Consider the following 55,728-nt stretch of genomic DNA (forward strand, 5'->3'; position numbering starts at 1 on the left):
CTTTGCCGGTGAGTTTGATCGGGGTGGGTTCAGGCATTTTTGCAGACCTCTTCCAGGATCGTCTCCAGTTCGGCGGCGGTGAAGGGTAGGCCGCGGACCTGGTTGTAGGCGATCGCGTCGATCAGGTAGCGGGCGCGGATGACCTGGGCGAGTTGGCCGAGGTTCATCTCCGGGATGACGACCCGGTCGTAGGCGTGTAGGACGTCACCGAGGTTGGCGGGTAGGGGGTTGAGGTGGCGCAGGTGGGCTTGGGCGATGGGCAGGCCGCGGTGGCGTAGTCCGCGGCAGGCGGCGCCGATGGGGCCGTAGGTGGAGCCCCAGCCGAGGACGAGGACGCGGGCGGTGCCGTCGGGGTCGTCGACGGTGATGTCGGGGACGTCGATGGCGTCGATGCGGGCGGCGCGGGTGCGGACCATGAAGTCGTGGTTGGCGGGGTCGTAGGAGATGTCGCCGGTCTTGTCGGCTTTCTCCAGGCCGCCGATGCGGTGTTGCAGGCCGGGGGTGCCGGGCACGGCCCAGGGGCGGGCCAGGGTGTCGGGGTCACGCAGGTAGGGCAGGAACGTGACGCCGTCGTCGTGGTTGGGGGCGGCGGCGAAGTCGACCCGGAGGTCGGGCAGGTCGGCGACGTCGGGGAGCAGCCACGGTTCGGAGCCGTTGGCGACGTAGTTGTCCGACAGCAGGATCACCGGGGTGCGGTAGGTCACCGCGATACGGGCGGCTTCGAGGGCGGCGTGGAAACAGTCCGACGGGGACTTCGCGGCGATGACCGCGAGCGGGGCCTCCCCGTGACGGCCGTGCAGGGCGATGTTCAGGTCCGCCTGTTCGGTTTTCGTGGGCAGCCCTGTCGACGGGCCGGCGCGTTGCACGTCCACGATGACCAGGGGCAACTCCAGAGCGACGGCCAGGGAGATCGTCTCGGATTTCAACGCCACACCCGGGCCGCTGGTCGTGGTGACCCCGAGCGCGCCGCCGTAGGAGGCGCCCAGGGCGGCGCCGGCCGCGGCGATCTCGTCTTCGGCCTGCATGGTGACCACACCGAGGCTCTTGTGTTTCGACAACTCGTGCAGGATGTCCGACGCCGGGGTGATCGGGTACGCGCCGAGGAACACCGGCAGGCCCGACCGCACGCCGGCGGCGACCAGACCCAACGACAGGGCGGCGTTACCGGTGATGTTGCGGTAGGTGCCCGGTGGCATCGGCGCGGGTTTCACCTCGTAGCGCACCGCGAACGAGTCGGTGGTCTCCCCGTAGTTCCAGCCCGCCCGAAACGCCGCGACGTTCGCCGCGACGAGGTCCGGACGCCGGGCGAACTTCTTCTCCAGGAACCGTAACGTCGAGTCGTACGGGCGGGAGTACATCCACGACAACAACCCCAACGCGAACATGTTCTTCGCCCGCTCGGCGTCCTTCTTCGCCACGTTCAACGCCGCCAGGGCACCCACCGTCATCGACGTCAACGCCACCGGATGCACCACGAACCCGGCCAGCGAGTCATCCTCCAGCGGGCTGACCGTGTACCCGACCTTGACCAGGTTCCGCTTCGTGAACTCATCGGTGTTCACGATGATGTCCGCACCCCGACGCAGATCAGCCAGGTTCGCCTTCAACGCCGCCGGGTTCATCGCGACCAACACGTTCGGCGCGTCACCCGGGGTCAAAATATCGTAATCCGCGAAATGAACCTGGAAACTCGACACCCCCGGCAACGTCCCCGCCGGCGCCCGGATCTCCGCCGGGAAATTCGGCAACGTCGAAATATCATTACCCAACTGCGCCGTCTCCGAGGTGAACCTGTCCCCCGTCAACTGCATCCCATCACCCGAGTCACCCGCAAAACGGATCACCACCCGGTCCAACTGACGGATCTGCTTGGTCACGTCTGCACCTCGCTTCGCTCGGCCCCGCCGCGCGCGTGGCTGCACATGATGGTGACCCCGGTTTGCTCGGCCACGCGACCTCCCTGGTGCGCCGCTGCGCCCGGTCCGCCCGTGGGCTGTCCCGGCCCGCTGTCGTCTCTCGCTCCGAGCCTACGTCCCGGTGTTAGGGCAACCTTGGTGGAGGTCCGACACCTGGGAAGCTGGCCGGTGGCATTTGTGGGATTATACGGCGTTTTGGGATGCCGGCCGTAACTGAGATCACCGCCCGTCCCGGTAGCCGCCGGCCCCCTCGTCCGCCGCCCGTTCGGCCACCCGCCGCCGCAGCGAGCCGGTGGCCAGCACGAGGGCCAGCGCCACCAGCAGGACGGAGGTCACGATCAGCGCCAGCGCGGTACGCCGGGCGGGGGACGTCCCGCCGAGGTCGGCGGCCACGCCCTGCGCCGCGATCAGCCCCTGCGAGCCGGTCGGCGCGGGGACGCCCGCCACCGGGGCGGCCAGCGCGGCGGCGGCGGTGATCCGGAAGCTCATCTGGAGCTGACGGGCCGGTCCGCCCGCCGGTTCCAGCCGCCCGGTCAACGCACCGGCCAGCGGGGCCGCGCGCTGGGCGTCCGGGGTGGCGGCGACGGTGAACCGGAGCGTCGCCGTCCGCCCCGCCGCCAGTACGCCCAGGTCGCACCGGGTCCGGGTGGGCGACACCGGCGCGCAGCCGGGCGGTCCGCTGAGCACGCTGACGCCCGCCGGCAGCGCCACCTCGACCCGCCCGCCGGCGGCCACCGTGCCGGTGTTGCCCAGGCGGGCCGCCAGCGCGGTGGGTCCGCCGCCGATGTCGAAGACCACCTCGTCGGCGTCCAGCGCGATGCCGGGCACCGGCGGGCCGGGCGGGAGGAGGACCGCGAAGCCCTCGTCGTCCCGTGCGGTGTCGCCGTCGCCCGGCCCGGTCGCGGTGACCCGTACCGTGCCGCTCAGCGGGAGCTGTCGCCAGGCGGTGCCGCTGACCCGTACCCGGATCAGGCTGTCGAACCGGTCGCCCGGCGCGGTGCTCCACTCGCCGCAGTGCCAACCGGTCCCGCCGGTCGCCGCGCAACCCGGCGTGCCGGCGTCGGTGAGCCCGACCGGCAGCGTGTACGCCAGCCGCACCCGCTCCGGCACGGCACCGGTGTTGGTGACGGTGACCCGCAGGGTGGTGACCGTGCTCGGGGCGTCCCAGTACCGGCTGTCGAGGATGACGTCCCCGGTGGTGACCCGGACCCCGACCCGGCCGGCCCCCGGCTGGTGGGGGTTCGGCGCGCGGGGCGGCGCGGACCTGCTGGGCGGCGGCTTCGTAGCCGGTGTGGCGGTGACCGTGGGGGCCGGTGCGGTGGTCCCCGGCGCCGGGCCGGTCGGCTCCGGCGCGGTGCCGGTCGGTTCCGGGCCGGGCGGCAGCGTCGGCGGCACGGCGGTCGGGGTCGGCGCGGCCGTCGTCGGCTCGCCCGGGGGCGCGGTCCCCTCCGGGGGTTCGCCGCCGGGGGTGGGCCGGCCGGCGACCGTGCGGTCCGCGCCGGTCGCGGCCGTGGCCGGGCCCGGTGACATCCCGAGCGTGACCGCCAGGCCGACCGTCAGCACCGCCCCGAGGACCAGAGCCGGGGTACGCCGGGCGGGGAACCGCCGTACGGCACGCGCGTCCCTGCCGGGCATCTGACCTCCGTGACTCGGGGTGCCGTTCATTATTCGGTAACAGTTGCCCTGTGGCACCAGTACCTGCGGAAAAGAAACGGTGACGTGTCCGCGCGCCCCGGCACGGCGTCCGGACCGGCCCGACGCCCGGTAGGCTGGCCCACCGTGACCGGTTACCTGGGCTCGTACGCGACGCTCGGGCTGTTGCTGCTCGCCGCCGCCCTCTTCTTCGTTACGGCGTTCTCCGCCAACCGGGTGTTACGTCCCCGTCGGCCCGCCGATCCGGCCGGCAAGCGGACCGGTTACGAATGCGGCCTCGACCCGGTCGGCGGCGACTGGGCGCAGATGCAGATCCGTTACTACGTGTACGCGTACCTGTACGTCCTGTTCGCCGTCGAGGCGGTCTTCCTCTTTCCCTGGGCGCTGGTCTTCGACCGGCCCGGGTTCGGCGCGGTGACGGTCGCCGAGATGGGTGTCTTCGTGGCGGTGGTCGCGCTCGGCATCCTCTACGCCTGGCGCAAGCGCGTCCTGCACTGGACCTGACCGCCGCACCCGTGCGGTTGCTCAGGCCAGGCCGCGGCGGGTGGCGGCCGGGGGCCGGTCGCCCCGGATCGAGGCCACCATGTCGAGCACCCGGCGGGTCGGGAGCACCTGGTGGGCGCGGAACACCCGGGCACCGAGCCAGGCCGACACCGCCGTCGCCGCCAGGGTGCCCTCCAGCCGTTCCGGCACCGGCAGGTCCAGCGTCTCGCCGACGAAGTCCTTGTTCGACAACGCCACCAGCAGCGGCCAGCCGGTGCCGGACAACTCGTCCAACCGGCGGGTGATCTCCAACGAGTGCCGGGTGTTCTTGCCGAAGTCGTGCGCGGGGTCGATCAGGATGCCGTCGGGTCGTACCCCCAGGGCCACCGCGCGCTCGGCGAGCCCGGTGACCGTGGCGACCACGTCGGCGACCACGTCGGTGAAGGCCGCCCGGTGCGGCCGGGTCCGGGGGGCGAGCCCGCCGGCGTGCGAGCAGACCAGCCCCGCGCCGGTCTCGGCGGCCACCCGGGCGAGCGCCGGATCGGCCCCCGACCAGGTGTCGTTGAGCAGGTCCGCACCGGCCGCCACCGCCTCGACCGCCACCTCGGCCCGCCAGGTGTCGATCGAGATGACCACCTCGGGGAAGGCGGCCCGGACGGCGGCGATGGTGTCCACCGTCCGGCGGATCTCCTCGGCCACGTCGACCTCGTCGCCCGGCCCGGCCTTCACCCCGCCGATGTCGATGATCTCCGCGCCCTCGGCGACCGCCCGCTCCACCGCCCGCAACGCGCTGTCCTGCGCGAAGGTGGCACCCCGGTCGAAGAACGAGTCCGGCGTCCGGTTGACGATCGCCATTACCACCGGCTCGCCCGGGGCGAACGTCCGCCCCCCGAGCCGCAGCGCCCCGCCCAATTCCGCCTCCCGCAGGTCACCGGCCGGACGACCCGACCGGTGCCGACGCTATCCGGTCGCCGCCCCCGCCCCGGGGCCGGTGCGGTTCGGCGGCCCCGCCCCGGGGCCGGTGCGGTTCGGTGGCCCCGCCCCGGCCCCGGACGGGTACGGCGCAAAGATCGGCGACGATGATGGTGGTTGGGGTCGCTCCGGAGGGTCTCCCCGTGCCACGATCTCCTCATGGGTCAGACTCTGCTCATTGTGGTCGTCGCGTTGACCGTGGCGGCGGTCGTGTTCGGCGTGACGGTGCTGATCTCGGGCCGGGACGGGCTGACGCCCGTCGAGCCCGACGGCCGGGCCGTCCCGTTGCCCGGTGGCCGGCCGTTGCGTGAGTCGGACGTCTCCGCGCTCCGCTTCGATACCGCCCTGCGCGGCTACCGGATGGCGCAGGTCGACCAGGCCTTCCGACGGGCCGCCTACGACATCGGCTACAAGACCGAGCTGATCGGGGTGCTGGAGGCCGAGATCGCCGCGCTCCGCGACGGGCGTACCGCCGAGGCCGACGCGCTGCGTCGTACCCGGGAGGAGTCCACCGGCGCTCCGGCCGACGACGCCCCGGCCACGCCCGCCGCCGACGCCGCCGCGCCGGAGGCCCCGACCGTCGAGGTCGGTCCGGTGGAGCCCGCCGGTACGCCGGACCCGGTGGCCCGGACCGTCCGCGCGGCGGCGACCGGGTCGACCGCGGAACTGCCCGCCCCGGCCACCGCGCCGGGCGACGACCACCCCGCCGCCGGCCGGGCCGACGCGGAGCGGGCGGCGGCCGACGCCGCCGAGGACCGCCCCGGCGGTACGGCCGTCCGGTCGGAGCCGGTGTGACCGGTACCGACCCGGCCGGCGGAGGGCTGGCCGACGAGGCCGCCCAGCCCGGCGCCGGTGAGTTCACCGCCACCGTGATCGTCGATGCCCCCGCCGCGCGGGTCTTCGCCGCGCTGACCGACTGGGAGGGGCAGTCCGACTGGATTCCGCTGACCCGGGTCCGGGTGGTCGAGGGCGACGGCGGGGAGGGCAGCGTCATCGAGGCGGTCACCGCGCTCGGTCCGGCGGTGCTGCGCGACGAGATGCGGGTGGTCCGGGTCGACGCGCCGTACGAGGTGGGGGTGGTCCACTTCGGCAAGCTGCTGCGCGGCCCCGGCGTGCTGCGCTGCACCCCGTTGGCGGACGACCGCACCCAGGTGGTCTGGCACGAGTGGTTCCACCTTCCCGGCGGGTCGGCCGGGCGGGTCGCCTGGCCGCTGCTCTGGCCGGGTTCCAAGGCCAGCCTGACGCTGGCCCTCAGGCGCTTCGCCCGGCTGGTCGAGTCCGGCCGGCTGCCCCGCCCGACCCCCCACCACTGACCCGACCGGCCGCCGACGCGCCCGACCTCCACCACTGCCCCGCCCGCCTGGCCGCCGCCCGCCTGGCCGCCGCCCGCCTGGCCGCCGGCGTCGACCCGACCGGCCGCGCCGCTGCGGTGCGCACCTCTCGACCGGTGCCCGGCGCGGGGTGTCAGTCCCCTGGCCTAGCGTGTACCGGGTGACTGACCTGGTGACCGGCCCCGACGGCCTGCCCCGCTGCGCCTGGGGGGCGAGCACCCCGGACTACGCGATCTACCACGACACCGAGTGGGGCCGCCCGCTGCGCGGCGACGACGCCCTCTACGAACGGCTCACCCTGGAGGCGTTCCAGTCCGGGCTGTCCTGGCTGACCATCCTGCGCAAACGCGAGGCGTTCCGGCTCGCCTTCGCCGGCTTCCGGATCGAGCGGGTCGCCGCCTTCGACGACACGGACGTGACCCGGCTGCTCGCCGACGCGGGAATCGTCCGCAACCGGGCCAAGATCGAGGCGGCCATCGCCAACGCCCGCGCCGCGCTGGCCCTGCCCGACGGCCTCTCCGCGCTGCTCTGGTCGTACGCGCCGCCGCCCCGGGCGGCCCGGCCCGGGTCGTTCGCCGAGGTGCCGGCGTCGACCCCCGAATCGGTCGCCCTGGCCAAGGCGCTCAAGAAGCAGGGCTTCCGCTTCGTCGGCCCCACCACGGCGTACGCGCTGATGCAGGCCACCGGCATGGTCGACGACCATCTCGCGGGCTGCCACGCCGGCGCCCCCGTGGCCCGTGATGGGATGGGGGCATGACCGTGACCGACCACCGCAGCACCGACCCGATCGACGTCGACGGCGGGCGGGGCGACGACGCCTGGGCGGTGCTGCTTCCGGCCGGGCGGTACGACGCCGAACGTCTGGTCCACCACGACACCCTGGAGCTGCCCGCCCCGGCCGGTGCGCCCGCCCCCCGCCCGGGTGACCCGGTCGCGGTGCTGGCCGACGAGCCGCCCCGGCTGGTGGCGCTCGGCCGGGTCGCCCGGCACGACGGCCCGACGGTGCTGGTGACGTACACCCGGCGGTCGTTCGACGCTCCGGTGCCGGTGGACCGGGTCGCGGTCGCCGGTTCGGTCACCGCGCTCGACCCCGGCACCTACCGCGAGCTGGTCGACCGGCTCGGCCCGCCGCCGCCGCTGCGTACCTGGCTGGTCAGCCTCGACCTGCCGATCGAGGCCGAGTCGCGGGCCGAGGCGGTCCGGCTCTTCTGGTCGTACGTGCGGGAGCTGGGTCCGGCCGAGCTGCCCGCGTTCGTCTCGCCCAGCGGCGACGAGCTGGCCATGCAGGCGTTCGTGCTGGGCGCCGAGGCCAACCAGGACCCGGAGGAGGACGACTAGCCGCCCGCCCACCGGGTATGGCGCACCGGTGCCGGCGGCCGGCCGGCGGGGTGAGGGAGGGCCGATGCGGTTCCAGGACAAGGTCGCGTACGTCACCGGCGGCGCCTCGGGGCTCGGCGAGGCCACCGCCCGCCGCTTCGCCGCCGAGGGTGCCCGGCTGGTGATCGCCGACATCGACGCCGAGGGTGCCCGGCGGGTGGCCGCCGACCTGCCCGACGCCCTCGCGGTCACCGTCGACACCGGCGACGCGGGCGCGGTGCAGCGCAGCGTCGCGGAGGCGGTGGGACGCTACGGCCGGATCGACGTCATCTTCAACAACGCCGGCATCGACGGCCGGCAGCAGCCGCTGCACGAGATGGACGTGGAGAACTGGCAGAAGGTCCGGCGGATCAACGGCGACGGCGTGTTCCACGTGCTCAGGTACGGCATCGAGGCGATGCTGCGCGGTGCCGGGGGCGCGATCGTCAACACCTCGTCGACCACCGGCCTGGCGGCGCAGGAGAACATCTCCCCGTACACCTTCACCAAGGCCGGCATCGTCGGGCTGACCCGGTCGGCGGCGGTGGAGTACGCGACCCGCAACATCCGGGTCAACGCGGTCGCCCCGACGGTGGTGATGACCCCGCTGGTGGAGAACTTCATCAACAGCGCGCCCGACCCGGCGGAGATGCGCACCCGGATGGAGTCGTTCAACCCGAAACCCGGCATGCCCACCCCGGACGACGTGGCCGGGGTGGTGCTCTTCCTCTGCTCCGACGACGCCGCCTGGATCACCGGCCACACGATCCCCGTCGACGGCGGCTACGTCGCCCGCTGACCGCCCGCCCTCGGTCCGACGGCCGGGTGGCCGTCGGGGAGGCTCAGTTCCCCTGGAAGACCGGCTTCTGCTTGTTGACGAAGGCGGTGGTGGCGGCCCGGTGGTCGGCGGTGCCCCCGCAGATCGACTGCGCCTGCGCCTCGGCGGAGAGGGCGTCGGCGAGGGTGCCCGCGTCGGCGATGGAGAGCTGCCGCTTGATCGCCCCGTACGCGACGGTCGGGCCGGCGGCGAGCCGGGCGGCCAGCTCGTGCGCGGTGGGCAGCACCTGCTCGTCGTCGTCGACCAGCCGGGTGAGCAGGCCCAGCCGGTACGCCTCGGTGGCGTCCACCGGCTCGGCGAGCATCAGCAGCTCGACGGCCTTGGCGTGGCCGACCAGCCGGGGCAGCGTCCAGGACGCCCCGGTGTCGGCGGCGAGACCCACCCCGGCGAACGCCATCAGGAACTTCGTCTTCGGCCCGCCGATGCGGAAGTCGGCCAGGAAGGCCAGCGAGGCGCCCGCTCCGGCGGCCATGCCCCGGACCGCGGCGACCACCGGCCTGGGCAGGTTGGCCAGCCGGGCGGCGATCGGGTTGTAGTGCGCCCGGACGGTGTCCAGCGGATCCCGGCCCGGCGACTCCAGGACCTGCACGTGTTCGCGCAGGTCCTGGCCGGCGCTGAACGAGCCACCCGCGCCGGCCAGCACCACGGCCCGGCAGGACCGGTCGGTCTCCAGCGCGGCCAGGGCGTCCCGCAGGGCCTCCTTGAGTGCCACGTCGAGCGAGTTCATCGCGGTGGGGCGGTTCATGGTCAGGGTGACCACGCCATCGGTGCGGTCGACGAGCAGCGGCTCGGTCACGTCTCTAACGGCCCTTCTGTCGGGGAACCCGGTTGCCGGCGTCGAGACACTGCTCGACGTACCGGTCGGCGGCCGGCCGGAGCCGGGCGGCGTGCCGGTCGAAGAAGCTGGCGGCGGCGGTGCCGGGCCAGCGTTCGGGGAGCAGTGCCGGGGGGAGTTGCGGGTCCTGGAAGAGGAAGGTACGCCACGCGTGCACCAGCCGGAACCGGGCCGCGTACGCCTCCTCGTCGCCGCTGCGCACGGTCACCCCGGCCAGCTGGGTGCGCTGTTCGGCGACGAACCGCTCGTAGGCGTGCCCGATCTCACCCAGGTCCCAGGCCCGGCGGACCACGCCCATCGCGCCGGGGGTGCCGGCGGCGTGCGCCGCGGTGAACCGCTCGTAGCGCACCCCAGCCTCCTCCAGCAGCACGTCGACGTCCTCGCTGGCGCGGGTCGCCACCCAGGTGTGTTCGTCGAGGGTGCCGTAGCCGAGGAAGCTGAGGTTGGCGGCGAGCCGCTGCCGGTCCCGGCGGGCCGTCGGCGTCGCCAGGACGAGCAGGTCGAAGCGCCCGTCCCAGCTGACCCGACCGGTGCGGTAGATCCGGGCGGCGGCCTCGTCGAGCCGGCGGACCGCCTTCGGCGTGATCGAGTAGCCGGGGCCGGAGGCGAGTCGCAGCGGTTCGAGCCAGCCCTGGCGGACCATCCGGGACACGGCGGTCCGGACGGCCGGCGGGGCCACCCCGAGCGGAGCCAGCAACTTCACCAGGGCGGCGACCGGTGCGCGCCCACCTCTCGTGCGGAGATGGTCACCGTAGAGGTCGAAGAGTGCCGACCGTGCCTGCATGACCGCACATTGTGACAGGCCTTCTCAAGATAAGCTAGGTGCTGTTACATCAATGCTGCTCCGGTTTGGGTCCGGCGGTGTTCATCAGGGAAAATCGTGGTCGACGCCCCCGCGTACCTTGCGGGTGGTCGGCACGAAGTGGCTGTGGGGCAGTACACCTACCCTGATGTATAGGTCTGAGGGGAGACAACATGGCGGCGATGAAGCCGCGGACGGGCGACGGTCCGCTGGAAGTCACCAAGGAGGGTCGGGGCATCGTCATGCGGGTCCCGCTGGAGGGCGGTGGCCGGCTCGTCGTCGAGATGACTCCCGACGAGGCCAACGCGCTCGGTGACGCGCTGAAGGCGGCCGCCGGCTGATCGCCGGCACTCCGCGCGGTGCCGCGCGGACGGTCCCGTGTCCCTGAGTCACCGGCGACGCCGGTGACTCAGGGACTTCGTCTGTCCCCCGCGGGTCGTCGAGGTCCCGCACCACGAACTTCCCGGAGGTACGGTCCAGCGTGCTCGCCATCAGTCTCGCCGTCGCCGTCGACCGCTCGGACGTCCTCGTCCTGCCCGTCCGCGCCGCCACCGACCCGGACCACCCCGCGCCGACGCTGGTCGCCACCACCCCGCCGCCCACCGACGAGGTACGGGCCGAGGTCGAGGCGCTGCTGCCGGTGGCCCGGCTGACCGGCCGGCCCGGTGAGACCCTGAGCCAGCTGCGTCCGGGCCGTACCCCGGGCCGGCTGATCCTGCTGGGGGTGGGCGACGGTGGGGAACGCTCCTGGCGGGCGGCCGGTGCCGCGCTCGCCCGGGCCGCCGTAGCTGAGACACATGTCACGTTCAGCCTGCCGGCCGACGTGACGGACGGGGTGGTGCGGGCGTTCGTCGAGGGCCTGCTGCTCGCCTCGTACCGGTACCGGCTGGGCGAGGGGGAGCCGCCCGCGCTGACCGGGGTGACCCTGCTGGCCGCCGCGCCACAGGCCCTCACCGGGGCGGTCGAGACGGCCCGGACCACCGCCCGGATGACCCGGTTCGCCCGGGACCTGACCAACACCCCCTCCTCGGTGAAGACCCCGCAGTGGTTCGCCGGTCAGGTCGCCTCCGCCGCCGCCGAGGACCCCGACCTGCACCTGCGGGTACGCGGGCCGCAGGAGCTGGCCGCCGAGGGCTTCGGCGGCATCCTCGCCGTCGGCGGCGGCTCGGCCAGCGCCCCCCGCCTGGTCGAGCTGGGCTGGCGGCCCGCCGACGCCCGGCTGCACGTCGTCCTGGTGGGCAAGGGGATCACCTTCGACACCGGGGGCATCTCGATCAAGCCGGTGTCGGCGATGAAGCTGATGCGCAAGGACATGGCCGGTGCGGCGGCGGTCGTCGCGGCCACCCTCGGTGCGGCGGCGCTGCGGCTGCCCGTCCGGGTGACCGCGCTGACCCCGCTGGCCGAGAACATGGTCAGCGGTGCGGCCTTCCGCCCCGGGGACGTCATCCGGCACTACGACGGCACGACCAGCGAGAGCACCAACTCCGACGCCGAGGGCCGGCTGGTGCTCGCCGACGCGCTCGGCTACGCGGCCCGGGAACTCCGCCCCGACCTGCTGGTCGACCTGGCCACCCTGACCGGCGCGAACGCGGTGGCGCTGGGCAAGCGGACCGGCGCGCTCTACAGCGACAACGACGAGCTGGCCGCCGCCGTGCTGGCCGCCGTGGACGAGGCGGGCGAGGCGGCCTGGCGGATGCCGTTGCCCGCCGACTACCTCGAGTACCTCGGCAGTGACCTGGCCGACCGGCACAGCTCGCCGGCCCGGGGCGCCGGCTCGGTGATCGCGGCGCTCTACCTGCGCGAGTTCACCGGGGAGCTGCGGGACCGGTGGCTGCACATCGACATGTCCGCGCCGTCCTGGGCCGACGGCGACGACGCGGAGCTGACCCGGGGCGCGACCGGCTGGGGCGTGCGGGGCCTGCTGCGCTGGCTGGCGACCCTGGGCTGAGCCCCGGTCAGCACTTCACGGCGGCCAGCAGGCCGTGGCCGACCGGGAGCAGGGCCGGGATCCACTGCTCGGCCTCCCGGATCGCCTTGACCGTCTCCCGCATGGTCACCGTCTCGGCGTCCCGGGCGGCCGGGTCACCGATCCGGCCGCCGGCGAAGCCGCCGTTGAGGGCGAGCACCCCGCCGGGCCGCAGCAGGCGCAGGGCGGCGTCGACGTACGCGGCCGAGCCGGTCGCCTCGCCGTCCACGAAGATCAGGTCGTACGCGCCGTCGGCGAGCCGGGGCAGCACGTCCAGCGCCCGGCCGGTGATGATCCTGGTCCGGCCGGACGGGAAACCGGCCTCGGTGAAGATCCGCCGGGCGATCCGCTGGTGCTCGACCTCCACGTCGATCGTGGTGAGCACCCCGTCGGCGCGCATCCCGCGCAGCAACCACACCCCGCTGACCCCGGTGCCGGTGCCGATCTCCACCACCGCACGGGCGTTGCCGGCCGCGGCGAGCAGCCGCAGCGCCGCCCCGGCGCCCGGGGTGACCGCGTCGAGACCGACCTCCCGGGCGAGGCTGCGGGCCGTCCGGAGCACGATGTCCTCGCCGACGTACGACTCGGCGAACTGCAACGCCTGCGCCGTCGGGTTGCCGGAACTGGCGGCCGTGGCGATGGGACACCTCCGGGCGGGTGGGGTGGTGCGACGACGGGTAGCGGGTATGAGCCTAGAGGCGAGCGTTCCTCGACGCAGCCGCGCGTCCACCCGGGGCCGTTCCCGGCCGGCCGGAGCCGGGTCGTGGCTGATCATGATAGGGCGGCGGTCGGCTCCGGGAGGACAAGAGCTGACCCCGCCCGGCGCATCCGTGCAATCCTGGATGGGGTGCCCCCCGCGCGTGACCGTCACCCCCGGTCGTGGCCCGGGGCACCGGGGGACGGACTGGGAGGCACCGACGTGACCGACGGCTGGGAGTGGCGAGCGTCCGGCGGGACTCCGGGATCGGCGTCGCCGCCGGCCGGTCCGCCACCGACGGGGTCGACGACCTCGTACGGCGGCCACGGCGGGCCGACGTCGCCCTGGTGGTCCGACGCCCTCGCCGACCCCTGGCGCGACCCGTACGCCCCGGCGGCGGTGATCCTGCCGGGCGGGCCGGCGGCCGGGGCGGCACCCGAGCCGGTCGTCGACCCCGATGCGCCGGGGCGGCCGAAGCTGCGGCAACTGCTCCTGGTCCCGCTCGTCGTCGCGCTGCTCGCCGGCACCCTGGGCGGTGCCCTCGGGTACGCCTTCGCGGTCCGTGGCGGGGTCGGCGGCGGGGTCACCCTGGGGGCCGGTCCCGCCGAGGGGCCGGCGCTGGCCCAGCGTCGCCCGGACTCGCTGGCCGGGGTCGCCGGCCGGGTCCTGCCCAGCGTGGTGACCATCCGGGTGGCCGGGCCGGCCGGCACCAGCGAGGGGTCCGGGTTCATCGTCAGCACCGACGGTTACGTGGTCACCAACGACCACGTGGTCGCCGACGGCACCGGGCGGGTGTCGGTGACCTTCAACGACGGCAACAGCTCCCCGGCGACGGTGGTCGGCCAGGACCCGGAGTCGGACATCGCGGTGGTCAAGGTGAACCGCAAGGGGCTGCGGCCGATCGAGTTCGGCGACTCCGAGTCGCTCGCGGTGGGCGATCCGGTGCTGGCCATCGGCTCACCGCTGTCCCTGGCGAACACGGTCACCGCCGGCATCATCAGCGCGGTGGACCGCACCATGCAGGCGGGGGAGCCGGGTGGGCCGGTCCGGTACTACGCCGCGATCCAGACCGACGCGGCGGTCAACCACGGCAACTCCGGCGGTCCGCTGGTCGACGCGGCGGGCCGGGTGATCGGGGTGAACTCGACCATCAAGTCGCTGGTCGCCGAGGGACAGGAGGCGGGGAACATCGGGCTCGCCTTCGCCATCCCGATCAACCAGGCGAAACGGATCACCCAGGACATCATCGGCACCGGCAAGGCCCGGCGTACCGTGATCGGGGCCCAGGTCGCCGGCACCGGGACCGCCACCCGGGCCGGGACCGGCGTCCGGCTGGCGGCTGTGGAGCCGACGGGTCCGGCGGCTGGGGCGGGCCTCCAGGCGGGGGACGTGGTGCTCAGGCTCAACGGGCGGCCGATGAACGAACCCACCGACCTGATCGCCCTGGTCCGCAAGTTCGCCCCGGGGGCGGTGGTGACGGTGGAGTACCGGCGCGGCACCACCCGGCAGAACGCCTCGGTGACGCTCGCCGCGGACGCCAAGTGAGGACCGTTCACCCCCTGCCGGAGCGGGGTCTGACGTGCGTAGTCTTGGCCCGACGTGACGAGGAGGCCCCGCGGTGCTCGACAACCTGAACTGGTGGGAGATCGGTGTACTGCTGCTCCTGGCGCTGCTGATCTTCGGGGACCGGCTGCCCAACGTCATCAGCGACGGCCTGCGGATGGTGCGCAACCTGCGCGCGATGGCCCGCAACGCGACCGGTGACCTGAGCCGCGAGCTGGGCACCGACATCCAGCTGGAGGATCTGCACCCGAAGGCGTTCATCCGCAAGCACCTCCTCAGCGAGGAGGACGAGCAGGCGATCCGCAAGCCCCTCCAGGGGGTCTACGACAGCCTGCGGTCGGACGTGACCGGCGTGCACGAGGACCTCAAGGAGGTCGCCGACCGGATCGACCCGCGCGCCGCCGCCCGGAAGGCCACCGCGACGGACACCGCTCCCGCTCCGGCCCCCGCTCCGGCCCCCCGGCCGAGCTACGACGACGCCACCTGATCCGCGCGCCCGCCCCTCCCCGGTCCCGGCCGCACCGTCGCCGGCCGGGTACGGCAGCGGGGTGGGAGCGGTCGGCGGGGTGGAGCGGCAGCGGTCAGCGGCCGGCGGGCTTGAGGCCGAGCGGCTTGCCGAGCAGCGACTCGCGGCGTACCGCCAGCCGGTCGGCCACCTGGTGCAGCGCCTTCGCGGCGGGCGCGTCCGGCGCGGCCAGCACGATCGGGGTGCCCGCGTCGCCGCCCTCGCGGACCCGGCTGTCCATCGGGATCTGGCCCAGCAGCGGCACCTGCGCGCCGATCGTCCGGCTCAGCGACTCGGCCACCGCCGCGCCACCGCCGGTGCCGAAGACCTCCATCCGGGAGCCGTCCGGCAGCTCCAGCCAGGACATGTTCTCGATCACGCCGACGATGCGCTGGTGGGTCTGCAACGAGATCGCGCCGGCCCGCTCGGCGACCTCGGCCGCCGCGGCCTGCGGGGTGGTCACCACCAGGATCTCGGCGTTGGGCAGCAGTTGGGCGACCGAGATGGCGATGTCGCCGGTGCCCGGGGGCAGGTCGAGCAGGAGGACGTCCAGCTCACCCCAGTAGACGTCGCCGAGGAACTGCTGCAACGCCCGGTGCAGCATCGGGCCGCGCCACACCACGGCCGCGTTGCCCGGGGTGAACATGCCGATCGAGATGACCTTCACGCCGTTCGCCTGCGGCGGCATGATCATGTCTTCGACCCGGGTGGGCTTGCCGTCCGCGCCGAGCATCCGGGGCACCGAGTGGCCGTAGATGTCGGCGTCCACCACGCCGACGGCCAGGCCCCGGGCGGCCAGCGCCGCGGCCAGGTTGACCGTGACGCTGGACTTGCCGACGCCGCCCTTGCCGCTGGCCACCGCGTACACCCGGGTCCGGGTGCCCGGCTGGGCGAACGGGATCACCGTCTCGTCGCCGACGGAGCCGCCGCGCAGCTTGCCCTGCAACTCCTGCCGCTGCTCCGGGCTCATCACCCCGAACTCGATCTCGACGCCGGCCACCCCGGGCACCGCGCCGACGGCGGCGGTGATGTCGCCGCGCAGCTTGTCCTTCAGCGGGCACCCGGCGACGGTGAGCAGCAGCCCGACCCGGACCACCCCGTCCTCGCCGATCTCGGCGGAGCGGACCATGCCGAGATCGGTGATGGGCCGGCGGATCTCCGGGTCGTTGACGGTGGCCAGGGCGGCCTGGATCGCGTCGGAGAGGGTGCTGACGGGAGCTGACATGCGGGCAATGCTACGTCGGCCGCACGGGGCGACCATCGGCAGCGGGGCCGGGTGTGAGCGAATCGATCGCCCGGTCGGGACCGTTCCGCCCCACGGGACGAAACCGGATGATCAGGGCGGCAGGCGCTCCGCGGGCTCCTGGCCGGCCGCGGACCGCCCGTGCTCCTCGCGCCGGCCGGCTCCCCGCCCGTGCTCCTCGCGCCGGCCGGTCAGCTCTCCGGGTGACCGTCCCTGGCGTAGTCGCCGTCCCACTCGTCGCGGGGCTCGTCCAGCGGCGGCTCGCCTCCTCCGGGACGTCGCCCACCGATCCCGGGCCGACCTTCGCCACCCCCGGGCCGACCCTCGCCGACCCCGGACCAGCCGACCGCCCGGTCCGGCTGCCGGAGTTCCCGCTTCTGCCGGCGCTGGGCCGCCGCGTCCAGCTCCTCGGCCAGCCGGGCCAGCTCGGAGCGGAGAAAGTCGCGGGTGGCCACCTCGCCCAGCGCGATCCGCAGCGCGGCGACCTCCCGGGCGAGGTACTCGGTGTCCGCCTTCTGCATCGTCGCCCGGCGACGGTCCTCCTCCAGGGCCACCCGGTCCCGGTCGGTCTGCCGGTTCTGCGCGAGCAGGATCAGCGGGGCCGCGTACGACGCCTGCAACGACAGCACCAGGGTCAGGAACGTGAAGGTGTACGGGTCGAAGCGCAGCTCCGCCGGGGCCAGGGTGTTCCAGCCGAACCACAGGGCGATCACCACCGTCATGTAGACGATGAAGTTCGCCGTGCCCATGCCCCGGGCGATCCCCTCCGACCAGCGGCCGAAGGCCTCCGGGTCGAACCGGGGCAGCTTGACGCCCCGGGGCTCCCGTGGCTGGTCCAGCCGCTCGGGCCGTCGCTGGTCAGCCATCGGTGCCACCGCCGATCGCCGGATCTGTCCCGTCGGCGCTCGGATCCGTCCCGTCGGTGCCCGGGGCCGGTACGGCGTCCCGGTCCCGCCAGTCCCGGGGCAGGGAATGGTCCAGCACGTCGTCCACGGTGACCGCGCCGACCAGCCGGTTGTTGCGGTCGACCACCGGCATCGCCACCAGGTCGTAGGTGGCCATCCGGCGGGTGATCTCCGGCAGCGGGGTGGTCGGCCGCAACGGGTCGATGTCGTTGACCACCACCCCGCCGAGCAGGTCGGCCGGAGGCTCGCGGAGCAGCCGCTGGAAGTGCGCGATGCCCAGGTAGCGGCCGGTGGGGGTGGTCATCGGTGCCCGGGTCACGAAGACCTGCGCGGCGATCGCGGGGGAGAGCTGCTCCTCCCGGATCCGGGCCAGCGCCTCGGCCACGGTGGCGTCCGGCGGCAGGATCACCGGTTCGGAGGTCATCACGCTGCCGGCCGTACCGGAGGTGTACTTCAGCAGTTGGCGAACCGGGTCGGCCTCGTCCGGCTCCATCAGGTCGAGCAGCACGTCCTGCTCCGGCGGGGGCAGCTCGTTGAGCAGGTCGGCGGCGTCGTCGGGGTCCATCTCCTCCAGCACGTCGGCGGCCCGTTCCCGGTCCAGCGCGGCGAGGATCTCCACCTGGTCGCGTTCGGGCAGCTCGCCGAGCACGTCGGCGAGGCGTTCGTCGTCGAGCGCCGCCGCGACCTCGTTGCGCCGGGCGTCGGGCAGGTCCTGGAGGGCGTTGGCCAGGTCGGCGGGGCGCATGTCCTCCAGGACGGCCAGCAGGTTGGCCGTACCCCGGTTGTCGGCCAGGCCGCTCAGCCCGCGGACCCGGTCCCAGTCCACCTGGTGCAGGTGGCCGCGGCGGGTCAACCGGCTGGTCTGCTCGCGGACGGCGACCCGGGACAGCGACCACTCGCCGCCCCGGCTGCACTCCATGGCCACGTCCACCACCGCGCCGGGTTGGCCACCCGGGTCGAGCTGCACCCGCCGGTCCAGTAACTCCTGGAGGACGAGCAGCTCGTTCGGGCGCTTGGAGAAACGCCGCAGGTTGAGGGTGCCACTGCCGAGGACGACCGCGTCGGCGTCGATGGAGGTGATCCGGTTGATGGACAGGAAGATCCGGCGGCGCATCGGCATCTCGGCCACCAGACCCACCACCTCGGGCGGGCGCTGGGTCGGCCGGATCCGGGCCACCGCGTCGCGGACCCGCCCCACCTGGTCGCCGTTCGGGTCGAAGACGGCGACTCCGGCGAGTCGAGCGATGTAGACCCGGTTCGGCGTACTCACGGCCCCCAGCCTAAGCGCCTAGTGTTTACCACCATGTCGACCCTGGCCTACGAGATCGTGGACGTCTTCACCGACCGCCCGTTCGCCGGCAACCCCCTGGCCGTGGTCTTCGGCGCCGAAGCGCTGGCCACGGAGCAGATGCAGGCGCTGGCGATGGAGTTCAACCTGTCGGAGACGGTGTTCGTGCTGCCGCCGACCCAGGTGGGCGCCACGTACCGGGCGCGGATCTTCACGCCGACCGGGGAGCTGCCCTTCGCCGGTCACCCCAGCGTGGGCGCGGCGGTCACCGCCAGCCGCCGGGGCATGTTCGGTGCCGGCCCGGTCAGCCAGGAGTGCCTGGCCGGCGTCCTCCCGATCGAGGTGACCGCGACCGGTGCCACCCTGACCGGCGGCACCTGCACCCTCGGGCCGGAACTCGACCCGGAGCCGCTGCTGGAGATGGCCGGGCTCACCGCCGCCGACCACGCCGGCCCGTCGCCCCGGGTGGCCGGCTGCGGGCTGGAGTTCCCCTACCTGCCGGTGCACCCGGACGCGGTGCCCCGCGCCCGGGTCAACGCCGCGGCGGCCGAGCGGTACGGGGTGGAGCACGTCAGCGTCTTCTCCTGGGACGCCGACGCGCACACCGCGCACGCCCGGGTCTTCGTGCCGGGCCTCGGGGTACCGGAGGACCCGGCCACCGGTTCGGCCGCCCTGGGGCTGGGGGTGTGGCTGGTCGCCAGCGGTCTGCTCCCCGGCGAGGGCCGCTCCGGGTACGCCGTCCGGCAGGGTGTGGAGATCCGCCGCCCGTCCGAGCTGGTCTGCACGGTGACCGCCGTGGACGGGCTGGCGGTCGGCGCGACCGTGGCCGGTCAGGTGATGCCGGTGGCCCGGGGCGAGATCCTGGTCCCCCCGTTCGTCGGCTGACCACGGACGACGTCCGCCGGCCACCCGTCGGGCACCGACCGGCGTCGTGCGGTGCCGCCGGTCGCGTGGCGGGCCGCCGGTCGCGGACGTCGGCCACCTGCCGGTGGTACGCGGGGGTCGGCGGTCGGGTGTCGTCCGGGCGGGAGCTGCGAGAGGATGCGGGGGTGACGGACGAGGTGGACGCTTTCCGGTCGACGCCCCTGGTCGACGAGGCGATGAAGAAGGCCGCCGTGGCCTGGGTGGCGGTGGGTGCCGGTGCGGCGACCGCGCTGTGGTGCGTACCCCTGGAGGGGTCGTTGTTCGTGGTCAGCGGGCCGGGGGAGCAGAGCGCGCCGGGCCTGGCCGACGCCGACGCCGTCCGGGTGACCCTGCGCGGCGACCACGGCGGACGCATCGTGACCTGGCCCGCCCGGGTGACCCGGCTGGCCCCGGACACCCCGGAATGGGAGACGGCGGCCCCGCTGGTGGCGGCGAAGCGGCTGAACGCCTCCGGCCCGACCGCCGACCTGGTGGCCCGCTGGGCGGCCGACGGCTGCGCGCTGACCCGTCTCGCCCCGGACGGCCCGCCGGACGCCGGGGAGGCCCTGCCGGACACCTCCCTGGCCGCCGAGCCACGCGGCGCGGCCGTGGTCCGGACCACCCGCAAACCCTTCCGCCTGCACCGGGTCCGCCGCCGCTGACCCGCCGCCCGGCATCGCCGCAGCCGGTGCCGGCCGTGTGAGGATTGCTCCCCGTGTCCTCCGTCCGGTCCCACCCGCGCCCGCCCGTCGATCCGCTGACCATCGGCGTCCTCACGCTCGCCGTCGCCTCGGTCTCGTCGTCGGCCCCGCTGATCGCCTTCGCGGCGGCACCGGCGCTGGCCGTCGCGTTCTGGCGGACCCTGCTCTCGACCGCCGTGCTCGCGCCCTTCACGCTGACCCGCCGCCGGGTCGAACTGCGCACCCTGACCGTGGGCACGGCACGCCGGGAGGGCTGGTACTGCGTGCTGTCGGGGGTGGCGTTGGCCGCGCACTTCGCCACCTGGATGCCGAGCGCCCAGCTCACCTCGGTGGCCGCGGCCACCGCGCTGGGGGCCACCCAACCGGTGTGGCAGGGGCTGATCGCCCGCTGGCAGGGCCGGCGGCTGCCGTACGTCGTCTGGGTCGGTATCGGGCTGGCCGTGACCGGCGCGGTGCTGGCCACCGGCGCGGACGTCGGGGTCTCCGGCCGGGCCTTCGCCGGTGACCTGCTCGCGGTGGTCGGTGGGATGTTCGCCGCCGTCTACACCGCGTTCGGCGAGCGCGCCCGCGCCACCATCAGCACCGCCACCTACACCACCCTCTGCTACGGGGTGTGCGCGCTGGTCCTGCTGGTCGTCTGCCTGGTCGGCGGGGTACGGCTGCACGGCTTCGGGTCCGGCACCTGGCTGGCGATCCTCGGGCTGGTGGTGGGGGCGCAACTGCTCGGCCACTCGATGTTCAACCATGCGTTGCGCCGGGTGTCGGCGACCACGATCAGCGTGCTGATCCTGCTGGAGGCACCCGGCGCGGCGCTGATCGCCTGGGCCTGGCTGGGCCAGCTGCCGCGCCCGCTCGCCCTGCCCGGGTTGGCGCTGCTGCTCGTCGGGGTGACAGTGGTGGTGCTCGGCGGATCCCGCGCCGGCCGTCGCCCCGTCCCGCCGGTGGTCCCCGCCGACGCCGCGACGCCGCCGTTCCGTCCGCCGGCCGGCTGACCTCCCGGGCCGGTTGCCCTTCCCGGGCCGGTTGCCCTTCCCGGGCTGGTTTGCCCTTCCGGGCCGACTGACCCTCCAGGGTCGGCTGACCGTCCCCGCTGCCCGCCCGTCCCGCACGGTCGGCCGACCCGCTCCGCCCGACCGCCCACGGGGAGCACGTTCGTCGCGATTCCGCCCGAACGGCGGGCGTGGTTGGTGTCCGCGCGTGAGAGTGCTGGGGGAGGTGGGGCGATGCCGGGGCGGAGCGTGGACGACGACCGCAGCGACACCGTGGTCACCCCGTCGGCCGAGTTCCCGCCGCTCGACCCCGCCGAGGTGGACACCCTGCGCCGGGTCGGCGCGCAGTGGCGGACCGGGGTGCCGCCCGCCCTGCCGGTCGACCCGACCCTGGACCGGTACCAGAACCGGCCCACCCCGGGCCGGTTCAGCCGGCTGACCCCGATCGCCCTGTTCCGGCCCGAGCGGGATGACCGGGGCGGACGGGATGACCGGGGCGGACGGGACGGGTTGGTCGCCGCCGAACCCGCGAACCGTCCCGACTCCCGCCTCGGGCGGCGACTGGACCGGATCCGTCGGGCGGTGCTCGGTCCACCGCTGACCAGCGCGGCGGTGCTGCACGAACGGATGCGCAAACTGGTGGCCCTGCCGGTGCTCTCCTCCGACCTGCTCAGCTCGGTGGCGTACGGGCCGGAGGCGCTGCTGACCGTGCTGGTGCTCGCCGGCAGCGGGGCGCTGGGCCTGGCCCTGCCGCTGTCGGCCGGGCTGGTGCTGCTGATGGTCGCCGTCGGGATCTCGTACCGGCAGACCATTCCGGCGTACCCGCACGGGGCCGGCTCGTACCTGGTGGCGGGGGACAACCTGGGGGCCGGCGCGGGGCTGACCGCCGCCGCCGGGCTGATGCTGGACTACGTGCTGACCGTGTCGGTGTCGACCGCCGCCGGGATGCACGCGGTCACCTCGGCGTTGCCGGGGCTGACGCCCTTCACCGTGCCGCTCGGGGTGCTGGTGATCCTGCTGCTGCTGGCCGGCAACCTGCGCGGGGTGCGGGCCGCCGGCAACATCTTCGTCCTGCCGACGTACGCCTTCGTCGCCGCCGTGCTGGGGCTGCTGGTGGTGGGCTACCTGCGGGCGGCGGGCCGGGGGTTCGCGCCGGTCGCCCCGCCGGTCGTGCCGGCGTCGGAAGGGCTGGGCCTGCTGCTGGTGCTGCGGGCGTTCGCCTCCGGAGCGGTGTCGATGACCGGCATCGAGGCGGTCTCCAACGCGGTCCCGGCGTTCCGCCCGACCGAGTGGCGCAACGCCCGGACCACACTGGCCTGGATGGTGGCGATGCTGGTGGTCCTGTTCGCCGGGCTGACCCTGCTGATCCACCTGGCCGGCCTGGTGCCCCGCCCCGGCGAGACGCTGCTGTCCCAACTCGCCCGGGTGACCTTCCCGACCGGCCCGTGGTACGCCGTCGTCCAAGCGGCCACCGCGCTGATCCTGCTGCTCGCCGCGAACACCGCGTTCAACGACTTCCCCCGGCTGCTGTTCTTCATGGCCCGCGCCGGCCACGCACCGCGCCGTTTCCTGCACCTGGGCGACCGGCTGGCGTTCGGCAACGGGCTGGTGGCGCTGGCCGGGACGGCGACCGTGGTGTTCGTCGCGTTCGACGGGTACACCGAGAAGCTGATCCCGCTGTACGCGGTGGGGGTGTTCCTCGCCTTCACCCTCTCGCAGAGCGGCATGGTGGTGCACTGGCGGCGGCACCGGGGCGGCGGCTGGCGGCGTCGGGCGCTGGTCAACGGGGTGGGCGCGGTGCTGTGCGGCCTGGTGCTGCTGACCGCGGCGGTGGCGAAGTTCGCCGAAGGGGCATGGGTGGTGGTGGTCGCCGTGCCGCTGCTGGTGCTGCTCTTCCACCGGGTGCACCGGCACTACCGCGCCCTGCACGCCGCCCTGGCCCTGCGGCCCCCGCCGGGCGGCCGGCAGCCCGGGGCCCGGCCGTCGCCGGTGGCGGCCGGGCCGCCCGCTGTCCCTCCGTCTGCTGTCCCCTCGCTCGCCGTCCCTCCGTCTGCTGTCCCTCCGTCGGCCGCCTCCCTGCTCGCCGTCCCTCCGTCGGCCGGGCCGGTGCGGGCTGCCGGGTCCGTCGAGTGGGAGGAGGTGCCGCAGGAGCTGCGGCACCTGGTGGTGGTCCCGGTGGCACGGCTCAACCGGGCGTCGATGCGTGCCCTGGCGTACGCGGTGTCGCTGGGAAGGCCGACGCTGGCGGTGCACCTCGCCCCCGAGGACGCCGAGGCGGACCGGTTCCGGGAGCAGTGGCGGGCCTGGGGGGACCACGTCCGGCTGGAGACGATCGTCTCGCCGTACCGGGCGGTGATCGGGCCGCTGGCGCACTACCTGGCGGCGTTGCACGCTGTCGCGCCCGAGCTGGTGCTGACCGTGGTGGTGTCGGAGGTGGTGCTGCGCCGGCCCTGGCACCGCCTGCTGCACAGCCGTACCGGGCACCGGCTGCGCAGGGCGTTGCGGGCGCTGCCCGGTGTGGTGGTGACCAGCATCCCGGTCCACGTGGTCGAGTAGCGCGGCTGTCCGCCTGGTGGGTTCTACCGCTTGTGTCCCGTGTCGCAGTCGTAGTGTGCGAGAATCGCACTGTGGCTGATATCGACGCGCGGACGCTGGGGGAGCGCATCCGAGAGGCGCGTAAGCGTGCAGACCTTAGCCAAGAGGACCTCGGTCAGGCGGTGGGCATCGAACGCACAGTCATGAACAAGATCGAGAGTGGCGTACGCAAGGTCACGGCACTCGAGTTGGCGGACATCGCCGCCGCGGTCGGTGTGCGCATGTCGACGTTCTTCGAGGAGCCTATTCCCGCGCTCGTCGCGCATCGGTCGAGCCAGGGGCTGGACACCGCGGACTCACAGGTCGACGCCCTGCTTACGAAGCTCGCCAGCGAGGTCGAATTCGTCGCCTCGTTGGGCGTCGGCGAACTAGGGCTCGATGGTGCCGAGGCGGTCGTCCGGGCCCACATCACACCGCCTGCAACCAACGCCGAGGCCGAGTCACTTGCGATGCAGGCGCGCGACTTGCTGGCCCTGCCGGCGGCGGAGCCGATCCACCATTTCGCCGAACGGGTCGCCGACGTCGGGCTCTTGGCGTTCTCTCGCGATATCGGCAAAGATACGGCGGACGCTGGGTCGATCCTGTTGCCCCGTGGCGGTGTGTGTCTCGTCAACAGCCACATGAAGGTCGGCCGTAGGAGACTCGCCCTGGCGCACGAACTCGGTCACTACCTCATCGCGGACACCTACACCATCGACTGGCGAGTGGCCGACCACTCCGATCACGCCGTCCCCCTGGAGTCACGCCTCGATCGCTTTGCGCGCGCATTGCTGCTCCCCGAGGCTGCGGTCACCCTGCAGTGGGATGAAAAGGCTTTCCGGTCGGGAGAGCGTGCTGCGGCGATCCACCTGGCGAGTGTCTTTCGGGTTGACATGGCCACCCTCGCGACGCGCCTGAAAGAATTGAGCCTAGCCGACAGTGAGACGGTCGCCTCGGTACGCAAGTACCGCACGAATCAGACTGACATCGTAGAGATGGGTCTCAACGTCCCCCCGGAGGAGTTGGCGGGGACGACGGTTCCTCGACCGTTCGCCCGTGCGGTGCTGCGGCTCGTGCGGGATGAGCGCATCAGCCGCGAACGAGCCCTGGACCTACTTCAAGGCACATTCGACGAGGTGGACCTGCCGCAGAGCAGAGAGCGGCGGACCGACGAGATCTGGCGCTTTGTGTCGTGACGGTTCCCGAGAACGCCTTGGTCTTCGACACCGGGCCGTTGCGCCATTTTGCGAAGCAGGGATGGCTGGGGGTCCTGCGTTTTCTCGCCGAGGGCCGACCCGTCTACATCCCCGACAGCGTGGAGCGTGAGCTCAATCGTGCTGTCGAGCACGTGGCGGCCGCTCGTGCGGTGCTCGACGCAGACTGGATCCATGTTCACAGGTCAACCGACTTCGATTTCATCGAAGCGTTCGCCCACTATGACGACCGGTTGGTGGCTGACGGTAAGAACCTTGGTGAGTGCGGGGTGCTCGCCATGGGGCAGGTCTACAAGTGTGAAGTGGTGCTGGACGATGCCACCCCGCGCAAGATTGCCGAAGAAAGAGGTATCCGGGTCACGGCAACCGTCCCGCTGCTGTGCGAGGCGGTCCGCACGAAAAAGCTCACCATGCTGATGGTCGAAGAGTTGGTCGACCATCTTCTGGAAGGTGAGTACTTCCTGCCCTTCGGCGTCGGCGCCTTCCGCCGTCATGTTCTGGAGAACGGGCTTCTGGAATACGACGAGCTGCTGTGACCCCGTCCTCCTGCGTCACGGTGGCATGCACGGATGGTCGTTCCGTCGCAGCCCGTTTCAGGCTCCGATGCCGACGGCCTTGGCGCTGGCGGTCCAGAGGCGGGCGGCCAGGGCCGGGTCGGCGGCGCGCGGCCACGGTCGGCGCAGTCGCCGGTCGGCGTAGTAGCCGCCGTCGACCAGCCGGGACGCGGCCTGGTTGGCGAGCCAGACCAGGGTTTCCGCGCCCTTCTCCGGGCTACGGAACGGCATCACCCGCATGCCGAGGGCGACCAGCTTGCTGTCCGCGCCGAACCGGGTCCGCACCACCCCGGGGTGGAACGAGTACGCCGGCACGTCCGGCCAGCGTCGGGCCGCCTCGGCGGTGAACAGGATGTTGGCCTGCTTGCTGGTGCCGTACGCGCGCATCGGCCGGTAACGACGCAGCGGGGCGTTGAGGTCGTCCGGGTCCAGGGTGCCGCTGCGGTGCGCGCCGGAGGCGGTCACCACCAGCCGGCCGACCCGATCGACGAGCAGGTTGCTCAGCAGGAACGGGGCCAGGTGGTTGGCCTGGATGGACAGCTCGAACCCGTCGACCGTGGTGAGCGGCTGCAACACGATCGCCCCGGCGTTGTTCGCCAGCACGTCGATCCGGTCGTACGCCGCCCGCAGCCGCTCGGCGAGACCGCGTACGTCGTCCAGCACGGCGAAGTCGGCGCGGAAGAGTTCGGGGCGCTCGCCGGACGCCTCGCGTACCCGGTCACCGGCGGCCTGGAGCCGGGCCGGATCCCGGCCGACCAGCACCACCCGGTCGCCCCGCCGGGCCAGTGCCACGGCGGCGGCCAGCCCGATGCCGGAGCTGGCTCCGGTCACCACCACGGTCCGCCGCCCGGTGGGATCTTCCACAGGTCCGTTCACCCCGGTCACCGCACGAGGTTACCGCGGCGTCACCGGTCCCCGGTGGCCGCGACGATCTGTTCGTCCCGCCGCCAGCGGTGACCGGTCGGGCCGCCCCGGGTCTTCCGGGGCGGCCGGGCCGGTTCAGTACGTGGTCCCGTAGCCGGTCGACGACTCCTGGTTGGCCAGCCAGACGAAGAAGACCACGATGGCGATGGTGGCCAGCACCGCGATGACGGTGGAGATCCAACCGACGACGATGCCGGCGGTGGCGAAGCCCGAGCCACCCTCGCCACGCTCCCTGATCTGCTTGCGGGCCACGTGGCCGAGGATCGCGCCGATGACGCCGACGTAGCCGCCGAGCCCGTAACCGCACAGACCGATCGCGCCGATGATCGAGACGATCATCGAGGCGATGGCCAGGCCGTTCTGCGTCGGTGGGGGTTGGTAGCCGCCGTAACCGGGATACCCGGCCGACGGCGGGTAGCCGACCGGGTATCCGGCTGCGGCGGCGTACGGGTCGACCGGGCCGGCCTGGGCCGGAATGCCCGGAGCGCCCGCGTACGGGTCGGCCGGGGCGTACGGGTCCTTGCCGATCGGTGGGACGGAAACCGGTGGGCCGCTGGCCGGCAGGGTCGGATCGGGCTGGTGACCCGACCATGCCGGGTCCTGCCAACCGTCGGAGGGCGGGGGGTAGGTCATCTGATCTTCTCCGTCGCATGTAGGTGCGCCGTCAGGGTAGCCAGCCCCCGACAGTGCCGAGGTCCGCCCGTGGTGGCTCGTTGCCCGCGCCCTGCCGAACGGGCAGGATGCCCGGCATGGCTATCGACGCGCGTGGGGCCGACCGATCCGGCAGTCGACCGAGGCGGGACGTGAGCCGACCCGGCCTGGCCCGGCGTGCCCGCGCCACGGCCGCCGGCAGCCAGCCCGGCCAGGACGAGCCGGTGCCGGTGGCCGATCCGGTGACCATGCGGCTGGACGGCCGGGTCGCCCTGGTCACCGGCGCGGGCAGCGCGGACGGCATCGGGTACGCGACCGCCCGCCGCCTGGCCGACCTGGGTGCCCGGGTGGCGATCGTCTCCACCACCCGGCGGATCCACGAGCGGGCCGGCGAGCTGGGCGTGACCGGCTTCGTCGCCGACCTGACCGACGAGTCCGAGGTCGGCGCGCTCGCCGACGCGGTGGCCGAGCAGCTCGGTGACGTGGAGGTGCTGGTCAACAATGCCGGCCTGGCCAGCCGGGCCAGCCCCGAGGTGCTGCGGCCGGTGGCCCAGCTCAGCTACGACGAGTGGCGCGGCGAGATCGACCGGAACCTGACCACCGCGTTCCTGTGCAGCCGGGCCTTCATCAGCGGGATGGCCGAACGGGGCTGGGGGCGGATCGTCAACCTCTCGGCGACCGCCGGGCCGGTGAACGCCCTGCCGACCGAGGCGGCGTACGCGGCGGCCAAGGCGGGGGTGGTCGGGCTGACCCGGGCGCTGGCCATGGAGATGATCGCCGACGGGGTGACGGTGAACGCGGTGGCCCCGGGGACGATCTACACGGCGGCCTCCACCATGGCGGAGATCAAGCAGGGGCTGGGCACGCCGGTCGGCCGTCCCGGCACCCCCGACGAGGTGGCCGCCGCGATCAGCTTCCTCTGCTCACCGGCGGCGTCGTACATCACCGGGCAGATGCTGGTGGTGGACGGCGGCAACAGTGTCCGGGAGGCCCAGTTCCGCTGATCGGTAGCCGGTGCCGGACGCTACCGGCAGCGACGGGCTTGCCGCCCCCCGTCGGGGGACCGGTCACCGGGGCGGGGTGAGGTCGGCGGCGGCCCGTTCGACGATCAGGCAGCGGTCCTCGACGTAGTCCATGCCGGCCTCCTCGGCGATCCGCCGAGCCTCGGCCGAGACGATGCCGAGCTGGAGCCAGACCGCCGGAGCACCGATCGCCGCCGCCTGACGTACCACCTCCACCGCGTCCCCGGCCGGTCGGAAGACGTCCACCAGGTCCACCGGATGCGGGATGTCGGCCAGCGAGGCGTACGCCCGCTCCCCGAACAACTCGTCCACCGCCGGGTTGACCGGGATGATCCGCCAGCCGTACCGCTGCATCTGCGCCGGCACCCGGTGCGCGGCCTTGCCCGGGTCGCGGGACGCGCCCACCACGGCGATCACGGCGGCGTCGGCGAGAAGCTGCTGTGCGGTCCGCATCCGTCGAGCCTAGCCCGGCCCGGGTGCGGGAGAGGGTGGGTGCGACCACCACGGACGGGCCGCCCCGGCCGTCACAACAGGGCGAGCTGCTCGGGGACGGGCGCGGGTGGCGGGACCGGCGAGCGTCGGCTGTCGCCGGGCTCGCCGCGGTGCAGGCCGTGGCGGCGGGCCGCGATCCGCACCCGTGCGGTCAGCTCCCGCTGGTACGCCTGCGGCGGGTAGGCCCCGGACCGGTACAGCTCGCGGTACCGGGGCACCAGGTGCGGGAACCGCCGGCCGAGCCAGTGCGCGTACCACTCGCGGGCGCCCGGCCGCAGGTGCAGCGCCAACGGGGTGACACTGGTGGCTCCGGCGGCGGCGATCGCCGAGACGGTGGCGTCGATCGACTCGTCGCCGTCGCTGAGGCCGGGCAGGATCGGGGCCATCAGCACGCCCACCTCGAAACCGGCGTCGGTGAGGCGGCGTACCGCGTCGAGCCGGCGTCGCGGGCTCGGGGTGCCCGGCTCGACCGCCCGCCACAGCGCCTCGTCGACGAAACCCACCGAGAAGGACAGGCCCACCCGGGTCACCTCGGCGGCCTGGCGCAGCAACGGCAGATCCCGCAGGATCAGGGTGCCCTTGGTGAGGATCGAGAATGGATTGCCGAAGTCGCGCAGCGCCTCGATGATCGGCGGCAGCAGCCGGTAGCGCCCCTCGGCCCGCTGGTAGCAGTCGACGTTGGTGCCCATCGCGACGGCCGCGCCACGCCAGCGCGGGGCGGCCAGCTCGCGCCGGACCAGCTCCCCGGCGTTGACCTTGACGATCACCTTGCGGTCGAAGTCCGCCCCGGCATCGAGGTCGAGATAGGTGTGCGAGTTGCGGGCGAAGCAGTAGACGCAGGCGTGGGTGCAGCCCCGGTACGGGTTGATCGTCCAGCCGAACGGCACCCGGGATCCACCCGGCACCCGGTTAATGATCGATTTGGCCCGCACCTCGTAGAAGGTCATGCCCGCGAAGTCCGGGGTGTCGAAGGTGCGGAGGACCGCTCCGGGCAGCGCCAGCGGCAGGGGTGGCGTCGCTGGCGCTGCCCGGTCGGGATGCTCCTCGTCCGGGGGAGCGGAGAGGTGCTCCCAGCGCATGACGTCTATTCGAACACGTGTGCGATCGGGGCGCAAGCCGACGGCGGCCGGGCACCGTGGGCCCGGCCGCCGTCGGCGGTGCTCAGTGCTGGTGGTTGGCCAGCTGCTTGCGTACGTCGTCCATGTCGAGGCCCTGGACCTGCTCGATCAGGTTCTCCAGGGCCGACTCCGGCAGCGCGCCGGGCTGGGCGAAGACGATCACGCCGTCCCGGATCGCCATGATCGTGGGGATCGACCGGATGTCGAACTTGGCCCCCAGCTCCTGCTGGGCCTCGGTGTCGACCTTGCCGAAGGTGATCTCCGGGTGCTTTTCCGACGAACGCTCGTAGACCGGGGCGAACCGCTTGCACGGCCCGCACCACTCGGCCCAGAAGTCGACCAGCACGATGCCGTCGCTCGCGGTCACCTCGTCGAAGTTGGCCGTGGTCAGCTCGACGGTTGCCATTGGACTCTCCGATCAGCGCGGATTGCTTTTTCGTCCGGTAGAACCAGCCGGTACCCCGGCAAATTCCCGGGTGGCGGACGCCGAAACCGGTACGGGTGGGACGGCCCGTTCGTGCCCATCGAACCGTGTCTGTCGATGCGCGCATGCGGACTGCACTTGCACGACGCATTTGCGTAACCGGCCGTGATGGGAGCGTTTCCAGGGAGATCGCCCCCCGGAGCAGCGCGCATGGCCCCAATGACGGCCTGACGAGCTGCTCTTTCGGCTGCGGAGATCGCTCTCTCGTTGATCATTAGTGACTCTCTGTATTGTTACGAAAAGATAAATGTGACCTCCGTCTCTGTCGATCCCTCGCGTACGTGGGGCAGAATCTTGGGCATCAGAGCGTGGGCGGCGGGTGCCGGGGAGGGCCCCGCCGCTCATTGCGTCTCCCCCCGGGTCGGCCCCGCCGTGACATTTGCCTGTCGCGCCCGCCCCCGGCGTCTCCTTAACCAGCGGTAAGGCGCAAACCGGCGGTATGGCGCCCCGACTGACCCGTCGTCACCGCACGGAGCCGGACGGACACCCGGCCGGGCCGCTGCCCCGGGGCCGGCGCGCACCGCCGACGCCGCCCGGCCGGCCGGGACGACCGTCGCCGCCGGCCGCCGCGTCGGTCCGGCCCACGCCGGGGTGACCGTCGCCGCTGACCGCCGCGCCGGTCCGGCCCACGTCGGGGTGACCGTCGCCGCCGGCCGCCGCGCCGGTCCGGCCCACGTCCGGACGGGCCGGGGTGAGCCGGCACCCGGCCGGTGCGGATCGGGACGGGTCCGCCGGTGGCCGGCGCCGATCGGGACGGATCCGCCCCTGGCCGGTGCGGATCGGGATGGACCGGTGCGGATCGGGGTGGACCGGCCCGGCCCCCGCCCCGCCGGCATATGCTGGCGGCGGAGGTCCTGATGAGCCACTCCCTCGCCGGAGAGCCGCCCTCTGCCGGACGGCGTGCCGCACCGCTGACCACCGCCGGTTACTCCACCCGCGAGTGGGGCCTGCTCACCACCCTGCCCGGTCGGGTGCTGGTGGCCGCCGCCTCACCCCGCCCGGGCCGCCCGGTGCGGACCGTCGCCGCCGGTCTCGTCGGGTTGGACGCGCTCGCCGCCGGCCGCGCCTCCGACAGCGACCTGGTCCGCGCCGTGGTGGCCACGATCTACGCCCGGGACGACAGTTCGACCACCCCGACCGGTGGGCTGGCCGGGGTGGCGGACCTGCCGCCGGTCTGCCGGGCCGCCGTGCGGGTGCTGCGCCGACGGGCCGACCCGGCCGACTCCGCCGCGTACCGGCAGTGGGTCGAGTCGGTGGCGGTCCGGGTGTGCCGGGCCGGCGACCCGGACCCGACCGACCAGCGGTTCCTGGACCGCCTCGGCGACGCCCTGGGCCTGCGGTGACCGGACCCTGCCCGGTGGGCGGGGCGAGTCACGGGTGCCCGCGCCGGCCGGGTCCGGACGCGGGGTGGTGTACGACCGCGGCGGACCGGGTCCGTACCCTCTTGGGATCGTGACCGAGGACCAGCTCGACGTGGGTGTCGGACCGTGGCCCGGCGACCCGCCGGACGACCCCCGCTACGACCCGGAGCTGCTCGCCGCGGGCGACCGGCGCAACGTGGTGGACCGGTACCGCTACTGGCGGCGGGAGGCCGTCGTGGCCGACCTGGACGCCCGGCGGCACGACTTCCACGTGGCCATCGAGAACTGGCAGCACGACTTCAACATCGGCACGGTGGTCCGCAACGCCAACGCCTTCCTCGCCGCCGAGGTGCACATCGTCGGGTTGCGCCGGTGGAACCGGCGGGGCGCGATGGTCACCGACCGGTACCAGCACGTCCGGCACCATCCGACGATCGACGGGTTCGTCGGGTGGGCCGCCGACCACGACCTGCCGGTGGTCGGCATCGACAACCTGCCCGGTTCCCGGCCGCTGGAGACCACCACTCTGCCCCGGCGCTGCGTGCTCCTCTTCGGCCAGGAGGGTCCGGGTCTCTCCGACGCCGCCCGGGCCGCCTGCGACCAGCTCTTCTCGATCGCCCAGTACGGGTCGACCCGGTCGATCAACGCGGGGGTGGCCAGCGGCATCGCCATGCACGCCTGGATCCGTGCGTACGCCGCCGCCCCGCCGCCCTGACCCACCCGCCTGCCCACCCACCCGTGCCCGCCCACCTGCCTGCTCGCCCGCCCACCTACCCACCCGCCTGCCCACCCACCCGCGGGCTCGGCGGTGCCGGAGGTCGCGGTCGCCCGGTCGGGTGGATTAGCTGTGGACCCCCAGGTGGGCTCGGGGAGGCGTGCCGGACGGGAGACGGCGTGTCGGCGGGGTCGGCTTGACGGACCCGGGTCGTGGGGCCACGGTGGGGATGTGAGTGTCGTGGTGAGTTGTCCGAGGTGTGCGGGTCAGGTACGCCCGCCGGACCTGATGAACGGTTCCTCGCGCTGCGTCCGGTGCGGACCGGTGGCCCCGCTGCACGTGCCCGAGCGCATCGACGCCGAGATCGTGGCGAGCGTGGTGGACCGGGTGGCCGCCGAGAGCGGCCCGGAGCGGCCCGCGTTGCCGTTGTGGTGCCCGTGGCCGCTGCCGCCCGGCTGGACCGTGACCGGGGTGGCCTGGGCCGGTGACGAGGCCGAGGGCGTCCGGGCCACGGCCGTCGCCTGCGCCGGTCCGGCGCCGCTCGGCGGCGGACCGGCCGAGCTGGTGCTGGTGGCCGAGGAGCCCGGGGTCGGACTGGGTACCCGGTTCGCCGGAGTGGCCGGCCCGGATCCCGGTCCAGAGTTGACGGAGGTGCTCGCCGGACCGGGCCCCGGCCCTGGTCATCCCGAACATGTCGAGCCGGCGCGGATCCGGGCCGGTGGTCACCCGACTCCACTGTGGCTGATCAATTCGGCAACGGATCGAAGCGCGTACGCCGGTGAGGCTCGGGGAATGTGGCTCCATGCGATAGCCTGGCCGGCGAGCGCGGGTTACCTCCTCGCGGAAGATGTCGTCCTGCACGACCTCACCGAGTGGACTCCGCCCGAGCTCGTGTACGGCGCACCGTCTCCGTACCTGCACGGCGGGGCCTGACGGCCCTGTCGGCGAGTCGGAGATGGGACGCAGATATTCACGCTGCGGCACCATGCTGATACTGTGGGTGCCGCTGCGGTAAATGGACCCGGCGCCGCGCGAGAGGATGGCCCGCTATGGTCAAGAAGGTCCTCACCTGGGCCGGTATCGCATTCTTGATCTTCTTCGTTGCCTACCGGCCAAATTCGGCAGCGGACGTCTTCAAGTCGCTCGGCGGTGGCATCGTGGACATCGCCCAGGGCTTTGGTGACTTCTTCACGAGCCTCGTCGCCTAGCCACCGATGGGCAGCCCCTCCGGACCCCCGTTCGACCCGGACGATCCCGGCCGGGACCGCCGGGAGCGGGACACCGAACCGATCCCGAGGTACCGGCCCGACGAGGGGCCGGGCTACGGGTCCGGCGCGGGACTCTCCAACGGACCGTCCTTCTCGGACGACGCCGGCTACGGCGACGGCCCGGCGTACGCCGGCGAGGGACGTACCTGGATCCGTGATCCGGAGGCGGGTTACCAGCAGCCGGTGATCTCCGAAGAGGAGCTGGCCGGGCTGCGGTCCGACTCCCAGGGGATGGCCCCCCGCCGGGTGCTCCCGCTGGAGGACGAGCCCAGTTCGCTGGTCGCCCGCTACCTCTTCCCCACCGAGCGGTACCGGGGCGAGTGGAAGCGGCACTGGATCCACCTCACCACCCCGATCATCGTCGGCGTGGCGGCCACCTTCGTGCTCGGCTACCTCTCCGGCTTCCTCGCCGGCCAGGACGTCGGCGCACTGACCACCATCGCGGTGCTGCTCTGGTTCGCGGTGATGGGCTGGGTCGCCTGGAAGGTCGCCGACTGGTGGTACGACCGGTTCATCCTGACCAACAAACGGGTCATGGTGGTCAACGGCATCATCACCCGTCGGGTGGCGATGATGCCGCTCGTCCGGGTCACCGACATGAAGTACGAGCAGACCCCGACCGGGCGGGCGCTCAACTACGGCACCTTCGTGCTGGAGTCCGCCGGCCAGGAGCAGGCGCTCCGCGAGGTCAAGAATCTGCCCAACCCGAACGAACTCTATCTGCGGGTGGTCGAGGAGATGTACGAGCCGCAGGCGGTCGAGGCGCGGTTGGGCAAGGAGGCCGACGAGGCCAAGGCCGACGACGGCGCCTGACGGTTCTCGTCCGTCCGGCGGGCGAACTGCACCCCTTCCGCCGTCGACCCGGGGTCGCCCGGCATGACAACCTGCCAGGCAGGACGGGGCAGCGGAGGTGAGCGGTGGCCGACCGGGATCCGCTGGAGGACGAGTTCCGCGACTTCGTCGCGGCGCGCTCCGGTGCCCTGCTGCGCACCGCCTACCTGCTCACCGGGGACTGGGCCACCGCCGAGGACCTGCTCCAGACCGCGCTGACCAAGACGTACCTGGCCTGGCGGCGACTGGGCGGGATCGAGGCGGTCGAGCCGTACGCCCGACGGGTGCTGGTCAACACGTCCACCAGTTGGTGGCGACGACGGTGGCACGGTGAGCGTCCCACCGAGGTGCTGCCCGAACGGGCCGGCGTGGACGAGATCGCCCGGCACCTCGAGCGGGACGCCCTCTGGGGGCACCTGCGGGAGCTGCCCGCCCGGCAGCGCGCGGTGCTGGTGCTGCGGTACTACGAGGACCTGTCGGAGGCCCAGACGGCGGCCCTGCTGGAGATCTCCCCCGGCACGGTGAAGAGCCAGACCTCCCGGGCACTGGCCACCCTGCGCCGTCGGATCGGGGCGGAGGCGCAGCTCGACCTCCCGGCCGATCCGGCCCCCCGCCCGGCCCCGGCTGCCCGCCCGGCCCCGGCTGCCCGCCCGGCCCCGGCTGCCCGCCCGGTGCCGGCTGCCCGGCCGGCCCGGATCCCGCGCCCGACCATGCCCGACCGGACGACCATGCCCGACCGGGCCGCCGACCGGTCCCGGACACCCACCCGGGCCACCCCGGTCACCGCGGAGACCCGATGAACTCCTCGTCATCCCGACCGGGCAACCAGACCGGGCGTCCCGAGCGTCCATTCGCCGTGACCGACGACGAGCGGCTGGAGCAGGCGCTGCGGGAGACGCTCGCCCAGCGGGTCGCCGTACCGCACCGGCTGCCCTTCGACCCGGCCGGGCTGGCGCTCGGCCGGGCCCGACGGATGCGTCGACGGCGCACGGTCGCCGGGCTCGCGCTGGCCGGGGTCGCCACCGTCCTGGCCACCGGCGGGATGACCCAGCTCGGCGGGCAGGCGGACCGCACCACCGCCCCGACCGTGGTGCTCGGCGACCCGCGCGGGCTGGCCACCCGGTCCGCCGAACCGGTCGCGCCCGTCCCGGCGGAACAGGCGGTCGACGGCGGGGTCGACCTGATCGTGGCCGGCGTCCTGGTCACCGCCACCGGCCAGCGGTACGACCTGGGCGTCGGACCGGTCGAACGCGCGCAACGGCTGCCCGACCGCGGTGGCTGGCTGCTGACCGGGGCGACCACCGTCGCCGGCCGTACCCTCTGGCTGGTGCCCGCAGGCGGTGAACCGCAGGCGTTGCTCGCCGGGGCGGAGGAGATCGCCGTGTCGCCGGACGGCCGGCAGGTGGCCTGGCGCGACGACGGGCGGCTCTTCTCGGCCGGGATCGTCGCCGGTCAGCTCCTCGCGATCGTCGGCGAGCCGGCCCCCGCCGGAATGGTCCCGGTCCGGTTCATCGGCAACCAGGTGCTGCTCCGGGCCGGCCCCCAGGGGGGTCACCTGCTGTGGCGTCCGTCCCCGGGCACGCCGCCCGGCACCGTCGTGCCGAACGTCCTCGACGTCTACGGGGCCAGGTCGGACGGTCTGCTGGTCGCCCGGGTACGCGCCGGAGCCCGGAACTGCCTGGCCCTGCTCGGCCCCGACCTGCGCCCGGGCACCACCCGGTGCGAGTCGACGCCTGCCGCCGACGGCCGGGGCGCGGTCTCCCCCGACGGGCGCTGGCTGCTGGTCAACGGTCGACTCGCCGGCGCGACCGGCGCGATCCTGATCGACCTGGCCGGCGGTGCCGCGCCGCAACGGACCGCCGGGCCGGTGATCGGCGACGTGGTGGCCTGGACGGACCCCCGCAACGCGGCGTACGTCGACCGGGGCGGTGCCCTGGCACGGTTGCGTCCCGACCGGATCCTGGCCGGGGAACAGGCCACCTCGACCCCGGTGGCCGGGGCCAACGCCGACGTCCGGCCGGTCGTGGTGGCCGGATCGGACTGACCCCGGGCGGCGGTGCCCGGCCGGATCGCCCCTGGCGCGGCGGCGGCCGGGCCGGACCGACCTCCGGCGGCGGTGCCCGGCCGGATCGCCCCTGGCGCGGCGGCGGCCGGGCGGACCGCACCTGGCACGGTGGTGGCGGCCCGGCCGGGTAGCGTCGGGGTCATGCCCGCCCGCCCGCTGATCGACCTGCACGCCCACTCCACCGCCAGCGACGGCACGCTCGGCCCGGCCGAGCTGGTCAGGGCCGCCGCCGACGCCGGGTTGACCGTCGTGGCGATCACCGACCACGACACCACCGCCGGGTGGGCGGCGGCGGTCGACGCGCTGCCGGCCGGGCTCAGCCTCGTGCGGGGCGCGGAGCTGTCCTGCCGCTGGCACGGTGCCGAACCGGCGCTGCCGCTGCACCTGCTGGCGTACCTGTTCGACCCGGAGCACCCCGGGCTGGTCGCCGAGCTGGCCCGGGTACGGCAGGCCCGGGAGGTGCGTGGCGAGCGGATCGTGGCGCTGTTGCGGGCCGACGGGATCGACGTGAGCTGGCCGGAGATCATGGCCGCCGCCGACGGGGGCACGGTCGGCCGCCCGCACATCGCCGCCGCGCTGATCCGGGCGGGCCTGGTCGCCACCACCACCGAGGCTTTCGGCCCGGAGTGGCTGGGCGAACGGTACCGGCTACCCAAGGAGGACATCGACGTGTTCCGGGCCGTCGCCCTGGTCCGGGCGGCCGGCGGGGTGCCGGTGTTCGCCCACCCCCGGGCCAGCCGACGCGGGCGGATCGTCCCCGACTCGCTGATCTCCGAGCTGGCCGGGGCGGGGCTCGCCGGCCTGGAGGCCGACCACGAGGACCACACCCCCGCCGAGGCGGCGCACGTCCGGGGGCTCGCCGCCGAACTGGGTCTGCTGGTCACCGGCTCGTCGGACTTCCACGGCAGCCACAAGACGGTCCGGCTGGGCGCGCACACCACCGCGCCGGAGGCGTACGAGCGGATCGTCGCGGCGGCCTCCGGGGTGACCGGCGTCGCTTCCGGGTGATCCGCGTTCCGCCTGCCAGCGGCACCGCTACCCTCGTCCGGTGGATCTCAAGCTCTTCGGTGAGGTCTTCGTGACCCTGCTGGTCATCGTCGACCCGCCGGGCATGATGCCGATCTTCCTCGCCCTGACCGGCCCGCTGGCCGCCCGTGACCGCAACCGGGCCGCCTGGCAGGCGGTCGCGTTGGCGCTCGGCGTCATCGTGGTCTTCGCCGTCGCCGGCCAGACCCTCCTCGCCTACCTGCACGTCGACCTGCCGGCGTTGCAGGCCGCCGGCGGCCTGCTGCTGATCCTGGTCGCGCTGGAACTGCTCACCGGCAAGGCCGACGACCCCAGCCAGCAGGCCACCTCCAACATCGCCCTGGTGCCGCTGGGCACCCCGCTGCTGGCCGGCCCCGGCGCGATCGTGGCGACCATGCTGTTCGTGCAGCAGGCCGACGGGGTGGGGCAGATCTCGGCGATCGCCGCCGCGATCATCGCGGTGATGCTGGCGGTCTGGGTCGTGCTGCGGTTCTCCGGCGGGATCGTGAAGATCCTCCGGCCGGGCGGCATCGAGGTGCTGACCCGGATCGCCGGCCTGCTCCTGGCCGCCATCGCGGTGCAGCTCATCGCCGACGCGGTGGCCGCCTTCGTCACCCAGTACGTGAACACGGCCTGACCCGCCGTCGGGCCGGTGCAGGGCTGAGTCGGGCCGGTGCCCTGCCGCCGTTGCTTCCGTCATGCCGGTGCCGGTGGGGCTGCCGTCGGGCCGCTGCGGGGCTGTCGTACCGGGCTGGCAGGATCGCAGGGTGCGACGAGCCTCCTCCGCCGGTACCCCCCGGCCCCGCTCCGGTCAACCCGAGCAACTCGGCTTCGCCGGCATGCCCGAACGGCTCTTCACCTGCACACCCAGCAAACTCGGCGCGTACGCCGACTGCCCCCGGCGCTACCGGTACGCCTACCTCGACCGGCCCGCCCCGCCGAAGGGGCCACCGTGGGCGCACAACTCCCTCGGTGCCAGCGTGCACACCGCCCTGAAGAACTGGTATGCGCTGCCCGTCGACCGTCGTCGTCCCGAGGCGCTGCCCGCCCTGCTCAAGGGCACCTGGGTCCGCGACGGCTACCGCGACGACGAGCAGGAGCGGGCGGCGTACCAGCGGGCGCTGGGCTGGCTGGAGGGGTACGTCGCGACCCTCGACCCCGGCGACGACCCACTGGGCGTGGAGCGGGTGGTCGCCGTCAAGACCGCCGTGCTGGCCTTCAACGGCCGGGCCGACCGGATCGACTCCCGCCCCGGCCCGGACGGTCCCGAACTGGTCATCGTCGACTACAAGACCGGTCGTACCGGCTCCGACGCCGACGACGCGCGCGGGTCGCAGGCGCTCGCCCTCTACGCGTACGCCGCCGAGCGGACCTTCCGTCGGCCGTGCCGCCGTGTGGAGCTGCACCACCTGCCGACCGGCACCGTCGCCGGGCACGACCACACCGCCGAGTCGCTGGCCCGCCAGCTCAGCAGGGCCGAGGACACCGCCCGGGACATCATGGCCGCCGAACGGGCGGTGACCGACGGGTCCGACCCGGACGAGTCGTTCCCCGCCGTGGCCGGTCCCCGTTGCGGCTGGTGCGACTACCGACGTACCTGCCCGGTCGGCGCGCAGATGCCGGGCCGGGAGCCGTGGTCGGCGATCGAACGTTCCGCCGCCCCGCTGGCCGACTGACCGACCGCCTTACCGGCCGACCGCCTTACCGGCCGAGCGGCCGGCCCGGTCGGGCTCGGGCGCGCGTGGGGTCCGGTGTCGACGCCCTCCCGTGGGGTGGTCAGGCGGCGGCGTGGCGGACGGCACGGTCCTTCGCCGCCTGCTGGATCGGGCTCTCCCGCCAGTTGCGGGGCAGCGCCGCCAGGACCAGCCGCAGCGTCCGCACGCTCAGGTCGGCGGTGAGCGCGGTGGTGGGCAGCCCCAACCCGCCGTACAGCCGCAGCGCCCACGGCGGCAGCAGCCCGAGCGCCGTACCGGCCACCCCGAAGTACGCCCAGCGCGGTGGCCCCAGGCTCAGCCCCAGCCGGGCGGGCCGGCTGAGCTTCCACGGGATCGGCGGGGCGGTCAGGAACAGGGCGGTCTCCGCCGCCGCCGTCGTCATCCGCAGCCCGGGCCGGACCGTGCGGTAGTAGTCGGCCACCTCGGCGGCGCTGCCCGGCACCTCGGCCGGATCCAGGCCCACCAGCGCGGCGGCCCGCCGCTGCTCGGCGTAGTAGCCGTCCACCTCGGCGTCGGTCAGCGCCAGACCGGCCCGGCGTGCGGTGCCGACGAACGACTCGACCTCGGTAACGTGCACCCAGCGCAGCAGATCCGGGTCGTCGACCCGGAACGGCTCCCCGGTGAACGGGTCGGTGGCGCGCAGCCGGGCGTGCAGGGCCCGCAACCGCCGACCGGCCGTTTCGGCCTCGGCGGTGGTGCCGTAGTTCACGGTGTCGACGTACGTGCCGGTGCGGACCAGCCGCCCCCAGGCGTCCGACCGGTAGTTGCTGTTCTGGGCCACCCCGGCCATCGCCCGGGGGTGCAACGCCTGGAGGTACAGGGAACGCAGGCCGGCGACGATCAGGATCGGTTCGTCGTGCACCTTCCAGGTGACCGAACCGGGACCGAAGAGGCCGAGATCGTCGTTGTCCACCCGTCAACAGTGCCACGCCCGATGCGGTGCCGCCCGGCATCGGGTGCTCGCGTGGCCGATCGCCACGCACCATGGCGGTTCACCACCGGGTGACCGGTGAACCGGGGCGTCCGCCACGGCGTGTGTGTACGCGTATGGGGGACGCGACGACCATTCACTCGTCGTACGCTGTCTGCCGCAACCGCGTCCAGTGCCGGAGGTGTCGGTGTTCAAAGAGTTCAATGGTCTGCCATCGCACGTGCTGGTGGTCCATGCCGTGGTGGTCTTCGTGCCGTTGCTCGCCCTGCTGGCCAGTGTCTACGGCCTGGTGCCACGCTGGCGTCCCCGCCTCGACTGGGCGGTGGCCATCCTGGCCGTCGCCACCCCGGTACTGGCCTGGGTGGCGACCGAGACGGGCGAGGCGTTCCAGACGGCGCTGAAGGCGAAGGGCTACTCGCCGGAGCTGCTCGCCAAGATCCAGGAGCACTCCGAGCTCGGTGACATCCTGCTCTGGTGGACCCTCGGGCTGGGTGTGGCGGCGCTGCTGCTGCTGGCGGTGACCAGCGACCGGGTGCGTACCCCGAAGCTGCCCACCTGGGCGACCTGGGTGTTGACCGGGGTCGTCGTGGTGCTGTCGGTGCTCTCCAGCATCTCCGTCTACCTCACCGGGGACAGCGGTGCCGCCTCGGTGTGGACCAACACGTTCTGACCGGTCAGCGCGACCGGCGGGGCCACCACGGCCGGCCGGGCACCACCGCCCGCCGGGCGAGGGTGCCCGGCCGGCCGCGGTCAGAACAAGGCCCGGGAGCAGAGTAGGCAGAGCAGCACCAGCAGCACGACGCCGACCACCACGCCGACGCTCCAGGTGACCCGCTGCGCCTGCTGCTCCGCGACGTCCATCGCCTCCATGTCCTGCCAGGCCAGACTGCGCGCCGGGGTCGCCTCCAGGTGCACCGGGGGACGCCAGCCCGGTGGCGGCGGCATGGTCGGCGGTGGCCCGGTGTAGCCCCCCGCCGTCGGCCACCCCGGACCGGCTCCCCCTCTCGCCCCGGCGGTGTCCGCGCCCCCGACCGCCTGTCCCGTCCCGGTCCCACCGCCGGTCCCGGCCCAGCTCTCGGCTGCGCTCTCTCCGTTGCCGGTCCCGGCCGCGTTGTCGGCACGGTTCTCCCGGCTGCCGGTACCGGCACCCCCCTCGCCGCGGACTCCGATTCCGATTCCGGCTCCGGCCACGGTCCATGCCTCGGTCTCGGCTCCGGTGCCGGTGCCGGGCCGGGCACCGGCCTGAGCGCCGGTCCAGGCGTCGGCTCGGCTGCCGGCCCCGGCCCCGGCCTCGGCTCCGGCTCCGGCTCCGGCCCCGGCCCCGGCCCGAGGGTGCACCGGTGCCCCAGTCGGATCGTCAGCGCTTCCGGAACCGCCGGTGGCGGTGGTCGGGACCGGCGGGTCGCCGGCCTCCGTCCGGCCGGCCGTGGTCGTCGGCTCGGTGGGGGCGGGCTGCTCCGTGGGCGGGCGTCGCCAGTACTCGTCCTCGGGGCTGGCACCGCTGGGCGTCGTCACGCCGTCCGACGCTACCAACGGTGCGGGCCGTCAGCCGGTCGACGTGGCGATCTCCGGAGCGGTGGGACCGGCGGCCCCGGATGGCCCTCTCCCGGGACCGGCCACGCGCCGCTACGGATCGTGGTTTCCGGATCTCCGGCCCGGCGGTCACCGGGTCGGCACGTCAGGTCACCGTGCCGGCGACCGGTCCGGTTGCCCGGGTAGTCTTACCGACTGTGATCATCGAGGACCCGGCCGGGCAGGGCGTGCCCGGCGACGACGACCGCACGGTCGACCTCAGCGAGGACTTCGTGGTGCTGCCCGAGCAGACCGCCGACGACACCGACTCCGGCTGGGGTGAGCGGCGTGGCGGCAACGACGACTGGCTGCTCGCCGAGCGTCCTCCGCACTGGGGCTGACCGCGCCGACGGCTCACCGCCGGACCACCACGCCGAAACGGCTGCCCTCCGGCTGCCCGACGGAGCGTTGCGCCTGGTCGGGTCGGACCGCCAGATAGAGCGCGGACGAGCCGTCGGTGGCCCCGTCGCCCACCACGTCGAGCACCAGCGCGTCGGCCGCCAGCAGGATGGTCTCACCGGCCGCCCGCCCGGCCGGCACCACGAGCAGGTCGACCCGCGCACCGGGGCGGAGGACCGCGAGGGCGGCCGGTTCGGCCAGCCGAACCGGCACCCCGACGAAGCCACTCGGCAGCGGCAGCGCGACCGGGGTGTCCCGGTCGCCGTCCTTCCCGGCGGGGGCGGCGGCGTCGCCGGCCCCGGCCCGACCGGTCGGCAGGTGGTCGGGTCGACCCGCGCGGGCGGTGTCGTCCGGCCCGGGCGGGACGCATCCGTCCTGGGCGGTCGCGCCGGCGGGGCCTGCCGGCAGCGCCGGCCCGACGGTGGGCGGTGGCGGGCCGGCGGGGCATCGTGCCGGTGTGTCCAGGACGAGCACCGCCAACCCGAGCAGGGCGGCCACCAGCACCGCCCGGAGCAGGGTCGCCCCGCCGGGGCGACGCGGCCATCGGAACGGCCGCAGTGAGCCTTCGCCATCCGTGCCGCCGGCCGCCATGGCCACACCTCCGCCGCTCACCGGATGCCGTGGTGGCACCCCCGGCTCAGCAGGCTAGGTGGATGTCGGGCGACTCACGAGCGGTCGTCCACAGCCGGTGGACGGCGGGCGGGCCTGTGGACGACCCACCGTCCTCCCGCCGGATCTGCTAAGGCCGGCCGGGACGACGAAGACCCCTGCGGCCCGGGGGCGACAGGGGTCTCCGGTGGCCGACAGGTCAGGACGAGGCGCTGGCCGCCGGCGACTTGCTCGATCCGGAGGAACCACCGCCGGTCGAGCCGGAGCCGGCCGACGACCCCGCCGAGCCCGAGCCGGCGGACGAGCCCGAACCCGAGCCCGAACCCGCGGACGAGCCCGAACCGGTCGCGGAGGACGAACCCGACGAGTCCTTGCCGGAACCGGAGGAGGAGGTGCTGTCCGACTTCACCGCGCCGCTCTTGCCCTCGGTGCCCGAGGCCCGGGAGTCGGTGCGGTAGAAGCCGGAGCCCTTGAACACGACACCGACCGAGTTGAAGACCTTGCGCAGCCGCCCCTCGCAGGCGGGGCACTCGGTCAGCGGCGCGTCGGAGAACGACTGCACCGCCTCGAGTTGGTGGCCGCACGCGGTGCAGGCGTACTGGTACGTGGGCACGTTCTCCTCCGGATCTGGGACGGCCGGTTGGCACTCGGCGTATTCGAGTGCCAATGGTGCGTCATCGGACCCGGGTTCGTCCAGCGGACGGGGGAGGATCGTGATCCGGCACATCGCCGGCCGGGGCGGGCGTCGGCACGGTGACGTGCCGTCGGGGAGCGGGCCGGGCCGGGACGCCCCCGGGCGGGGCCGTCCGGGCGCGCGGACGTGGTCGTCCGTGGGCGGCGGTCCGCCCGGCGCTCAGGGGCCAGCCGAGGGGAGCGGCCGCAGGCCGTCCGACGGGGTGAGCGCCGCGCGTACCGGGCGGTCGTGGGGCTGGGCGGGCAGCGCCGCGAGGAGTTCGCCGTCGTGCAGCAGCGCCACCGTCAGGATCGTCGCCGGCACCCGGGCCAGCGCCCGGTCGTAGGAACCGCCACCCCGGCCCAGCCGCAGCCCACGCCGGTCGACCGCCAGGGCGGGCACCACGACCAGCGTGGCCCCGGCGACCGCGGCCCGACCCAGGCGCGGGCCGTCCGGCTCGCGCATGCCCCGGCCGGCGGCGACCAGGGTGCCCGGCCCGGCGTACGGGGCCCAGTCCAGGTCGAGATCGTCGCGGAGCACCGGCAGCAGCAGGTCCGCCCCGGCCGGCAGCGCGGCCCGGAGCACGTCGGGCAGGTCGGGGCCGCCCGGTTCGGAGCCGACCGGCACGTACCCGGTCATCCTGGTCGGCCGCAGGCGGCGTACCAGGGCGGTCAGCTCGGCCTGGACGCGCCGCGCGGCGGCGGCCCGCTGCGGCGCGCTGAGCGCCCGGCGGCGGGCGAGCAGCGCGACGCGCGTCTCGCGTTTGGCCGCCGGGGCGGCTTCCGCGTGATCGGAGAAATTGGGCACGCAACACTCCTGACGCAACGCCGTGCGGCCGGTCGCTCTGTGTCAGCATCGCAGGAACGGGCCTGGAACTTCCGGGGGGAAGAACGTTGACGCTACGCGGGCGGTTGACGGCGGCCTTTCTCACGGTGGTGCTCGGCCCGGTGGTGCTCGGCGCGGTGTTCGTCGGGACCACGCTGTCGACGGTGGACCGGAGCCGGTCCACCGAACGTCTCAGCCTGGCCGCGTCCGCCGTGCGTACCTCGATCGCCGCGCTCTGCCAGCAGTTGCGGGCCGCCGCCGACGCGGTGGCCCTGCGCCCCGACCCGGCCGGCCGGGCGGGCGCGGCCGGCCAGGTGGTCAGCCGGGGACTGGCCGCCGCGGTGCTGGTCACCGACCCGGCCGGCGGCGTCACGTACGCCACCCCGGGTGGACCCGCCACCGGTTGGCAGGACTGCGCGGGCGTCCGGACCGGCGGGCCGGTGCGGGCCATCAGCGCCCGGGTGGACCTGCGTGACCCGGCCGGCACGCCGCTGGGCGCGGTGGCCGCCGCCGAACTGGTCGACCCGGCGTTCGTGGCCCGGTTGGCCGCCGTGACCGGCGTCGCGGTCACCCTCCTCGACGACACCGCCGGTCCCGGCCGGATCGCCCACACCACCGAAACCGACGGGGTACGCGCGGCGGTGCTCGCCGCCGCCGGCACGGTCGACGACGGGCGGGTCACCGCCACCGGAGACGGCCGCTACGTCCGGCGGCTCGGACCGACCCCGGGGCAACCGCTGCCGCTGGTCCTCTCGGTGGCCGGTGGACAACCGTCGGGTCTGCCGGTCGTGCTGCTCGGGGCGGTGCTGCTGGCCGCCGCGCTGGCCGTGCTGACCGCCTGGCGGCTGGCCCGGGTGACCACCCGGCCGCTGGTGGAGCTGGCCGGCGCGGTGGACCGGGTGGCCGGGGGCGACCTGACCGCCCGGGTGCCGGTGCGCAGCCGGGACGAGATCGGCCGGCTCGCCGCCGCGTTCAACCGGATGATCCGGGAGACCGCCGGCTACGTCGCGGCGTTGACCAGCAGCCGGGACCAGTTGCGTGGCCATCTCGGGGTGCTCGGCGACACCCTGGCCAGCACCCACGACCTGCAACGCATCCTGCGGGTGATCCTGCACAGCGCCATCGCGGCGACCGGGGCGCGGGCCGGGGCGGTGCTGCTGCGCGACGACGCCGGGATGCTCGTCGGGCAGTGCGCCGAGGGGCTGGCCGGGCGCTGCCCGGCGGGCGCCGATCCGGAGGAGCTGCGGATCCCGGTCGGCGCGGGGGTGGTCGGCACGGTCGTCGCCACCGGTGAACCGCAACGTGGGCGGGCCCGGCCCGGCCCGACGTCCCCCGGCGAACCCTGGTGCGAGACGTACGTGGCGGTGCCGTTCACCGCGCCCGCCGGGGACGCCGCCGGCCGGGAACCCGCCGTCGGCGTGCTGGTCCTCTACGACCGGCTCGGGGTCGACGAGTTCGACGACGACGACCTGGCCACCCTGCGGACCTTCGCCGGGCACGCGGCGGTGGCGGTGGAGAACGTCCGGGTGCACGAGGAGGCGCAGCGGTTGTCGCTGACCGACCCGTTGACCGGGCTGTGGAACTACCGCTACCTGCGGGAGTCGTTGCGTCGGGAGGTGGAGCGGGCCAACCGGTTCGGTCGGATGCTCAGCATCCTGGTCCTCGACCTGGACCGCTTCAAGATCGTCAACGACAGTTACGGGCACGCCGCCGGGGACGCGGTGCTCGCCGAGTTCGCCCGTCGGGTCCGCGGCGAGATCCGCGAGGTGGACCTGGCCTTCCGGCAGGGTGGCGAGGAGTTCGTGGTGCTGCTGCCGGAGACCGACGCCCGGGGCGCGGCGACCGTCGCCGAGCGGCTGGGCGCGGCGGTCCGGGACACCCCGGTCGTGGTGGCCGGTCACACCGGCACCCCGACGACGATCACGATGTCGGTCTCCATCGGCATCGCCGTCTACCCGGACCACGCCGGCACCGGCACGGAGGTGCTGGACGCCGCCGACGAGGCGTTGTACGCGGCCAAGGGCGCCGGCCGGGACGGCTACCGGGTGGCGACCGCGCGACCGCGACCGGTGCCGGCCGGGGACGTGTCCGCCGATCCGTCGCCGACCAGCGACCCTCCCGCCGACCGGTCGGCCCCCGACCGGGCTCCCGCGGACGGCGTACGGACCGAGCAACCGACCGGTCGGCACGCCGTCGGCGCCCCCGGTGTGACGCAGCCGGGCGGCGCGTCTTCCGGTCCTCACCCGCCGCGGCAGAGCCGTGGCCGATAGTCTCGCGGCATGTCGGAGCACTCAGCGAACCCCTCAGCGACCGCCGCGACCGGTCGTGCCCGCGCGGTCAAGGCCGTGATCCCGGCCGCCGGCCTGGCCACCCGGTTCCTGCCGGCCACGAAGGCGGTGCCCAAGGAGCTGCTGCCGGTGATCGATCGACCGGTGCTCCAGTACATCGTCGAGGAGGCCGCCCAGGCCGGCATCGGTGACGTGCTGCTGATCACCGGTCGGGGCAAGACGTCGATGGTGGACCACTTCGACCGGCGTCCCGACCTGGAGGCCCGGCTGGAGGCCAAGGGCGACGACGAGCGGCTGGCCGCGGTGAAGCGCCCCAGCGAGCTGGCCGAGATCTACACCTGCCGGCAGCCGGAGCAGCTCGGCCTCGGCCACGCCGTCGGCTACGCCGAGTCGCACGTGGGCGACCAGCCCTTCGCGGTGCTCCTCGGTGACGAGTTCGTCAAGCCGTCCGAGCCGCTGTTGCCGGCCATGTTGGAGCTCCAGGCCCGCACCGGTGGTGTGGTACTGGCGTTCTTCGAGGTCGATCCGGAGGAGACCAAGCGGTACGGGATCGCCTCGGTCGAGCCGGCCGAGGCCGAGCTGACCGACCTCGGCGAGGTCGTCAAGGTCACCGGCATGGTGGAGAAGCCACAGCCGCAGGACGCCCCGAGCAACCTGGCGGTCCTCGGCCGGTACGTCCTGCCGGGACGGATCTTCGACGCGATCCGGCGTACCGAACCGGGCAGCGGCGGGGAGATCCAGCTCACCGACGCGATGGAGCTGCTGCGCGCCGAGGGGGTGCCGGTGCACGCGATCGTCTACCGGGGCACCCGCTACGACACCGGCATGCCGCTGGGCTACCTCCAGACAGTCGTGCAGATCGCCGTCGAGCGGGAGGACCTCGGGGCCGAGTTCCGCAGCTGGCTGACCGAGTTCGTCAACAACGGCGACGAGACCGTCACGGCGGCGATCCTCAACGGGGTACGTGACGCGGCGGGCGGCTCCGGTACATGACCTCGACGGCCGACGCCGAGGCGGCCGCGAACGAGTTGACGCCGCTCGCCGACTACCTGGGCAGCGTGCTGCGCAGGTTACGCGCGCTGCCCCCGCTCGACCTCGACCTCACCCAGGCCTACGGCAACGTCCTCGCCTCGGACGTCGTCGCCCCGCACTCGTTCCCCGCCTTCGACCAGGCGGCGGTGGACGGGTACGCCGCGCGCTGGGAGGACCTCGTCGGGTACGGCCCGGTCCCCTCGCAGGGGCCGGGCCGTCCGGTACGCCTCAACGTGGTCGGTGACCTCGGGGCGGCGAGCTGGCGGCCGGTGCGGCTCACCCCCGGTTCGTGCTTCTCGGTGGCGGCCGGTGCGCCGATGCCGATCGCCGCCGACGTGGTGGTGCCGGTGGAGTGGACCGACCAGGGCATGGCGGCGGTGGAGATCTTCCGCACCCCCAAGCGCGGGTACGGCGTCCGCCGCGCCGGTGAGGAACTGCCCGCCGGCACCGTGCTCGCCCGTGCCGGCACGTACGTCGCACCGGCGCTGGTGGCCGTCTTCGCCGCCACCGGCATCGGACACGTGGTGGTCCGGCCGAGCCCCCGGGTGGTCATCGTGGCCACCGGGGACGAACTGGTCGACGTGGGCCGGGGCAGCCAGCCCGGCCAGGTGGTGGACGCCAACTCGCACGCGTTGACCGCCGCCGCCGCCGAGGTGGGCGCGCTGGCGTACCGGGTGGGGATCTGCGACGACGACCCGGAGGGGCTGCGCGGTCTGCTGGAGGACCAGACCCTGCGGGCCGATCTGATCATCACCACCGGTGGCACCGGCACCGGCCCCGGCGACATGGTCCGGCGGATCCTGTCCCGCCGGGAGGGCGGCCGGGCCGGGCCGGTGACCTTCACCGACGTGGCGCTGTACCCCGGCACGGCCCTCGGGTTCGGTACCGTCGGCGCCGAGGAGGTGCCGGTGGTGTGTCTTCCCGGTGAGCCCGGTGCGGCGTTGATCGGTTTTGAGGTGCTGGCCCGGCCGGCGATCCAGCTGCTGGCCGGCGCGGAGCCGGTGTTCCGGCCGAGCGTGCGGGCGCACCTGTTGGAGACCATCTCGTCGCCCGGCGGGCTGCGCGAGTTCCGGCCCGCGCACGTGGCCGAGCGGCGCGGCGGGGGCTACACGGTGCAGCCGCTCAGCGGGGGGCCGTACACCCTCTCCGGTCTGGCCGAGGCGAACGGTCTGATGGTGCTCGGTGAACGGGTCACCACCGCCGCCGCCGGCTCCACCGTGGACGTGCTGCTGCTGGACCGGCGGCGGTGAGCCGGTCCGGGGCGGCCGACCTCCCGGCCGGGGACGGGAGGTCGGCGCGGTGAGCTGGTTCGGGCGGGCGCCGGGATGGCCGGTGGTGCTGATGGACGGTCCGGTGGTGCTGCGGCCGTACCGACGTTCCGACGCCGTCGCCTGGTCGGAGGTGCGGCGGGCGAACCAGGCGTGGCTGTCGCCGTGGGAGTCGCACCTGCCCGGTGGCTGGGACGCGGCCAACTCGCCGGCGGCGTTCCGGTATGTGCACGCCGACCAGCGGCGTTCCGCGCGGACCGGCGAGGGGATGCCGTTCGCGGTCTGCCTGCGCGAGGGCGGGCAGGAACGGCTGGTCGGGCATCTCAACGTGGGCAGTATCGTCCGGCGGGCGTTCTGCTCCGGTTACGTCGGCTACTGGGTGGACTCCCGGGCGGCCGGTCGCGGGGTGATCCCCACCGCGATGGCGCTCGCCGTCGACCACGCGTTCGGCCCGGGTGGCCTGCACCGGGTGGAGGTGAACATCCGGCCGGAGAACAAGCCGTCCCGGCGGGTGGTGGAGAAGCTGGGCTTCCGCGAGGAGGCGTACCACGTGCGCTACATGCACATCGACGGGGCCTGGCGGGACCACATCGGATACGCGATGACCAGCGAGGAGGCGGCGGCCGACGGTGGTCTGCTGGCCCGCTGGCACCGGCTGCGCCACGACGTCGGGTGAGTCGTCCCACGGGCGGGATCGGCGCGGCGTGCCGGCAACCCGGTCGGCGGCCCGTAACCTCAAGTAACTGCAAGCTGCGGCAAGCACCGTCCGACCGCAGGATCTGCGTCGAGAGTGATCTTTCGGGAAAGATCTTGCTGATGTTCGGTGGTTGTCCCGAAATTCGGTGACGGGAGGGGTGAGGGTGCCGACCTCGGTGCTCCTCGCCGTCCTCGCCGCCGCCGGTCTGCTCGCCCTCGCGCCGGCGCTGGTCCGTCGGTACGACGCCACCGAGCGGCTGGTGGCGGAGCGGGCGCAGTCGACGGCGCGGGTGCTCCAGCGCCGCCGGCGGCGTCGTACTGTCCCCGGTCGGCGACCGGTCAACCAGCCCCGGGCGCTCGTGGTCACCCTGGCCGAGGACGCCGCCACCGGCAACCTCGGCGCACCGGTCTCCGCGCCGCCGGCCCCGCGCCGCACCACGCCGCCCGCCGGCCGCCGCTCGGGTCGCCTGCGTGCCGTGCCCCCCGCGCCCCGGCAGGCCCGCCGCCGGCCGCCCCGCGACCGGCACCACACCCCGGTCGTCTACCGTCGGCGTCGGGTGCTCGCCGCGCTGTTGCTGCTCAACTTCGTCGAGTTGGTCGGCGTGATCCTGGTCAGCCCCGGGTTCTGGATCAGTTTCTCGGTCACCGCCGCCCTGCTCGTCGTGTACGTCGTACACCTGCGGCGGCGGGCGCTGGCCGAGCGTCGGCGGCGGCGGATCCGGGCCCGGGAGGCAGCCTGGCTGGCCGCCCGGCAGGCCGAGGTGCGCCGCGAGCAGGCCCGCCGGGCGGCGGCCCGTCGGGAGGCGCAGCGCCGGCTGGCCGCACAACGCGAGGCGGTACGCCGTACCGCGATGGGCCTCGACCGACCCACCGACCTGCCGGCGGCGGCCAGCGGGGGCGCCTCGGTGTCGTACCGCCGCTCCGGTGGCCTGCGCGGACGCCCGTACCAGTCCGGCCGTGACCCCCGCTGACCCCCGCCCGCCCCGCGGATCGGCCCGTGCCCCGGTCGGGTCGGCGCGGGAGGGGTGATTCGCCCGGGGGGTGGGTGGGCTGTTAGTCTTGGCGCCGGCCCGCCCGGTGAAAGCCGGGTGGGACCGGAGCCGGCCTGCCGGCAGAGGGGCTGTGGCGCAGTCTGGTAGCGCACCTCGTTCGCATCGAGGGGGTCAGGGGTTCGAGTCCCCTCAGCTCCACCCAGTGCAAAGGCCGTCTCCGTAACGCGGGGGCGGCCTTTTCGATCCGGTACGGTGGCGCGGTCGCGCCGTGTCCGGCGGACCGCCGCACGTGCGTCGCCGCCGATGAGCGTGAAGAGTGGGGCGATGACGGAGATCAGTTTCGTGGTGCCGGGACTGCCGCCGGCCAAGAACGAGGCCAAGTCGCTGCTCGCCGCCGGTCACGGCTACGCCGACCGGGTGTCGGCCCTGCTCCGCGCCGCGCGGGAGGCTCTCGGCGAGGAGCCGTGCCCGCTCTTCCCGGACGGGCCGCTCACCCTGGAGGTCGTACTGGAGAGCCCGGCCGAGCCGCCGTCGGACGCCACCAACTACCTGGGCGGCATCGCCGACGTGCTGGAGTCGAAGCAGCACCGGGGGCCCCTGGTACACCTGGGTGATCTCGCCTCGGTCGCCGTGTACGGCAACGACCGGCAGATCCAGGAGGTGCACTACCGGCGGGAGGCTGCCGACCGGACGTGCTACCACGTCCACCTCCGGCGACGCTGAGCCGCCGACCTCCGGCTCCGCCGGCCTCCCGCTCCGCCGGCCGGCTTAGGGGATGGTGACGCCGTACGCGGCGAGCGCCTCGGCGATCGGCTGGTAGAAGGTGGTGCCGCCGCTGGTGCAGTTGCCGCTGCCCCCGGAGAGGATGCCGATGATCACCCCGGTCGCGGCGACGTAGAGCGGACCGCCGCTGTCGCCGGGCTCGGCGCAGATGTTGGTGCGGATCAGCCCGGACACGCTGCCCTCGGCCCAGTTGACCGTCTGGTTGAGAGCGGTCACGGTGCCACACCGGACACCGGTGGTGGAACCGCTGCGGCAGACCGCCTGACCGACGTACGGGGTGCCGACGCCGTTGACGGTGAGCAGGCCGGGGTAGGTGTAGACGGCGCTCGGCCGGTCGACCCGCCCGGTGTAGCGGACCAGGCCGTAGTCGTTGGTGGGGAAACTGCTGGCGACGCGGCTGCCCAGCACGGTGGTCTGACCGGCGTCGGCGTACCAGGTCGTCGCGGTGGCGGTGCAGTGCCCGGCGGTGAGGAAGTAGGAGGTGGTGCCGCTGCGCACGTTCGCGCCCAGCGAGCAGCGGGCACCCCCGCCGTGGACGGCCTGCCCGCCGGCGATGAGGAGGCGCAGCCGGCCGGGCTCGCGGCGCAGGTCCGCCCCGGCCCGTGCGGCGGTGGCGCGCAGCGCGCGTACCTGCTCCGGGGGGACGGTGTCGTCGACGGTGAGCGTCAGCCGGCCGGTCACCGGATCCGGGCCCCAGGCGGTGCCGACGGTCCGCACGTCCGTCAGTACGGCTGCGGCGGCGGGTCCGGTGGCCCCGGGGGGCACGGCGAGCTTGTCGGCGGCACCGGCGTACGCGACGGCCGGGGTCGCCGGCAGCAGGGCGACGGCCAGGGTCAGGGCAGCGAGCGAGAGACGGCGCATCTCCCACCTCCAAGTCGATCGGTGAAGGTCGATGTCATTAGCATCTACCGGTGCCGGAGCCGTTTCAAGGCGCGGCAGCGATCCCGGCACCGTCGCCGGGCCGGGCGGTGAGGGGACCGGGACCGGTGCCGAGGCCGGGGCCGGGACCGGGCCGGTGGCCGGTGCCGCGACCGGACCGGGCGGGGCGGTCACACGGTCGGGGGCGGTCACGCGACCGGGCCGGTCCCCACCGGGGAGCCGGCCCGGTGCGGGACCTGCGAGGTCAGGGCTTCCAGGAGCCGGCGGCCTCGAACCTGTGCTGGTATTCGACCGCGCCCGACTTGTCGGCCACGTCGAAGACCACCGCGCCGGAGCGCTTGCTGCCGACCCGCATGTTGCTGCCCGAGTCGAGCATGTCGCCGCCGCAGCCGGACAGCGCGCCGGCCAGCCCGTTGACCGTGGTGCCGTCGTCGGCCACCCACTGGAAGTAGAACGGGTTGATCGACGCCGTGCCCTTGGTCACCGTGGCGGTGACGTCGGCGATCAGGTACATGCCCTTGTTCGGCGGCGGGGCGAACGAGCGGCACCCCTTGGACGAGGTGGTGAAACTCCGGACGGTGATCTCGATGGTCCCGTCCTCGTCGTTGATCACCAACGTCTCGCCGGCCCTGAGGTTGAACGTCTCGTCGTCGGTGGACGACGGCCCCGCCGACGGCCGGTCGCCGGGCGGCCCCGGTGTCCTGGTGACATCGGGGGCCGCCACCGGGCGGTCGACCTCCCCGGCAGCCTCGTCGGTCTGCCGGCTCCCGGCCACCACGGCGACGACGAGGCCGGCGCAGCAGAGCAGCAGCACCACGGCGACCACCACGCCGATGACGATCCAGACCGGCTTGGCCGACGAGGCGGCCGGCGGCGGTCCCCACTGCTGGCCGGGTCCACCCGGGCCGCCGGGCGGCGGCGGGTACCCGGCACCGGGGGCCGCCGGATAACCCGGCGTGGCGGGCGGCGGGTAGCCCGCGCCCGATACCGGCGGGTAGCCCGCGCCTGAGACGGGTGGGTAGCCCGCGCCCGAGACCGGTGGGTAGCCCGCGCCCGATACCGGCGGCGACGCCGTGCCCGGCTGGTACGAGGGGTAGGGCTGCCCGGAGGTCGGCTGCGGAACGCCGGAGACCGGTGGTGGCGCGTACGGCGACGGTGGCGCGTACGGGTCGGTGGAGTAGGAGGGGGCCGGCTCCGGGACCGGGGGCAGCGCGGCGGTCGGGTCCACCGGGTGCGGTCGGTCGGATGCCGTCGGGAACGGCTGCGCCGCCCCGGAGGGCGGCTGGTCAGGGTCCTGCGGCCCGGACGGGGGTTGGGGCTGGCTCACCGTACTCCTCGCACGCGGTCGACGGTCGTCACTGTTGGACGCTAGTGGGTGGCGGCAGACGCTCAGCGCAGGGGCAGCACGGCCGCCGTGCGGACCAGGTCGCCCTCGACCGCGAACCGGCCGGTGACCAGCGCGGGCGGGTCCGGCACGGTGGCCGCCGACACCCGTGCCGGGCTGATCCGGGCGGTGAAGACGCCGGTGTCCGGTTCCAGCTCGACGGTGGCGTCGAGGAAATCCAACCAGGACCCGACCACGGGGTGCCAGACCTTGTAGACGGTCTCCTTGGCGCTGAACACCACCACCGGCCAGTTCACCCCGCCGGGCAGCCGGGCCAGCCGGTCCTCCTCCTCGGGGCACATGATCAGCCGGCGTACCCCGGCGTTGAGTTCCTTGTCCCGCTCGGCGTCCATGCCGACCGCGCGCAGGTCGGCGCGGCGGGCGACGGCGGCGGCGCAGTAGCCCCGGGTGTGGGTGATGGTGCCGACCAGTTCCGCCGGCCAGACCGGCGCACGGTTGGGCGCGGCCGGGACCGGGGCGGCCGGCAGGCCGAGGGCGGTCATCGCCCGGCGGGCGCAGATCCGCCCGGCGGTGAAGTCCCGCCGTCGGCTCTCCACCGCCCGCTCGCCCAGCCCGGCCCGTTCCGCCGGGAGCAGCTCACCCACCCAGTCGGCCGTCTCGGCCACCGCCACCGAGACCGTCGCCGGCAGCAGGTCACGCATCAACCCACCCCTTCCGGTACGACCGCCGCCGGTCCGCCCGGTGAGCGGACCATCGGCCATGGCAGGTGAACGTACCGCAACCGGATGACACCGGACGGCCCCGTCGCGGTGACCGGCCCTGATCTCGGGACCGGCCCCGACCCCGGGATCGGGCGGTCCCCGGGTCGGGACCAGCCGCCGGGGTCGGCCGGCCCCGGGGTCGGGACCGGCCACCAGGGCCAGCCGGTTCCGGCTCCGGCTCCGACCCCGGCTCCGGCTCCGGCGTCGGTCAGCGGCGGGGCCGGCGGGTCAGCGCGAAGCCGAACACCCCGGCGACGGCGGCGAGCGCGCCGCCGACCGTGCTCCACGCCCACCGTGAGCCGAGCGCGGGCAGCCAGTCGCCGTCGAACCAGTCGTCGTCGGACTCGGCGGGGGTGGCCGCCGGCTCCCCGGTCAGCACCGTGCCGGCCCGGGTGTTGGGCACCAGCGGCGCCCGCAACTCGCCGTCGTCGCGCGAGCCCTCGCCCTCGGCGGAGACCAGCAGCTCCACGTCGACCGGCTGCCCCAGGTCGGGCTCGGGCAGCTCGGTCACGGACAACCGGACGAAGTAGGTGCCGGGCAGCGGGTCGGCCGACCACGGTTCCGCCCAGGAGCGCACCTGACGCAGCGTGCAGCCCAGCGCCACGCTGCCCGCCGACGCGGGAACCGTCGGGGTCTGCGCCCCGGCCGTGCAGGCCTGCCGGCGACGCAGCCCGTCGAAGACCTCCACCGTCCAGGTGGACGCACCGGTGCGGGCCTTCGGCAGGGACACCGTCGCGCTGATCTCGTGCCGTTGCCCCGCCGTCGCCGGGAACGACCAGTACAGGAAGTCGCCGGTGGAGGCGCTGACCGTGACCGGTTGACCGGCCGCGATGCCGGTGGCGGTGAGGAAGGACGTCCCGGCCCGGGTGACCGGGGTGGCGCCGGGGGAGGGGGTGGGCGCGGCGGTGGCCGGGGACGGGGTGACGAGCAGGGTCAGTCCGGCGGCGGCCAGCGTCGCGCCGGTCCGGATGATCGGGGTACGCATGGTCAGTTCGTCCTCCACGTCGCCACCCACCAGCGGGTGAGCAGCCCGACGACCAGGCCGGTGAGCAGCCCGGCCAGGGTGAGCAGGAGCAGCAGCACCCAGCCGCGCCCGAGGTCCGGCGCGGTCGGGGCGGGGGACGAGGCGACCACGTCGATGGTCAGCTCGACCGGCATGCCCGGTGTGGCCCGGGTTCCCGGACGGGGAGCGAAGGCGTTGCTCACCACCAGGCAGACCGTGGTGGCCGGCACCGGCGCGTCGCTGGCCGAGGGGCTGGGTGTCGCCCCGTCCGCCGTCCCCGACCAGCGCAACCCCGCCGACACCACGTCGGTACGACCGCTGCCGGCGTCGACGCCCCGGACCAGTTCCCGGCCGTCGGTGGCGGTGGCCCGCAGCAGCACCGCGTGGTCCGGGTTGACCGGCCGGTCCAACGCCACGCTGACCGACGCGCGTAGCTCCTGCCCCGGCCGGACGGGAACCCGGTACCAGCGGTGTTCGGAGAACTCCTCCCGGTCGGCGTAGACGCCGGGGGTGAGCAGCGGCGCGTCCGCGCACTCCGCCCGCCCGGTCACCACGGCCGGGGCGGCGGTGTACGTCTCCTTCGCCCGGTCGACGAGCTGCTTGATCCGGCCGGTCAGCTCGTCGGCGCTCTGTGCCGCGGTGTAGGTGCCGCCGGTCGCGGTGGCGATGCAGAGCAGCTGCCTGCGGACCTTCTCGTCGGGGGCCAGGCCGA

The 55,728-nt window shown here is 74.3% G+C and carries 60 protein-coding genes and 1 tRNA gene (2 of these 61 only partly in view); 36 read left to right on the forward strand and 25 right to left on the reverse strand.

What is annotated here, in order from left to right; translation table 11 throughout:
* From O7612_RS04550 to O7612_RS04560, 3 genes are all read right to left on the reverse strand, one after another.
* Window positions 1-37, reverse strand: partial view of a 2-oxoacid:ferredoxin oxidoreductase subunit beta gene (locus O7612_RS04550; protein WP_282270759.1) — the 5' end (the start) only. The gene continues 998 nt to the left of window position 1, outside the view; only the first 37 of its 1,035 coding nucleotides appear in the window; its start codon is at window positions 35-37; its stop codon lies beyond the left edge, outside the window.
* On the reverse strand, window positions 30-1,877 hold the full coding sequence (locus tag O7612_RS04555) for a 2-oxoacid:acceptor oxidoreductase subunit alpha (protein ID WP_282270761.1): 1,848 nt from the start codon (window positions 1,875-1,877) through the stop codon (window positions 30-32). The genes O7612_RS04550 and O7612_RS04555 overlap by 8 nt, the downstream gene beginning before the upstream one ends.
* A 258-nt stretch (window positions 1,878-2,135) precedes the next feature.
* A complete protein-coding gene (locus O7612_RS04560) occupies window positions 2,136-3,551 on the reverse strand; it encodes a hypothetical protein (RefSeq protein WP_282270763.1) in 1,416 nt (471 codons plus the stop codon).
* Window positions 3,552-3,695: 144 nt separating this feature from the next.
* Here O7612_RS04560 and ndhC point away from each other — a divergent pair, with 144 nt between their 5' ends.
* Window positions 3,696-4,073, forward strand: coding sequence for an NADH-quinone oxidoreductase subunit A (gene ndhC / locus O7612_RS04565; protein WP_282270765.1), 378 nt, complete (start codon window positions 3,696-3,698; stop codon window positions 4,071-4,073).
* A gap of 21 nt (window positions 4,074-4,094) precedes the next feature.
* On the opposite strand, the gene folP is transcribed toward ndhC, so the two are convergent.
* Window positions 4,095-4,964, reverse strand: coding sequence for a dihydropteroate synthase (folP, locus tag O7612_RS04570; protein ID WP_282270769.1), 870 nt, complete (start codon window positions 4,962-4,964; stop codon window positions 4,095-4,097).
* 219 nt (window positions 4,965-5,183) lie between these two features.
* Between folP and O7612_RS04575 the strand changes: the two genes are divergently transcribed.
* The 5 genes from O7612_RS04575 to O7612_RS04595 all read left to right on the forward strand — a co-directional run bounded on the left by O7612_RS04575 (window position 5,184) and on the right by O7612_RS04595 (window position 8,510).
* Entirely contained in the window at window positions 5,184-5,819 is a 636-nt protein-coding gene (locus O7612_RS04575) for a DivIVA domain-containing protein (protein ID WP_282270771.1), read from the forward strand.
* Entirely contained in the window at window positions 5,816-6,337 is a 522-nt protein-coding gene (locus tag O7612_RS04580; protein WP_282270773.1) for an SRPBCC family protein, read from the forward strand. Before O7612_RS04575 ends, O7612_RS04580 begins: the two co-directional genes overlap by 4 nt.
* A gap of 178 nt (window positions 6,338-6,515) precedes the next feature.
* The gene (locus O7612_RS04585) at window positions 6,516-7,112 is read left to right on the forward strand and encodes a DNA-3-methyladenine glycosylase I (protein WP_282270775.1); all 597 of its coding nucleotides are present in this window, start codon (window positions 6,516-6,518) and stop codon (window positions 7,110-7,112) included.
* On the forward strand, window positions 7,109-7,693 hold the full coding sequence (locus tag O7612_RS04590) for a hypothetical protein (protein ID WP_282270777.1): 585 nt from the start codon (window positions 7,109-7,111) through the stop codon (window positions 7,691-7,693). The genes O7612_RS04585 and O7612_RS04590 overlap by 4 nt, the downstream gene beginning before the upstream one ends.
* 64 nt (window positions 7,694-7,757) lie before the next feature.
* Window positions 7,758-8,510 carry an SDR family oxidoreductase gene (locus tag O7612_RS04595; protein ID WP_282270779.1) on the forward strand — a complete coding sequence of 251 codons (753 nt, stop codon included), beginning with the start codon at window positions 7,758-7,760 and terminating at the stop codon, window positions 8,508-8,510.
* A 43-nt stretch (window positions 8,511-8,553) separates the two neighbouring features.
* Here the strand turns inward: O7612_RS04595 and O7612_RS04600 are convergent, their stop codons facing one another.
* Together O7612_RS04600 and O7612_RS04605 are read right to left on the reverse strand one after the other, a co-directional pair.
* Window positions 8,554-9,345 (reverse strand): enoyl-CoA hydratase-related protein, encoded by a 792-nt coding sequence (locus O7612_RS04600; protein ID WP_282270781.1) that lies wholly within the window; start codon window positions 9,343-9,345, stop codon window positions 8,554-8,556.
* A gap of 4 nt (window positions 9,346-9,349) precedes the next feature.
* Window positions 9,350-10,168: a PaaX family transcriptional regulator C-terminal domain-containing protein gene (locus O7612_RS04605; protein WP_282270783.1), complete on the reverse strand. Its 819-nt coding sequence runs from the start codon at window positions 10,166-10,168 to the stop codon at window positions 9,350-9,352.
* Window positions 10,169-10,359: 191 nt separating this feature from the next.
* On the opposite strand from O7612_RS04605, the gene O7612_RS04610 reads away from it, so the two are divergent.
* Together O7612_RS04610 and O7612_RS04615 are read left to right on the forward strand one after the other, a co-directional pair.
* Entirely contained in the window at window positions 10,360-10,527 is a 168-nt protein-coding gene (locus O7612_RS04610; protein WP_007455245.1) for a DUF3117 domain-containing protein, read from the forward strand.
* A gap of 140 nt (window positions 10,528-10,667) precedes the next feature.
* Window positions 10,668-12,134 (forward strand): leucyl aminopeptidase family protein, encoded by a 1,467-nt coding sequence (locus tag O7612_RS04615; protein WP_282270786.1) that lies wholly within the window; start codon window positions 10,668-10,670, stop codon window positions 12,132-12,134.
* Between the two features lie 7 nt (window positions 12,135-12,141).
* Here the strand turns inward: O7612_RS04615 and O7612_RS04620 are convergent, their stop codons facing one another.
* Window positions 12,142-12,750 (reverse strand): O-methyltransferase, encoded by a 609-nt coding sequence (locus O7612_RS04620; protein WP_282270788.1) that lies wholly within the window; start codon window positions 12,748-12,750, stop codon window positions 12,142-12,144.
* A 306-nt stretch (window positions 12,751-13,056) separates the two neighbouring features.
* Here O7612_RS04620 and O7612_RS04625 point away from each other — a divergent pair, with 306 nt between their 5' ends.
* Window positions 13,057-14,394, forward strand: coding sequence for a trypsin-like peptidase domain-containing protein (locus O7612_RS04625; RefSeq protein ID WP_282273792.1), 1,338 nt, complete (start codon window positions 13,057-13,059; stop codon window positions 14,392-14,394).
* Window positions 14,395-14,467: 73 nt separating this feature from the next.
* A complete protein-coding gene (locus O7612_RS04630; RefSeq protein ID WP_282270791.1) occupies window positions 14,468-14,899 on the forward strand; it encodes a preprotein translocase subunit TatB in 432 nt (143 codons plus the stop codon).
* A gap of 94 nt (window positions 14,900-14,993) precedes the next feature.
* On the opposite strand, the gene O7612_RS04635 is transcribed toward O7612_RS04630, so the two are convergent.
* The 3 genes from O7612_RS04635 to O7612_RS04645 all read right to left on the reverse strand — a co-directional run bounded on the left by O7612_RS04635 (window position 14,994) and on the right by O7612_RS04645 (window position 18,335).
* Window positions 14,994-16,142, reverse strand: a complete 1,149-nt coding sequence (locus tag O7612_RS04635; protein WP_282270792.1) for a P-loop NTPase — start codon at window positions 16,140-16,142, stop codon at window positions 14,994-14,996.
* A 209-nt stretch (window positions 16,143-16,351) separates the two neighbouring features.
* Window positions 16,352-17,026: a DUF1003 domain-containing protein gene (locus O7612_RS04640; RefSeq protein WP_282270794.1), complete on the reverse strand. Its 675-nt coding sequence runs from the start codon at window positions 17,024-17,026 to the stop codon at window positions 16,352-16,354.
* Window positions 17,019-18,335 (reverse strand): CBS domain-containing protein, encoded by a 1,317-nt coding sequence (locus tag O7612_RS04645; RefSeq protein ID WP_282270796.1) that lies wholly within the window; start codon window positions 18,333-18,335, stop codon window positions 17,019-17,021. The genes O7612_RS04640 and O7612_RS04645 overlap by 8 nt, the downstream gene beginning before the upstream one ends.
* Before the next feature lie 33 nt (window positions 18,336-18,368).
* Here O7612_RS04645 and O7612_RS04650 point away from each other — a divergent pair, with 33 nt between their 5' ends.
* From O7612_RS04650 to O7612_RS04675, 6 genes are all read left to right on the forward strand, one after another.
* Window positions 18,369-19,238: a PhzF family phenazine biosynthesis protein gene (locus O7612_RS04650; RefSeq protein ID WP_282270798.1), complete on the forward strand. Its 870-nt coding sequence runs from the start codon at window positions 18,369-18,371 to the stop codon at window positions 19,236-19,238.
* A gap of 164 nt (window positions 19,239-19,402) precedes the next feature.
* Window positions 19,403-19,918, forward strand: a complete 516-nt coding sequence (locus O7612_RS04655) for a hypothetical protein (RefSeq protein WP_282270800.1) — start codon at window positions 19,403-19,405, stop codon at window positions 19,916-19,918.
* Window positions 19,919-19,962: 44 nt separating this feature from the next.
* Window positions 19,963-20,949 carry a DMT family transporter gene (locus O7612_RS04660; RefSeq protein WP_282270802.1) on the forward strand — a complete coding sequence of 329 codons (987 nt, stop codon included), beginning with the start codon at window positions 19,963-19,965 and terminating at the stop codon, window positions 20,947-20,949.
* Between the two features lie 231 nt (window positions 20,950-21,180).
* Window positions 21,181-23,502 (forward strand): APC family permease, encoded by a 2,322-nt coding sequence (locus O7612_RS04665; protein WP_282270804.1) that lies wholly within the window; start codon window positions 21,181-21,183, stop codon window positions 23,500-23,502.
* 71 nt (window positions 23,503-23,573) lie between these two features.
* On the forward strand, window positions 23,574-24,716 hold the full coding sequence (locus O7612_RS04670; protein WP_282270806.1) for an XRE family transcriptional regulator: 1,143 nt from the start codon (window positions 23,574-23,576) through the stop codon (window positions 24,714-24,716).
* Complete coding sequence (locus O7612_RS04675; RefSeq protein WP_282270807.1) at window positions 24,713-25,270, forward strand: nucleotide-binding protein; 558 nt, start codon at window positions 24,713-24,715, stop codon at window positions 25,268-25,270. Before O7612_RS04670 ends, O7612_RS04675 begins: the two co-directional genes overlap by 4 nt.
* A 57-nt stretch (window positions 25,271-25,327) precedes the next feature.
* Here O7612_RS04675 and O7612_RS04680 read toward each other — a convergent pair whose 3' ends face one another.
* Window positions 25,328-26,152 carry an SDR family NAD(P)-dependent oxidoreductase gene (locus O7612_RS04680; RefSeq protein ID WP_282273793.1) on the reverse strand — a complete coding sequence of 275 codons (825 nt, stop codon included), beginning with the start codon at window positions 26,150-26,152 and terminating at the stop codon, window positions 25,328-25,330.
* 135 nt (window positions 26,153-26,287) lie between these two features.
* Window positions 26,288-26,845, reverse strand: coding sequence for a DUF4190 domain-containing protein (locus O7612_RS04685; protein ID WP_282270810.1), 558 nt, complete (start codon window positions 26,843-26,845; stop codon window positions 26,288-26,290).
* A gap of 185 nt (window positions 26,846-27,030) precedes the next feature.
* On the opposite strand from O7612_RS04685, the gene O7612_RS04690 reads away from it, so the two are divergent.
* A complete protein-coding gene (locus O7612_RS04690; RefSeq protein WP_282273794.1) occupies window positions 27,031-27,867 on the forward strand; it encodes an SDR family NAD(P)-dependent oxidoreductase in 837 nt (278 codons plus the stop codon).
* Window positions 27,868-27,930: 63 nt separating this feature from the next.
* Here the strand turns inward: O7612_RS04690 and O7612_RS04695 are convergent, their stop codons facing one another.
* The 3 genes from O7612_RS04695 to trxA form a co-directional block, all read right to left on the reverse strand.
* A complete protein-coding gene (locus O7612_RS04695; protein WP_282270812.1) occupies window positions 27,931-28,338 on the reverse strand; it encodes a CoA-binding protein in 408 nt (135 codons plus the stop codon).
* A gap of 71 nt (window positions 28,339-28,409) precedes the next feature.
* A complete protein-coding gene (locus O7612_RS04700) occupies window positions 28,410-29,456 on the reverse strand; it encodes an Rv2578c family radical SAM protein (RefSeq protein WP_282270814.1) in 1,047 nt (348 codons plus the stop codon).
* A gap of 82 nt (window positions 29,457-29,538) precedes the next feature.
* Window positions 29,539-29,901 (reverse strand): thioredoxin, encoded by a 363-nt coding sequence (gene trxA, locus O7612_RS04705; protein ID WP_282270815.1) that lies wholly within the window; start codon window positions 29,899-29,901, stop codon window positions 29,539-29,541.
* A 914-nt stretch (window positions 29,902-30,815) separates the two neighbouring features.
* Between trxA and O7612_RS04710 the strand changes: the two genes are divergently transcribed.
* From O7612_RS04710 to O7612_RS04755, 10 genes are all read left to right on the forward strand, one after another.
* Window positions 30,816-31,322 (forward strand): hypothetical protein, encoded by a 507-nt coding sequence (locus tag O7612_RS04710; protein ID WP_282270817.1) that lies wholly within the window; start codon window positions 30,816-30,818, stop codon window positions 31,320-31,322.
* Window positions 31,323-31,431: 109 nt separating this feature from the next.
* Window positions 31,432-32,055, forward strand: coding sequence for an RNA methyltransferase (locus tag O7612_RS04715; RefSeq protein ID WP_067306722.1), 624 nt, complete (start codon window positions 31,432-31,434; stop codon window positions 32,053-32,055).
* Between the two features lie 243 nt (window positions 32,056-32,298).
* The gene (locus O7612_RS04720) at window positions 32,299-32,988 is read left to right on the forward strand and encodes a DUF6758 family protein (RefSeq protein WP_348774294.1); all 690 of its coding nucleotides are present in this window, start codon (window positions 32,299-32,301) and stop codon (window positions 32,986-32,988) included.
* A 116-nt stretch (window positions 32,989-33,104) separates the two neighbouring features.
* The gene (locus O7612_RS04725; protein ID WP_165942702.1) at window positions 33,105-33,263 is read left to right on the forward strand and encodes a hypothetical protein; all 159 of its coding nucleotides are present in this window, start codon (window positions 33,105-33,107) and stop codon (window positions 33,261-33,263) included.
* 6 nt (window positions 33,264-33,269) lie between these two features.
* Window positions 33,270-34,136, forward strand: a complete 867-nt coding sequence (locus tag O7612_RS04730; RefSeq protein WP_282270822.1) for a PH domain-containing protein — start codon at window positions 33,270-33,272, stop codon at window positions 34,134-34,136.
* Window positions 34,137-34,240: 104 nt separating this feature from the next.
* Window positions 34,241-34,954 (forward strand): SigE family RNA polymerase sigma factor, encoded by a 714-nt coding sequence (locus tag O7612_RS04735; protein WP_282270824.1) that lies wholly within the window; start codon window positions 34,241-34,243, stop codon window positions 34,952-34,954.
* Window positions 34,951-36,198, forward strand: coding sequence for a hypothetical protein (locus O7612_RS04740; protein ID WP_282270826.1), 1,248 nt, complete (start codon window positions 34,951-34,953; stop codon window positions 36,196-36,198). Before O7612_RS04735 ends, O7612_RS04740 begins: the two co-directional genes overlap by 4 nt.
* Window positions 36,199-36,360: 162 nt before the next feature.
* Window positions 36,361-37,227, forward strand: a complete 867-nt coding sequence (locus O7612_RS04745; RefSeq protein WP_282270828.1) for a PHP domain-containing protein — start codon at window positions 36,361-36,363, stop codon at window positions 37,225-37,227.
* A 40-nt stretch (window positions 37,228-37,267) separates the two neighbouring features.
* The gene (locus tag O7612_RS04750) at window positions 37,268-37,882 is read left to right on the forward strand and encodes a MarC family protein (protein ID WP_282270830.1); all 615 of its coding nucleotides are present in this window, start codon (window positions 37,268-37,270) and stop codon (window positions 37,880-37,882) included.
* A gap of 202 nt (window positions 37,883-38,084) precedes the next feature.
* Window positions 38,085-38,921: a PD-(D/E)XK nuclease family protein gene (locus O7612_RS04755; protein WP_282273795.1), complete on the forward strand. Its 837-nt coding sequence runs from the start codon at window positions 38,085-38,087 to the stop codon at window positions 38,919-38,921.
* Between the two features lie 100 nt (window positions 38,922-39,021).
* Here the strand turns inward: O7612_RS04755 and O7612_RS04760 are convergent, their stop codons facing one another.
* A complete protein-coding gene (locus tag O7612_RS04760; RefSeq protein ID WP_282270832.1) occupies window positions 39,022-39,873 on the reverse strand; it encodes an oxygenase MpaB family protein in 852 nt (283 codons plus the stop codon).
* A 205-nt stretch (window positions 39,874-40,078) separates the two neighbouring features.
* Here O7612_RS04760 and O7612_RS04765 point away from each other — a divergent pair, with 205 nt between their 5' ends.
* Complete coding sequence (locus O7612_RS04765; protein WP_282273796.1) at window positions 40,079-40,561, forward strand: DUF2231 domain-containing protein; 483 nt, start codon at window positions 40,079-40,081, stop codon at window positions 40,559-40,561.
* Between the two features lie 80 nt (window positions 40,562-40,641).
* Here the strand turns inward: O7612_RS04765 and O7612_RS04770 are convergent, their stop codons facing one another.
* A complete protein-coding gene (locus tag O7612_RS04770; RefSeq protein WP_348774266.1) occupies window positions 40,642-40,806 on the reverse strand; it encodes a hypothetical protein in 165 nt (54 codons plus the stop codon).
* A gap of 818 nt (window positions 40,807-41,624) precedes the next feature.
* Here O7612_RS04770 and O7612_RS04775 point away from each other — a divergent pair.
* The gene (locus O7612_RS04775) at window positions 41,625-41,804 is read left to right on the forward strand and encodes a hypothetical protein (protein ID WP_067314717.1); all 180 of its coding nucleotides are present in this window, start codon (window positions 41,625-41,627) and stop codon (window positions 41,802-41,804) included.
* 13 nt (window positions 41,805-41,817) lie between these two features.
* On the opposite strand, the gene O7612_RS04780 is transcribed toward O7612_RS04775, so the two are convergent.
* The 3 genes from O7612_RS04780 to O7612_RS04790 all read right to left on the reverse strand — a co-directional run bounded on the left by O7612_RS04780 (window position 41,818) and on the right by O7612_RS04790 (window position 43,951).
* Window positions 41,818-42,453: a flagellar biosynthesis protein FlgA gene (locus O7612_RS04780; protein WP_282270834.1), complete on the reverse strand. Its 636-nt coding sequence runs from the start codon at window positions 42,451-42,453 to the stop codon at window positions 41,818-41,820.
* Between the two features lie 217 nt (window positions 42,454-42,670).
* The gene (locus O7612_RS04785) at window positions 42,671-43,084 is read right to left on the reverse strand and encodes an FmdB family zinc ribbon protein (RefSeq protein WP_282270836.1); all 414 of its coding nucleotides are present in this window, start codon (window positions 43,082-43,084) and stop codon (window positions 42,671-42,673) included.
* Window positions 43,085-43,324: 240 nt separating this feature from the next.
* Window positions 43,325-43,951: a 5-formyltetrahydrofolate cyclo-ligase gene (locus O7612_RS04790; RefSeq protein ID WP_282270838.1), complete on the reverse strand. Its 627-nt coding sequence runs from the start codon at window positions 43,949-43,951 to the stop codon at window positions 43,325-43,327.
* 86 nt (window positions 43,952-44,037) lie between these two features.
* Here O7612_RS04790 and O7612_RS04795 point away from each other — a divergent pair, with 86 nt between their 5' ends.
* The 7 genes from O7612_RS04795 (at window position 44,038) to O7612_RS04825 (ending at window position 50,968) form a co-directional block, all read left to right on the forward strand.
* Window positions 44,038-46,239 (forward strand): diguanylate cyclase, encoded by a 2,202-nt coding sequence (locus tag O7612_RS04795; protein WP_282270840.1) that lies wholly within the window; start codon window positions 44,038-44,040, stop codon window positions 46,237-46,239.
* Between the two features lie 9 nt (window positions 46,240-46,248).
* A complete protein-coding gene (locus tag O7612_RS04800) occupies window positions 46,249-47,250 on the forward strand; it encodes a UTP--glucose-1-phosphate uridylyltransferase (RefSeq protein ID WP_282270842.1) in 1,002 nt (333 codons plus the stop codon).
* Window positions 47,247-48,539 carry a gephyrin-like molybdotransferase Glp gene (glp, locus tag O7612_RS04805; RefSeq protein ID WP_088647610.1) on the forward strand — a complete coding sequence of 431 codons (1,293 nt, stop codon included), beginning with the start codon at window positions 47,247-47,249 and terminating at the stop codon, window positions 48,537-48,539. Before O7612_RS04800 ends, glp begins: the two co-directional genes overlap by 4 nt.
* A gap of 91 nt (window positions 48,540-48,630) precedes the next feature.
* Window positions 48,631-49,233, forward strand: a complete 603-nt coding sequence (locus tag O7612_RS04810; RefSeq protein WP_282273797.1) for a GNAT family protein — start codon at window positions 48,631-48,633, stop codon at window positions 49,231-49,233.
* A 178-nt stretch (window positions 49,234-49,411) separates the two neighbouring features.
* Window positions 49,412-50,224, forward strand: a complete 813-nt coding sequence (locus tag O7612_RS04815) for a hypothetical protein (RefSeq protein WP_282270844.1) — start codon at window positions 49,412-49,414, stop codon at window positions 50,222-50,224.
* 145 nt (window positions 50,225-50,369) lie between these two features.
* Window positions 50,370-50,443, forward strand: a tRNA-Ala gene (locus O7612_RS04820).
* 126 nt (window positions 50,444-50,569) lie between these two features.
* A complete protein-coding gene (locus tag O7612_RS04825; protein ID WP_282270846.1) occupies window positions 50,570-50,968 on the forward strand; it encodes a hypothetical protein in 399 nt (132 codons plus the stop codon).
* Between the two features lie 45 nt (window positions 50,969-51,013).
* Here the strand turns inward: O7612_RS04825 and O7612_RS04830 are convergent, their stop codons facing one another.
* The 5 genes from O7612_RS04830 to O7612_RS04850 all read right to left on the reverse strand — a co-directional run.
* The gene (locus O7612_RS04830) at window positions 51,014-51,889 is read right to left on the reverse strand and encodes a S1 family peptidase (protein WP_282270848.1); all 876 of its coding nucleotides are present in this window, start codon (window positions 51,887-51,889) and stop codon (window positions 51,014-51,016) included.
* Between the two features lie 262 nt (window positions 51,890-52,151).
* Window positions 52,152-53,234, reverse strand: a complete 1,083-nt coding sequence (locus O7612_RS04835) for a hypothetical protein (RefSeq protein WP_282270850.1) — start codon at window positions 53,232-53,234, stop codon at window positions 52,152-52,154.
* A gap of 62 nt (window positions 53,235-53,296) precedes the next feature.
* Window positions 53,297-53,953: a 4'-phosphopantetheinyl transferase superfamily protein gene (locus tag O7612_RS04840; protein ID WP_282270852.1), complete on the reverse strand. Its 657-nt coding sequence runs from the start codon at window positions 53,951-53,953 to the stop codon at window positions 53,297-53,299.
* Between the two features lie 268 nt (window positions 53,954-54,221).
* Entirely contained in the window at window positions 54,222-54,998 is a 777-nt protein-coding gene (locus tag O7612_RS04845) for a peptidase (protein ID WP_282273798.1), read from the reverse strand.
* A 2-nt stretch (window positions 54,999-55,000) separates the two neighbouring features.
* Window positions 55,001-55,728: the 3' portion of a VWA domain-containing protein gene (locus O7612_RS04850; protein ID WP_282270854.1), read on the reverse strand. 553 nt of this gene lie beyond the right edge of the window; the window shows 728 of its 1,281 coding nt (coding positions 554-1,281); the start codon falls outside the window, past its right edge; the stop codon is at window positions 55,001-55,003.

Origin of the sequence: Micromonospora sp. WMMD987 (genome assembly GCF_029581435.1) — a bacterium.
GTDB lineage: Bacteria > Actinomycetota > Actinomycetes > Mycobacteriales > Micromonosporaceae > Micromonospora > Micromonospora rifamycinica.

Coding starts and splice junctions, on each gene's coding strand:
- O7612_RS04560 (WP_282270763.1), bottom strand. CDS start 3,551: ATGCCCGGCAGGGACGCGCGTGCCGTACGGCGGTTCCCCGCCCGGCGT.
- O7612_RS04575 (WP_282270771.1), top strand. CDS start 5,184: ATGGGTCAGACTCTGCTCATTGTGGTCGTCGCGTTGACCGTGGCGGCG.
- O7612_RS04590 (WP_282270777.1), top strand. CDS start 7,109: ATGACCGTGACCGACCACCGCAGCACCGACCCGATCGACGTCGACGGC.
- O7612_RS04595 (WP_282270779.1), top strand. CDS start 7,758: ATGCGGTTCCAGGACAAGGTCGCGTACGTCACCGGCGGCGCCTCGGGG.
- O7612_RS04605 (WP_282270783.1), bottom strand. CDS start 10,168: ATGCAGGCACGGTCGGCACTCTTCGACCTCTACGGTGACCATCTCCGC.
- O7612_RS04610 (WP_007455245.1), top strand. CDS start 10,360: ATGGCGGCGATGAAGCCGCGGACGGGCGACGGTCCGCTGGAAGTCACC.
- O7612_RS04635 (WP_282270792.1), bottom strand. CDS start 16,142: ATGTCAGCTCCCGTCAGCACCCTCTCCGACGCGATCCAGGCCGCCCTG.
- O7612_RS04640 (WP_282270794.1), bottom strand. CDS start 17,026: ATGGCTGACCAGCGACGGCCCGAGCGGCTGGACCAGCCACGGGAGCCC.
- O7612_RS04650 (WP_282270798.1), top strand. CDS start 18,369: ATGTCGACCCTGGCCTACGAGATCGTGGACGTCTTCACCGACCGCCCG.
- O7612_RS04665 (WP_282270804.1), top strand. CDS start 21,181: ATGCCGGGGCGGAGCGTGGACGACGACCGCAGCGACACCGTGGTCACC.
- O7612_RS04685 (WP_282270810.1), bottom strand. CDS start 26,845: ATGACCTACCCCCCGCCCTCCGACGGTTGGCAGGACCCGGCATGGTCG.
- O7612_RS04695 (WP_282270812.1), bottom strand. CDS start 28,338: ATGCGGACCGCACAGCAGCTTCTCGCCGACGCCGCCGTGATCGCCGTG.
- O7612_RS04700 (WP_282270814.1), bottom strand. CDS start 29,456: ATGCGCTGGGAGCACCTCTCCGCTCCCCCGGACGAGGAGCATCCCGAC.
- trxA (WP_282270815.1), bottom strand. CDS start 29,901: ATGGCAACCGTCGAGCTGACCACGGCCAACTTCGACGAGGTGACCGCG.
- O7612_RS04710 (WP_282270817.1), top strand. CDS start 30,816: ATGCTGGCGGCGGAGGTCCTGATGAGCCACTCCCTCGCCGGAGAGCCG.
- O7612_RS04725 (WP_165942702.1), top strand. CDS start 33,105: ATGGTCAAGAAGGTCCTCACCTGGGCCGGTATCGCATTCTTGATCTTC.
- O7612_RS04730 (WP_282270822.1), top strand. CDS start 33,270: ATGGGCAGCCCCTCCGGACCCCCGTTCGACCCGGACGATCCCGGCCGG.
- O7612_RS04740 (WP_282270826.1), top strand. CDS start 34,951: ATGAACTCCTCGTCATCCCGACCGGGCAACCAGACCGGGCGTCCCGAG.
- O7612_RS04745 (WP_282270828.1), top strand. CDS start 36,361: ATGCCCGCCCGCCCGCTGATCGACCTGCACGCCCACTCCACCGCCAGC.
- O7612_RS04755 (WP_282273795.1), top strand. CDS start 38,085: ATGCCCGAACGGCTCTTCACCTGCACACCCAGCAAACTCGGCGCGTAC.
- O7612_RS04780 (WP_282270834.1), bottom strand. CDS start 42,453: ATGGCGGCCGGCGGCACGGATGGCGAAGGCTCACTGCGGCCGTTCCGA.
- O7612_RS04800 (WP_282270842.1), top strand. CDS start 46,249: ATGTCGGAGCACTCAGCGAACCCCTCAGCGACCGCCGCGACCGGTCGT.
- glp (WP_088647610.1), top strand. CDS start 47,247: ATGACCTCGACGGCCGACGCCGAGGCGGCCGCGAACGAGTTGACGCCG.
- O7612_RS04810 (WP_282273797.1), top strand. CDS start 48,631: ATGGACGGTCCGGTGGTGCTGCGGCCGTACCGACGTTCCGACGCCGTC.
- O7612_RS04825 (WP_282270846.1), top strand. CDS start 50,570: ATGACGGAGATCAGTTTCGTGGTGCCGGGACTGCCGCCGGCCAAGAAC.
- O7612_RS04830 (WP_282270848.1), bottom strand. CDS start 51,889: ATGCGCCGTCTCTCGCTCGCTGCCCTGACCCTGGCCGTCGCCCTGCTG.
- O7612_RS04840 (WP_282270852.1), bottom strand. CDS start 53,953: ATGCGTGACCTGCTGCCGGCGACGGTCTCGGTGGCGGTGGCCGAGACG.
- O7612_RS04845 (WP_282273798.1), bottom strand. CDS start 54,998: ATGCGTACCCCGATCATCCGGACCGGCGCGACGCTGGCCGCCGCCGGA.